The following is a 57,671-nucleotide window of genomic DNA, read 5'->3' as shown; positions in this document are numbered from 1 at the left end:
CACAATAGATTTAGAAGGCGAATCGCAACTTATCCAAACCGATGGTAGTGATTTAGACCCAACTAGTTCCGGAACACTTGAAAGGGACCAGCAAGGAAACTCAAACACCTATTTATACAACTATTGGTGTTCGCCAGTGGGTGTAAGCAATGCTACAACAAACAACAATAGCTACACTTTACAAGATGTAATTACAAATGTTGGTTTTATAAGCTCTGGCTATAATGGCACTACTGCTCCTGTTAGAAATGCAGATTATTGGATTTGGAAATTCGCCAATTTAACTGGTGATGAATACTCACTATGGCAACATATTAGAAGCACCGGAACTTTAGATACTGGCGAAGGTTTTACCATGAAAGGCCCTGGCACAGCAACGCCAGACCAAAACTATATATTGCAAGGAAAACCAAACAATGGCGACTTCACACTAACCATAGGCGCTGGTAATGAATATTTAGTAGGAAACCCATACCCATCAGCTATGGATGCGGATGAGTTTATTAGAGACAACATTAGTGCTACCGATGGCGGAAAAGCGGGCAACACAGACAACGTTATCAATGGCGCCCTATATTTCTGGGATCATTTTGCCAATAACACACATGCCTTGGCAGAATACGAAGGTGGTTATGCCATTTATACATTGATGGGTGGATCGGTTGCTATTTCAAATGACGCTAGAATTAATGCCACTGGGCAAATGGGCAGCATAACACCCCAACGATACATTCCGGTGGGACAAGGCTTTTTTGTATCGGCCATTGCCGATGCCTCATTGGTTGGCGCACCAAACGACCCCGGAATCACCCAACCTGTAGTAGGCGGCAATATTCAATTTAAAAACAGCCAACGCACCTTTATGAAAGAAGGTGCTGCCCAGTCCTTGTTTGTTAAAAATGGCAATAAAACAACATCTAGCGCGAAAAATCAAAATAAAGACACACGACAAAAAATCAGGTTGATGTTTAATTCACCAAATGGCTACCACCGTCAACTCCTTGTTGGAGTCGATCCCAATGCGTCAAATAATTTCGATTTAGGGTATGATGCCTTACTTGCTGAATCAAATAAAGAAGACATGTACTGGCAATTTGATAGTGCAAAACTCCTCATTCAAGCCGTAAATAATTTTAATGATGACCAAATACTTCCATTAGGTATAAAAACGAACAAAGACGGGTTGGCAACCATAAAAATTGATGCTCTGGAAAACATAAAAGCATCCACCAACATTTATGTACATGATAAAGAATCGGGTACTTACCACAACTTAAACCAAGGTAGTTACGAAGTTTATTTATCTAAAGGAGAATATTCAGATCGTTTTGAAATCACCTTTAATGCAGCAAAAATCTTGGGAACCGACGATTTTGAAAACGCCAATCTTGAGGTTTATTTTTCAAACGAAAAAGAAAGCTTTATTGTACACAACCCAGATTTAAAACTCATTGAGTCTGTAAGTGTTTACAATATCTTAGGGCAGTCTATTTATCAGTTTAACAGTAAATCACAAGAAAACTATATAGAGCATAAAACAAAAAGTATCACCACTGGCGTTTACATTGTAAAAATGAAAACCGACCAAGGCATACTTTCTAAAAAAATATTAATCAAATAGTTGAAGTGTAGATCCCCAAATCTATTTTTTCCTAGCTATGTTTTGTTAAAGTCCTGGATATTTATTCAGGACTTTTTTTTTAGAATAGGGTTAAACTCACAGCTCAAACAAAACCATCCAGTTTAAGAGAAACTTGGCATTCATAAGAATACTGATTTTCAACACATTAAAATTCTTCGATGGATTTGAAAAAAATAGCAGGTTTACTAAAGGTGTTATCAAACGAAAATGTAGATTTTTCAAACCTATTATAATTTTATAAAACCTATCTCAATTAATGTTTGTCTTACATAAAAATGTATTTTATCGTATAAAATAGCCGTTTAATCGATAAATAATGGTCATTTTATTTGATAGTCTGCTAACTTTTAATTAGTATTGTAGCAATAAATCGATATGTTTAACAAGTGTTTTATGGTTTTTATCGATTAAAGTTTTAATATGTTTAAATTTTTAACATATTGAAAAACAGTTAATTTCGATTTACCCCAAAATCTAACAAAATGAAAACAAAACTACTTGTGGCTCTTGGCCTATTGTTTGCTGTTACACTTTCTTTTGCTCAAAATTCAGGAGTTAAAATAAAAGTTAAATGGCCAAGCAATTCTTACGAAAACAAAATTGAGGTATACAATACCACAAATGATTTACTCCTAACTATTTGCGATGATTCGCAATGTTATTCCGCTACACAAACGGGTCCACTTCAAGCCTATGGAGGCCGGTACGATTTAGGTTGCGTGACCAATGGAAATAATTACTACATAAAACTATACGATATAGCCGATAATGGATGGTCTGGCGGAAGCTTTGTCTCGGTTGAAGTGGCAGGTATTGAGATATTAAACAACAACGGGAGCAGCGCTAGTGCCTCAGGCGATACATTATATTTTAACGTGTCTGGTGGCGATGCCGTATGTAACGCATTAACAGATACCGATGGCGATGGTATTGCTGATTATTTAGATTATGACGATGATGCCGACGGTATTACGGATGCCATTGAAAACCTGGGAAAAAACAGGTTTGAGTGTACACTACCCGCCTTGGATTTTATTAATGGTACTTATGATGCCTCAGCAAGTTCTGGGTCGGCTGGTACGGTTGGCTCTATTTATAGATTTGGAAATGCTATTCAAGGGTATGATGTCTTAATGGAAATAACGGAATTGAACAATACAACCATTGCCAATATCGATAACGATTTGGTCGATAACCCAACCTACTTACAAACCGAACTCACTTTTTCCGGCGTCGGCACTCCGGGAGCCACCTTTAAGTTTACCATTGTAGATGCAGGAACCACTTCCCCATCAACTCAAATTTTTAGAGTCAATGGTATTACATGGGATTGCGATGGTAGCGGTAGCTTAAAAGAATCGGTGGTTTACCAAAACCCGGCAGCATACGGCGTTGAAAACCCTTCAAATTTAGAAATTTTAGATCTTGGGTCAAACAACATCCAAATAAGCGCCTCAGGACTTCAAGAGGGACCAGGTTTTTCAAATTTAAAAGTACTGCGTGCATATTATCAATTTATTGGTAATTCCTTTACCATGAGAATGCAGGCCTTAAAAACAAGTACCGGTACATCAACACGTCAGTTTGGTATGTCGTTTACACAATGTGAGTTCTTGGATTTTAACGCCAATTCACTCATTATTGTCACCGGTGAAGATGATGATGGCGACGGCAGATACAATCATTTGGATATTGACAGTGATGCCGATGGTATCCCGGATAACGTTGAAGCACAACCAACCATAGGCTACTTAGTGCCTACAGGAACCATATCAACCAATGGGATAGACATAAATTACGGCACCGGATTATTGGTGGTTGATACCGATGGGGATAAAATTCCCGATTTTTTGGATACGGATTCTGATAATGACGGGTATTTAGATATTCAAGAAAACGGAATGGCAGATACTTCTACTGCAGCTGATGTTGATAATGATGGACTAAATAATGCTTTTGAAACAAATGGTGTAATGGACGTTGTTTGGGATGTGAATGAAGATATTGAAGACCCTACGGATTTATCTATTTTACCAGACACGGACTCCGATTTAACATTAGGCGGTGATTTAGATTATAGAGATTTATTTGATATTAGTCTACCTATTTACGCTTCCATAGATTTTGATGGGGTTGATGATTACCTATCGAGAACGGGCTTTATAGACGGATTAAACGATGTCACTGTAATGGCGTGGGTTAAAACAGATTCTGGAAACTCAACTGATATGGTTGTCGCCGGAGAAGACACAGGCTTTAAATTGTGGTTGCAAAATGGCAAAAAACCTATGCTTACCGTAAAAACTTCAGGTAATGCTGAATCAATTTTAGGCTGTAGCTGTGCCAATATAAATTATGATGAATGGCATCATTTAACAGGAACGTACACTAGCGCAACTGGTGTTATGGCCTTATATGTAGACGGCACTTTAGTGAGTTCGAAAAACGTAGGAAGCTCTGGAGCTGCAATAGAGGTTACAGGAAATTCAAACGGAAACTTTGAAGTCGGTAGACTTTCAAGCGAATCTTTTAATAAAGAATACTTTAAAGGAGATATTGATGAAGTTAGGGTATTTAACACAGCCCTTAATTCTGAGCAAATTCAACAAATGGTTTATCAAGAAATTGTAAACAACGCTGGATACGTAACCGGAAGCATGGTTCCAAAACATATTGGAGATATATCAGGGTGTACTACCATCCCTTGGAATAATTTATTGGCCTATTATCCAATGACCAATATTCAAATGGGCACAACGTCTGATTATTCCAGCTATAATAATTTATTATATATAAACTACATAACCACTGTTCAAGAACAAACCGCACCAATGCCCTATACAACGTCCAATGATGGGGATTGGTCTACCGAAGGGACTTGGCTTCACGGTAATGTATGGGATATAGAAAATGAGACGACTAACAAGGATTGGTCTATCGTTTCGATAAAAAACAATGTAAACACCTCAAATAATCACAACACTCTTGGCTTATTAATAGATTCCGGTGCCACACTTGCTATTAACAACGATAAACTATTAAACAATAGTTGGTACTTAAAAATAGACGGTAAACTTGATTTACAAGGTGAATCGCAGCTCATTCAAAGCGAAGATAGTTCACTGGAGGTTACAAGCTCAGGAACCTTAGAACGCGACCAACAAGGCACCAAGGACTTTTACACCTATAATTACTGGTCGTCGCCCGTTGGTGTAAGCAACACAACAAGCAATAATAACAGTTACACACTTGCCGATGTACTAAATGATGGCTCGGTTGCAACCACACCTTTACCCATTACTTTTGTATCCGGGCACAATGGAACACCAGGTTCTCCGGGAATAACGCCTGTTGGCATTGCATCAACTTGGATTTGGAAATATGCCAACAAATTAACCGATGATTACGCTTCGTGGCAACACGTAAAAAACACCGGAACCATATTGGCGGGAGAAGGCTATACCATGAAAGGCGTCGATAACAGCGCGACATCGTTCACCGAAGAACAAAACTATGTTTTTAACGGAAAACCACACAATGGCGACATTACCCTAACCTTATCAGCCGGAAACGATTATTTAATTGGCAACCCCTATGCCTCGGCCATAGATGCCGACGAGTTTATACTCGACAACATCAGTGCTGGAGCCGGTAGGGCAACAAGCAATATTATTGACGGCACCCTTTATTTTTGGGACCATTTTGCAGGCAACACCCACGTGTTGCGCGAATACCAAGGTGGCTATGCTACCTACACGTTAATGGGCGGTATCAAAGCGGTTTCAACAGATACCAGAATTAATGCCTCAGGGCAAGTTGGGACAAAGGTGCCGCAGCAATACATTCCGGTTAGCCAAGGCTTTTTTGTAACGGCCGATACCGGTGGAACTATTACCTTTAAAAACAGCCAACGTATTTTTAAAACCGAGGCCTCCGACCCTTCATTGTTCTTAAAAGGCACGAAATCAAAAGGAAAATCGAGTACCGCTGAAACGGATTTGGACGATAGACAGAAAATAAGACTGATGCTGGATTCGCCAAAAGGTTACCACCGTCAACTGTTGGTTGGTGTAGACGAAAATGCCACAAGCGGTATTGATAAAGGTTACGACGCTCCTTTAATTGAGGATAATGTTGAAGATTTATTTTGGATATTTTCTAATAAAAATTTCGTTATTCAAGCGGTGGATAATTTTGATAGGACACAAGTATTGCCTCTAGGTATCAAAATTAACCAAGAAGGTTTGGCCACGATTAAAATTGACGCATTAGAAAATATTCCTAATTCTACAAAAATATACCTGCACGATAAAGAGCTAGATGTATATCAGGATTTAAAGAAAAAGGATTACGATGTGCATTTAGCGGTTGGCGAATACTTAAACCGTTTTGAGATAAGGTTCTCAAAATCGTCGCAAACACTAAGCACAAACGAAACCAATAAAAAATCTATTGAGGTTTATTTTTCAAATGAAGAAGACCAAGTTATTGTACACAACCCGAGCGCACAACTTATAGAATCGGTTGAAATGATAAATATTCTTGGGCAATCGCTTTTCAAATTTAAAATAAGCTCAAACGACGATTATTTAAAATACAAGGCGTCACAAATAAAAGCGGGCACCTATGTTTTAAAAATAGAAACCGAATACGGAAAGCTTTCCAAAAAAGTATTGATAAAATAGTGAGTTGATCGAATTGGCTATCCCAAATCTATTTTTAACTTAACTATACTCAAGTCCTGAACTGACCTTCAGGACTTCTTTGTTTTATAAATTAACACTTCAGACAACACTCTAAATGTTCGCATAAACCCCTATTTATTAGTTCATTTACTATAACTAAACAACTCCAATTTCTTCTGGCATTTACTTTTTGTTGTAATTCACAAATTGACGAATTAGATGGTAATTATTACAAATTAATTCATTTTATCGATTTTTTTTGCATTTCATGGATTTAATTTATACTATTGGGTTTAATTATTGATTTCTCTCAAATCATTATTTGCCCTTATTATGAACAATATTAAATTGCTTAGCGCATTTATTTGCGAAATATTTAAGTTTTTAAACAAATGTCATCCAAAGCGGGCTCTTCCCCTGTTATTTGCAATTACAGTCTTTAATTCAATTGGTATGTTTTCACAAGCACCGGCGAATGACGATTTTGCGAATGCTTCTTTAGTCCCGCATACGTCCAATTGGTGTTCGGCAGATGCCGAGTACACCACCCTTAATGCCTCTCCAAATGGCGTTAAAGGATCGTCTTGGAAAAACGGACCGAATTATAATGTGTGGTTCAAGTTTCAGGCCACCACAACCGAAGTCAATGCACAGATTAGCATGGGTGGAAAACTAGGAACCATGCGCTATCCGTTTTTGGCACTCTGGGACAGCTCGGGAACCGAAATTACAAGTGCGACTTATCATAGTTCCAAAGGCTCCATTAACGTACAATCAAATAGTTTAACCATAGGAGACTGGTATTATATCTCTGTCGACAATCATGTTGGGTTCGGTTACAGAGGCAGCTTTAGTTTATGTATCGATAATGTGGTCAACAACGATTTTAAGGACAAAGCCATGGTCGTTCCGCATACATCCAATTGGTGTTCGGCAGATGCTGAGTACACCACCCTTAACGCCTCGCCAGATGGCATTAAAGGATCGTCTTGGAAAAACGGACCGAATTACAATGTGTGGTACAAATTTCAGGCCACCACTACCGAAGTCAATGCACAGATTAGCATGGGCGGAACATTGGGAACCATGCGCTATCCGTTTTTGGCGCTCTGGGACAGCTCGGGAACCGAAATTACAAGTGCGACCTATCACAGTTCCAAAGGCTCCATTAACGTTCAATCTGCCAATTTAACTATTGGAGACTGGTATTATATCTCTGTCGACAACCATGCTGGGTCCAATTACCAAGGCAGTTTTAGCCTATGTGTTGATGATAAGGTAGATTATGATTTTTATGAAGCCGCTATTGATGTTACAAGTTTGATAAATTCTTGCTCAGCAGATGCGCAATACACCACCATTAATGCCTCTCCAGACCGAAATAAAGGAACGAACTGGAACAATAATGGACCTAAAAAGAACAGATGGTTTAAATTTACAGCACCCACAACGGGACAAATAAATATTACAGTTGACATCGGCGGATCAAAGGGTACGCAAAGAGCCACTCAAATTGCCTTATGGGAGGCAGACGGCCTAACCGAGGTAACTAGCAGTCGATATGCTTCTACTAACGATGATGTTATTTTATCTGCAAATGGTTTAACTTCAGGGAATACTTATTATATTTCTGTTGATGTTTATGCTGGCCATGAAGGAACATTTACACTTTGTATAGAAAATACATTTGTTGATTTTGATGGAGTTAGTAGTTACGTGGACTTTGGAAACAATCATAATTTTAATGGATCGTTTTCATTGGAAGCTTGGGTATTTCAAAAATCAAATGCTTCAACAGCCACTGTAATATCGAAAGGAGATGCAAAAGCAGGTGCCCTTAGAGGGTATCATTTATCTATTAAAAATGGATTTCCCAATTTATCATGGTACAACAATTCCGGAGCTGAAATATTAAATATCACCTCACCCTATCAAATAACTAATAATATATGGCATCATGTAGCATCTTCTTATAATGGCACCACAGCCTCTTTGTATTTAGACGGTGTTTTAGTTGCCAGCGGTAATTCATCGCCACCTTTAAACAATAACAAAAATTTTATGTTGGGTGCAACTTATGATAGTAGTACACCGACCACACCAAAACATTATTTTAACGGATATATCGATGAAGTTCGACTATGGAATGTTGCATTAACTGAGCAGCAATTGCGCGAAATGATGAATCAGGAAATTCTTCAAAACGAAACAGCTGTTAAAGGCAAAGTAATGCCTTCGAGTATTTCTAATAATCTGTTGTGGACTAATTTAAGAGGTTATTATCCGATGACTGATAATACGGCTGTCGACCATTCAAGCCAGAAGATACACGGGATTTCAAAAAACAATACAGGTTCCATTCAACTTCAAACAGCACCTCTGCCATATACAACAGCAGCCAACGGAGATTGGGACAGCAGCAGCACATGGTTAGATAATTCGGTACAATACATTCCTAATTCAATACTTTATGGCACACAAATAGATTGGAATATAGTTGTTACAAATCATAATATAGAAATAAATAAAAATACAACCGTTTTAGGCTTAATTGTTGCTTCAAACAAAATTCAAGTAAATGGTACTACCAATGTGTCTACCGGTCTCGGCACGGGCCATGGATTATTAGTATCGAAGTACTTAAAATTAGATGGTAAACTCGATCTGCAAGGCGAATCGCAACTCATTCAAAGCGAAGATAGCTCACTGGACGTTACAAGCTCAGGTACCTTAGAACGCGACCAACAAGGCACCAAGGATTTTTACACCTATAATTACTGGTCGTCGCCCGTTGGCATAAGTAACACAACAAGCAACAATAACAGCTACACACTTGCCAATGTGCTAAACGACGGAACCATTCCAACAGCTCCGCTGCCCATCACGTTTGTTTCTGGGCACAATGGAACACCGGGCTCTCCGGGTATAACGCCAGTTGGAATTGCATCTACTTGGATTTGGAAATATGCCAATAAATTAACCGATAATTATGCCTCCTGGCAACATGTTAAAAACACCGGGACCATATTGGCCGGAGAGGGCTATACCATGAAAGGCGTCGATAACAGCGCATTATCATTTACCGAAAAACAAAATTATGTCTTTAACGGGAAGCCACATAATGGCGATATTACCTTAACCCTATCCGCCGGAAACGATTATTTGGTGGGCAACCCCTACGCCTCGGCCATAGATGCCGACGAGTTTATATTAGACAATATTAGCGATGGAGCCGGTAGGGCAACAAGCAATATTATAGACGGCACCCTTTATTTCTGGGACCATTTTGCCGGCAATACCCACGTGTTGCGCGAATACCAAGGTGGCTATGCAACCTATACACTTATGGGTGGTATTAAAGCCGTTGCAACGGATACCAGAATCAATGCCTCAGGAAAAATAGGGACAAAAGTGCCCAAGCAGTACATTCCGGTTAGCCAAGGATTTTTTGTAACGGCCGATGCTGGCGGAACCGTTACTTTTAAGAATAGCCAACGTATTTTTAAAACCGAAGCCTCCAATCCTTCATTGTTTTTAAAAGGCACGAAATCAAAAGGAAAATCGAGTACCGCTGAAACCGATTTGGACGATAGACAAAAAATCAGACTGATGCTCGACTCACCAAAAGGTTACCACCGTCAACTATTGGTTGGCGCTGATGAAAATGCCACAAGTGGTATTGACAAAGGTTACGACGCCCCTTTAATTGAGGATAATGTTGAAGATTTATTTTGGATTTTTTCGAATAAAAACTTCGTTATTCAAGCGGTGAACAATTTTGATAATAATCAAATATTACCATTGGGCCTTAAAATCAACCAAGAAGGTTTGGCCACGATTAAAATTGATGAGCTTGAAAACATGGATAATAATAAAGCCATTTATTTGCACGATAAAGAATTAGATGTGTATCACGATTTAAACCAAAAGCCTTACGACGTGCATTTACCGGTTGGCGAATATTTAAACCGTTTTGAGATAACGTTCTCAAAAGGGTCGCAATCACTAAGCACAAACGACGCCAATAAAAAATCTATTGAAGTTTATTTTTCAAATGAAGAAGACCAAGTTATTGTGCACAACCCGAACGCACAACTTATTGAATCGGTTGAAATGATAAATATTCTTGGGCAATCGCTTTTCAAATTTAAAATAAGCTCAAACGACGATTATTTAAAGTACAAAGCGTCGCAAATAAAGGCAGGCACCTATATTTTAAAAATAGAAACCGAACATGGAAAACTTTCCAAAAAAGTATTGATAAAATAGTGAGTTGAATGCATTGGTTATCCCAAATCTACCTTTTAACTCAACTATACTTCAAGTCCTGAACTGACCTTCAGGACTTTTTTGTTTTAAAAATTAACGATTCAACGATTTTTTATTAAAAGTCTGTCTGAAAAGTCATTTTGTTTTTTTGTCAGGTTGAGCTTGTCGAAACCTCTTATTGATTATTAATAAGTTCATATATTTCGACAAGCTCAATATGACAACTAGATATACTTTTCAGACAAACTCTTTTATTTAATATGGTCAATTAATTGTTGAAGTGATAGCTTAAATTGCTCACCAGAAACCATGTCTTTTAAGGTATACGTATTCGAACTTATTTCCTCCTCGCCTACCAAAACCACAAACGGAATAACACGTTTATTAGCATGATTCATTTGCTTTTTCATTTTAGCAGCATCAGGATACAATTCGGCATTAATACCTTTTAAGCGCAGTTGTTTAATGGCTTTTAAGCTGAATAGCGCTTCTTTTTTACCAAAGTTGATAAACAATACGGTAACATTTTTAGTAACCGTTTCGGGAAACAAACCGAGTTCTTCGAGCACCAAATAAATTCTATCCAAACCAAAACTAATACCAACGCCACTTGTATCTGGTCTCCCAAAAATACTAGTTAAATCGTCGTAACGCCCGCCACCGCCAATGGAACCCATTTTAACGTTTTCGGGAGCTGAAACTTCAAAAATAGCACCTGTGTAATAATTCAATCCGCGTGCTAAAGTAACGTCGAGTTGCAAGCTTGCTGTCGATAAACCTAATTCTGAAATCGCATTGTTGATAAACGCCAATTCTTCAATCCCTTTTTGGCCTACCTCGGAAGAACTTAAAATACCTTTTAAACCGTTTATTTGCGATTCAAAAGTTCCCGACAAATTAAACAAAGGCTGTAATTTTGAAATCCCATCTTCTGAAATCCCTTTGGAAAGCATTTCTTCTTTTACCTTCGCTTCGCCTATTTTATCCAGTTTATCGAGTGCCACCGTAAAGTCGATTAGCTTATCGCTTGCGCCGATAACTTCGGCAATGCCCGACAGTATTTTACGGTTGTTTATTTTAATGGTAACGCCTTCCAGTTTTAAAGCTGAAAACACCGTATCGTAAAGTTGAATAAACTCCACTTCTTGCCACAGGCTTTTACTGCCAACCACATCGGCATCGCATTGGTAAAACTCTCTAAAGCGTCCTTTTTGGGGTCTGTCTGCGCGCCAAACCGGTTGGATTTGATAGCGTTTAAATGGGAATTCAATCTCGTTTTGGTGTTGTACCACGTAACGTGCGAATGGGACGGTGAGGTCGTAGCGTAGGGCTTTTTCGGAGATTGAGGGTGTTATTTTACTAGAGTCTTTCAGCAAATACGCTTGCTCGCTGGCTTTTGCCAAAAAATCCCCAGAATTCAAAATCTTAAAAATCAAGCGGTCCCCTTCTTCACCATATTTCCCCATTAAGGTTTCAGAGTTTTCAAAACTTGGGGTTTCAATGGGTTGAAATCCGTAGGTTTCAAAAGCACCGCGTATGGTATTAAAAATATAGTTTCGTTTGGCAACTTGCTCCGGATTAAAATCCCTTGTGCCTTTTGGAATGCTTGGTTTTTGAGCCATAATATGCCCGTGAAAACGGGTATCTCTTTAAAATTACTAAACACTTTTTATGTTGATTCCGCATCAAGTGCGGAATGACAAAACAACGATTAAAGCATTGTCTAAACAAAAATAATTAATGCAATCGTTATTATGAGCTTTTTTATAAAAAAAGCGTGGTAATCCCATAAATTGAAGCTGAATTTGAAAAAGTGGACAAAACAACATACAGATTGTTACCTCTTACCTCATCAAAATGACAGATTACCACGTCCTTCGTCCTCGTAATGACGGTTAATTTATAAGCTTATCAAAATACCTGTACAAATCACCTTTGGTAATAACGGCACCTTGTTCGATCATTTTAAACTTATCTAAATTTTTATCATCGGTATATTCTTTATCGGCTTGCAAAAACTCAACGTTTTCGTCCATTAAATTTTCGCGCAACCAATTGTAGCCTTCCTTGGTTGTTATATCGACATCGTTTTTTAAGTTAATCACAATGGCATGCATTTTATCTTCAGCTAAATGAAACAAATACATGTGCTGTGCCGAAATATGCTCTAAATATTGGGCTTTGTTTAAAGCGCCTTCCCAAATTAAATCGCTAAAAACATCCAGTTCCATTTCAGCGAGTTCCGGTTTGTTTTCCTTTAAATTAGCCCACTCATCTGCCGTAACCGATTGTGTTGCCAAAAAATTAATGAATTCTTGGTGCAATTCTTCAAATTGTTCTTTTGTAAGTCTGCTGTATTTCATAATCTCCTCTTAATTTTATATGTCCCAAACCTGACAGGTCTAAATAAAAAAGCCCCAACTAGGTTGAGGCTTTATATGTTTTAATTTTAAAGTTTATGCTTGTGCAATAACCTCAAACTCTAAATCAACAGATACTTCTCTGTGCAAACGTACTACAGCAGTATATTTACCCAATCTCTTAACAGTTGTAACCGTAATGAATTTTTTGTCGATTGATTGTCCTTCTTTTTCTAAAGCGGCAGCAACATCAATGTTATTCACAGATCCGAATAACTTATCGCCAGAACCTACTTTAGCAGGTATTTTAATTTCCAATACTTTTATTGCTTCTGCAATTTTGTTAGCATCATCAACTATTTTCTTTTCTTTAAATGCACGTTGCTTTAAGTTTTCCGCCAATACTTTTTTAGCAGAAACCGTTGCTAAAACAGCTTGCTTTTGTGGAATTAAAAAATTTCTACCATAACCGTTCTTAACTGTTACAATATCGTCTTTAAATCCTAAATTCTCAACGTCTTGTTTTAATATAAGTTCCATTGTTATGTGTATTTTATTTTAATAAATCTCCTACGTAAGGCATTAAAGCCAAGTGGCGCGCTCTTTTTACAGCTACGGCAACTTTTCTTTGATACTTTAACGATGTTCCTGTTAAACGACGTGGTAAAATTTTACCTTGTTCGTTTATAAATCGCATTAAAAAATCCGGGTCTTTGTAATCAACATACTTGATTCCGGTCTTTTGAAACATGCAATATTTCTTTGCCTTGTTTGTATCGATATTAAGCGGCGTTAAATATCTGATTTCGCCGTCTTTTTTTCCTTTAGATTGTTGTTCTATTGATGACATAATTAAGCTTTTTGTTTAAGTTTATCTCGTCTTCTCTCTGCCCAAGAAATGGCATGTTTATCTAACGCTACGGTTAAATAACGCATAAAACGCTCGTCACGTCTAAACTCTACTTCCAATGGGTTAATTACCTCACCATCTACGGTGTACTCAAATAAGTGATAAAAGCCACTTTTCTTGTTTTGAATGGGGTAAGCTAATTTTTTTAGCCCCCAATCTTCTTTAGCTATCATCTTAGCGCCGTTAGAAACAAGAAAATCTTCGTATTTCTGTACTGTTTCCTTTATCTGATCTTCAGATAAAACGGGATTTAAGATGAAAACAGTTTCATAATGATTCATAAAAATCGTTTTTATTGTTAAAAATTGGGTGCAAAAATAAATAAATTACTTATATTACACAACTATAATCCTTCCTAATTTTTATTAAAAAAATCAATACTTTTAAAGTGTTAAAATTATGTTAAAGCAAGCGTTTTAACGATGATTTTTGGTTTTTAACCGAAATTTTTGTACTATTGTCGATATCTTAACCGAAATAATATAAAATGTTATGACTTTAAACTGTGTAGTAGTAGACGATTCAGCAATACAACGTCTCTCTATTGTTAAGTTAGTCGAAAATCACCCTTCGCTAAACTTAATTGCAGAGTACAGTAGTGCTTTAGAAACTAAAAATGGTTTAAATACGCATCAAGTAGATCTAATTTTCCTCGACATTGAAATGCCAGTGTTGAATGGATTTGAACTTTTAGACGTATTAAACAACAAACCTCAAATTATTTTTGTAACCGGTAAAACCGAATATGCTTTTAAAGCATTTAATTACGATGCCACCGATTACTTACATAAACCCATTACCAGAGAACGCTTTAACACCTCTGTTGACAAAGCCCTAGAGCAACATAAATTGACTTTAGACTTTAACGAAGAAGAAGGTGAGCATATATTTGTAAAAAGCAACCTTAAAAAACGTAAAGTTTACATTAAGGATATTAAATGGATTGAAGCCCTTGGTGATTATGTGAAATTAGTTACAGAAGAAACGAGCCTAGTAGTATTATCTACTATGAAATCTTTTGAAAAAGAATTACCAGAGAATAAATTTCTAAGAATTCACAAATCCTATATTGTTAATCTTGATAAAATTGATAGATTTAACAGTAAGAACGTGGAGGTTGGCGCTTACGAAATTCCATTAAGTAGAAATAAAAAGACGCAACTTGTTGACGCTTTAAATAATATTTAATGCATTAGGTCAAACTGAAATGTCACACTGAGCGCAGTCGAAGTGTCGCTTTAAGTTTCACATAATTGTTAATGATTAATATGATGAGATTCTGAAACAAGTTCAGAATGACGTAAAATTATATTTCACTAAAAGTTATCTACATTTAAAATAACTTTAACCGACCGAAAATCTTTTATACTAAAGAAGCTGTTATTAATTTTAATAATAGCTTCTTTTGTTTTTGCCAAACTTTGCTGCTTAGGGATTTTTACCAAAATATTTTTATGAAACTGGTTTCTAATTCTGGCAATTGGTGGCGATTCCGGCCCAAGAACATGCTCGGTAAATACCTGTCTTAACGATTTTGCAAACCAAATGGAAGCGGCATCTACCCTATTGTAATCTTTGTGTTTTAAGGTGATTTTTATCTGCTTGAAAACCGGCGGATATTTATAATTGTACCGGTCGTTCATTTGCTCCTTAAACATCTCAACATAATTATTTGTAGAGACTTGCTGTAAAATATTGTGATGCGGATTGTAAGTCTGAATCAGTACTTTACCCCGCTCCTCCGTCCTGCCGGCTCTACCCGCCACTTGCAGCATCAATTGAAAACTGCGTTCGTGGGCCCTAAAATCCGGGAAGTTCAGCATGTTATCGGCATTCATTATCCCAACCAATTTTACATTTCTAAAATCCAACCCTTTCGTTAGCATTTGCGTACCTACCAAAATATCGATTTCCTGTTGCTCTAAAGCCGTAATGATTTTTTCGTAACCGTATTTGCCGCGCGTGGTATCTAAATCCATACGGGCTACTTTATTATCGGGAAACAACAGTTTTACCTCTTCTTCGATTTGCTCGGTACCAAAACCTTTATTGTCTAAATCTTGACTGCCGCAGGCCATACAATCCTGCAGCATTGCCGCATGGTATCCACAATAATGGCAACGCAACTGATTGCGGTATTGATGGTACGTTAAACTCACATCGCAATTCGGACATTGTGGTGAGTGCCCACAGGTTTTACATTCTATAATGGGCGAAAATCCGCGTCGGTTTTGAAACAAAATAATTTGGTGTCCCGCTTTCAAGGTTTCGGTCATTTCCTCAAGCAACCGGTCGCTAAAATGCCCTTTCATCCTTTTCTTTTTCAGCTTATCTTTAATATCCACCAATTCAATATCGGGCATCAACACATCGTTGTAACGTTGCATCAATTCCACAAAACCATACTTATCCTGTTGGGCATTAAAATAACTTTCCAAACTGGGCGTGGCAGAACCCAATAGTACTTGGGCACCGTGCATGTGCCCCAAAACAACGGCCGTATCGCGCGCATGGTAACGCGGTGCCGGATCAAATTGCTTAAACGACTGTTCGTGCTCTTCGTCAACCACAATCAACCCTAAATTATCAAAGGGTAAAAATACCGATGAGCGTGCGCCCAATACAATTTTCGCTTTCGCGGAATTTTGCAGAACATGGTTCCAAACCTCAACGCGCTCCTGCGAAGAATACTTGGAATGAAAAACAGCCACCTGCTCGCCAAAATAATTTTGCAATCGCGTTACCAATTGTGTGGTTAAAGCAATTTCGGGCAACAAATACAACGCTTGTTTTCCGTTATTCAACGCTTCTTCAATAAGTTTTACGTACACCTCTGTTTTTCCGGACGACGTAACACCGTGCAATAACGTGACTGCATGATTTTCAAAAGACTTTTTTATCTCGCTTAAAGCGGATTTTTGATAGGTATTAAGATTTTTTGTGGCTTCGTTATCATCGCCGGAATATTGAACTCTGTCGGTTTGAATATGATATTCTTCAAGAATACCTTTATCAATCAACGTTTTTATTATAGCGGTTGAGGCTTCGCTTTCTTGTGATAAATCTGAAACTTTTACGGGTTTTTTCGTTTTTGCCGAAACCGAAAACAGTGTCATTACAACATCGCGCTGTTTTGGCGCACGACTTAAATCGTCCAATAATTTTTGCAGCGCGGTTTCAGAAGAAAAGTTCGCATGCAATTTCACATAGCGCACCAATTTAGGTTTGTACTTCTCGTAAACCTCCTCTTCTACCGTAATCGCTTCCTTTTCAATTAAGCGTTTAATTATGGGAAGTACATTCTTTTTATCTAAAATATTGGAAATATCATGGATTTTTAACAACGATTGATGGTGCAGTGCTTCGTAAACCAAAAACTCATCATCTTTTAAATCAGATTCATCAATAGCTTTTTTGTTTTTGGTGATTACGGTTTCGCTTTCCAAAATAAAAGCACTTGGTAAAGCGGCGCGCATCACATCGCCCAAGGTGCACATATAATAATTTGAAATCCATTGCCACAGTTGCAATTGCTTTTGGTTTACAATGGGTGTTTCGTCTAAAATTTGATGGATGTCTTTTGCCTCATAGGCCGTTGGTGCTTCGTTATGGATTTTAAAAACAATGCCCGTGTATATTTTCGATTTTCCGAAAGGTACCGCAACACGCATGCCTTCACTTAAAAATTGAGATTCGGAAGGTGTGATGCTATAAGTGAATAGCTTTTTTAACGGAATGGGAATAATAACATCAATAAAATACTGCATAAACTAACATTGTTTTCGTAGTTTATTCAAAGATGCATTTAATTCGTAACCCAGCAATAAAATATTTGAATTTAACCACAAATAAAGCAGTAAAATTAAAAGCGCTCCAATAGAGCCATATAATTTGTTGTACTGACTAAAATTTTCGATATAAATACCAAACAAATAAGACGTTAGTATAATGAGGAACGTCGTGAAAAGGGCACCAATGGAGAAAAATTTTGACTCTTTCCCTTCTTTTGTCCCAAAATAATACAAGGTGGCCGTTGCCAAATACACCATGATTATAAAAAATACATACTTAACAATACTGGTCCACAAGAATGCTTGCGAATCAACTTGATAACCTCTGCCTTTTAAGGTATCAAACAATTCTTGAACCACATAAATTTGAAAATACCCTAAAACCACAATGGTAATAATTAATAAAAAAGCCAATATTAATGCAATGCCCAAAGCATATATATATTGTCTGAACACATTTCGTGTGAGCTGTTCGTGGTACGAGTTTTCGAACCCCGAAAACACAGCGTTTACACCATTCGCCATTAAAGCAATGGACAGCACAAAAACGGATGACAGCAACCCTCCGCGTTGTGTTTTATCAATATTTTCAAAAATATTATGAAAGAAAAAATCGGAGGTGTTTGGTGGTAAAAACGATTCTAAAAACGCTAAAAACTCTAATCTAAAACCTTCAATAGGAATATAAGGAATGACAATTAAAACGAACAACAAAAACGGAAAAATAGCTGTAAAAAAACTAAATGCAATCGCACTTGCGCGCGTAGTTAATGCGCCTCTTACAATGCCTGTAATATACAGTTCCAATAAATTGTAAAACGACAAGCCTTCAAGCCCGGGCAACTTAATTTGCTTAAAAAAACGAACCAGTACATTAATTACAGGGATTTTATCTAGCTTGTCTTCAATAGATTCATTCATCAAAGTATTTGTGTTTTGTTGTTTATTACAAACTGAACACTAATTTACAGCTTTCAAACTTAAATCCATATTATGCACCGAATGCGTTAACGCGCCGCAGGAAATATAATTTACACCACATTCGGCATAATGCCTTACGGTAGCTTCGTTAATGTTTCCAGAAGATTCTGTTAAGCATTTATTACCAATCATTTTTACGGCTTTTCGCGTATCTTCATAATCAAAATTATCAAGCAGAATTCTGTAAATACCATCGTTTTTCAGAATTTCTTCAACCTCAAACAAGTTTCGCGCTTCCACCATAATGTCCAAGTTTTTACCTGTTTCGTTTAAGTATTCCTTGGTCATTTCAATGGCTTTAGTAATGCCGCCGGCAAAATCGATATGGTTGTCTTTTAGCATAATCATGTCGTATAACGCGAATCTGTGGTTTTCGCCTCCGCCCAATTTAACGGCCCATTTTTCGAGCACGCGAATCCCGGGTGTGGTTTTGCGGGTATCGAGAATTTTAGTGTTGGTGCCTTTTAACAAATCTACAAATACTTTTGTTTTGGTGGCAATGGCACTCATGCGCTGCATGGCGTTTAAAACGGTGCGTTCCGCTTTTAAAATGGATTGCGAAGACCCTTCAACAAACATAACTATATCGCCAAAAGTCACTTCGGAGCCGTCTTCAATACGCACATCTATTTTTAGGTTTTTATCGACGTATGCAAATACTTTTTTTGCAAAATTAACCCCACCAATAACACCTTTATCTTTCACCAAGAGTTTTGCTTTTCCCTTGGCATTTTCCGGAATGCACGCCAAAGAACTATGGTCTCCGTCTCCAACATCTTCTCTTATAGCATTAGAAATTATATGTTTTAATTCGTAGTCAAATTGTTCTTGTGTAATCATGTTTTTGAATTGTTTGTGCTAAAATAAGAAAATGAACAACAAAAATTTCAAAAATTAAATTTCAAATTCTAAAAAACGAAACTTCAATCTTAGGTTTTATCATTTCAAACTAAAAAATGTAATTTTGCCGCATGACTATAAAACTACTTGCCATTGGCAAAACCGACCATAAAGAACTACACGCCTTAATTGACGAATACACGAAGCGTTTGGGCTTTTATGTAAAGTTTAAACTAGAGATTATCCCCGACATTAAAAACTCGAAAAACCTTAGTGAAACCCAACAAAAACTAAAGGAAGGCGAACTTATTTTAGGCAAATTAAAGGCTACCGATGTCTTGATTTTATTGGATGAGAACGGCAAACAATTTGATTCGGTTGGTTTTTCAAATTATTTGCAAAAGCATATGAATTCCGGTATTAAACAATTGGTTTTTGTTATTGGCGGACCTTACGGGTTTTCTGAAGATGTGTATAAAAAAGCGAATGGGAAAGTGTCGTTTTCGAAAATGACATTTTCCCATCAAATGATTCGCTTATTTGTTATTGAGCAACTTTATAGAGGCTTTACTATTTTACGGAATGAGCCTTACCATCATAGGTAATTCTGAATTCAAAATTAAGAATTCTGAAATGTTCAATGTGTTTTATAAACCTCCTTGCGTTTTTTAAGTTGGCGTTCTAAATCCTTTATGGTTTCCCTAACCGATACCTCAAAATTATGTGTGTTGGAAGTAGCAAAAATTCGCGGCCCCGGTAAACTTAATTCTATGTTGCAAATTTTACCTAAATCGTGTTCTTTTTCATCTAGCTTAAAGTATACTTTTGCACTTATTAAAAAATCGTATCTGCTAAATATTTTTTGTAATTTTTCTTCTGTGAAAGCTGAAAGTGTTTCGCTTATATCGACATCTACATACTGAAAGTTTACTATCATAATACTTGGTTTTATTGTTCTCTCAAATTTAATAAAGATTTCTGTTTTTAAAGGTGATATTTGTCATAATTAAATACTAAAACAACTATACTTTGAATTTTAAAAGATGATTGCATATGTCTTCTTTAACACTGTTATATTTTGTTTGCATAAGCCAATGCCCTGCATCTAATTTTACAAACCTATAATAGCCTTTCATATATTGGTGACCTTGCTCAACACCTACGGCGCCTATGGCCACATCGTGCTCGCCCCAAATAAATAATGTGGGTACATCGATGTAGCCAATCACGCCGTCTGTAAACATCTTTGCATTGGCTCTGTAATAGTTCAAGCTGGCCGTAAGCACACCTTTACGTCTGAAGACCGATAAATAGTCTTCAACCTCTTCTTTACTGCTGTGCTTCCATAATTTTCTAAGTAATTCGAAATCGTTTTTCCTAATTTTCATTTCCGGCAAAAACGGCGTTTGAAAATGCCTTATGTACCGACTTTTCTTTTTTTGAATCGGGTCGTTTTTAATGGCATATCCAAACGCTTGTATGTGAGGCACGGATAAGGCAGTCCAGCTTAAAATAGACTCAGAGTGGTCGTGTACCACCTTCCATCCAATTACAGCTCCCCAATCATGCCCAACGAGGTGAAATTTCTGCTTTCCTACGGCCTTGGCAATATCCAAAACATCTTGACTCAATTTATCGATGGTATAGTTCTTTTTTCCTTTTAATATAGCGCCACTGCTATAACCTCTCAAGTTTGGAGCAACACAGTAAAACCCCAGTTTAGCCAAGTCGTGCATAATATTTACCCACATAAAAGCGGTCTCTGGCCAGCCATGAAGCAGAATTACCAATTGATTCTCTTTATTGCCCGATATTCTACAATCGAATGTTAAGTGGCCTACCCTTATATGTTCTTTATGAGTCATCACGATTCAAAAATTACTTTATCACGCATTTCAAACCAAGATTTATAAAATGGCTGATGTATTTTTTCAATACTATTTCGCTTTACCTTAAATGAGGGCGTAATTAGATTATTATCAACGGTCCAATCTTCTTTCATAATAATCACTTTTGCAACTTTTTCATGTTTTCCCAAACTGGGGTTTACGGCGTTTAGGGTTTCAATCAATCCGTTGGTTAAAATGGATTTTTGTTTTGCCATACCAAGTTCAGATAAGGTTATTAGCGCAATAGGCTGCGGAATACCCGTGCCAACCACACAAATTTGCTCAATATCGGTGTTTTTAGACAACAGCAACTCTATATGCGATGGCGAAATATACTTGCCTTTATCGGTTTTAAATTCATCTTTTGCACGACCTGTAATGGTTAAATATCCGTCGTGGTCGTACTCGCCTTTGTCACCGGTTTTAAAATACCCGGCATCGTCAAAAACACGAGCCGTAAGGTCTGGCGCTTTGAAATACCCGGTCATTAAGCAGTTGTTTTTTATTAAAATTTCACCTTCGGGCGAAAACTTAATTTGCACGGGCTCTAAAGCCTTACCAACCGTTCCTATTTTATTGAAACCCGGTCTTGTAGCATGCGAAATGATACAATCTTCGGTCATCCCGTAAACCTGATAAATGGTCACGTCGATCTTTTTAAACCAACGCATTAAACTGGCCGATAAAGGTGCCGCTCCCGAAACAATAAACGAAGCGTCCTTCAAACCTAATTTTTGCTTCAATTTATTTTTAACCAAACGATTTACAAAAGGTATATTTATTAATATATTTAACTTTTTCTGTGGAATATTTTCCAAGATTTTTTCCTGAAACTTGGCCCAAATCCGGGGCACCGCCAAAAACAAATGCGGTTGGCATTTCTCCAAATCCGAAGCAAAGGTTTCCAACGATTCCGGAAACGAAAATTCAGCGCCAATTACAATACCGTGCGTACCAATACCAACACGTTCGGCAACGTGCGCTAAAGGCAAATACGAAAACAATCGCGGTGTGGGAGACAATTTAATTATCGATTTAATTACCCGCATGCTTTCCATAATGTTGCCCACCGTATGCATAACGCCCTTTGGTATTCCCGTAGTTCCGGAGGTATAAATAATGGTGTGCACTTGGCTGGCATCAATAGTTGGCAATGTTTCCAAAGGCTTTTGATTTTGAATTATATCTTCCCATAAATCGCCTTCATTTTCCCCAAAAGCGCCAACGCTAATTTTGTGAATATCTGGGATTCCAGATTTTTGAGATTCAAAATCTTCTAACTTTCCAATAATAATGGCTTTGGATTCGCTGTGTTCTAAAATCTGTTGAATCGCAGAGGCGTTTAAGGTTGGGTAAATAGGAATGGACACGTAGTCCGCCATCATAATTGCCAAATCCGAAAGCAACCAATGGGCACAATTTTTTGAGAGCAAAGCTACATGACTGCCCTCTGGTAAATTGTACGATTTTAATTTTGAAGCGATTTTACAAACCTCATCTTTTGCTTCCTTAAAGGTATAGGTAACAAGGTTTCCGGCAATGGGCTGCTTTAAAAAAATACGATTGGGCGTTTCGTTTTCCCAATGCATAAAGGCTTCGAGAGGTGAGTTGAATGAAGTCATACTGGTTTTGGTTAGGTTTTAAAGATAAGCAATATGCTGATAAAACGCTTTTTGATGATTATTTACACGCCCCAATCTTCAATTAAACGCGTGTTCATTTGGGTTGTTTCCAATTCATGGGTTTCAATTAAATCATACTTTTTATTTGGCACTTCCGTAATATTCAACGCTTCCATGATTTCAAAGGTAGATACCGTTTCCCTGCCCTTTTTAATCGTGTTTTTAACCAAACATGCGGCAATTACTTTATCCTTCCGCATTAATTTTTGTTCCACATAAATCCATTTTTCATCCACATAAGATATTCTAGTAAACAACTGCGCTTTTTGAAACATTTTAAGCGGTCTGTAATACTGAACACTAATGGCTTGCGTTGGGAAATACCATTTGTTTTTATTAGCTACTTTAAAAAAATTGGTGCGTACCATAAAATCCAATCTTCCTATTTCAAAAAGGGTCATAATGGCAGCATGATTCATTATCGATACATCAATATCGGTTATCCAAACATTAACGGACAGCCGTACCGTATCCGTCGCCTGCACTTTTTCTTTAAATTTTGCTCTAATTAAAGCGGCCAATAATCGAATCCATCTCATTGTTATGCGGTCTTAAATGTTTAAAAAAACCTAAGTTACTTTATTCTTTCTAATTATTTAATATTCTTATACCTTTGGGTAATAAACAATCTATTTATGCAACTCGTTTTCGCCACCAACAACCTTAATAAACTTAAAGAAGTACAAGCTTTAATACCGGCGCACATTAAGCTTTTAAGCCTAAAGGATATTGGCTGTTTTGAAGATGTTCCCGAAACCCAAAACACGATTGAAGCCAACGCCATCCAAAAAGCAGCATACGTAAAACAACATTATGGCTACGATTGTTTTGCCGACGATACAGGTTTAGAGGTTGATGCTTTACATGGCGCCCCGGGAGTTTATTCGGCACGTTATGCCGGCGAGCAACGAAATGCGGATGATAATACCAACAAGCTACTTGCCGAATTACGTGATAAAGAAAACAGAAGCGCCCATTTTAAGACCGTAGTCGCTTTACAATTAAACGGAAAACAACACACGTTCACAGGGATTTGCAAAGGCGAAATAACAACTGCCAAACAGGGCGAAAAAGGTTTTGGCTACGACCCTGTTTTTAAACCCCATGGTTACAACCAAACTTTTGCCGAAATGGATTTGAACCTAAAAAACAGCATCGGCCATCGCGGAAAAGCCATAAAATTACTTGTAGCCTTTTTAAATTCGTAAGCCTCAAAATTTTAAACACAAAAAACTAAAATCTTGTTGGCTGTTAATTTTCTTTATGTTACTTTTAATTTATGACAGAGGAAGCACTTGAAAAAGAAAATATTGCCATTGCCAAAGCCTATAAAGAACTACTAAAGGTTAGTTACAGAACACTTTCAGCTGATGATAAAAAACTAATTCGCAGTGCTTTTGACGTGGCTATTGATGCCCACAAAGATCAGCGCAGAAAATCTGGTGAAGCTTACATTTTCCACCCCTTGGCGGTTGCCAAAATCGTGGCACAGGAAATTGGATTGGATGCCACCTCTATTGCCGCGGCTTTATTGCACGATGTTGTTGAAGACAGCGAAGATTATTCCATATCGGATATTGAAGGCATGTTTGGGGAAACCGTTGCCAAAATTGTTAACGGGCTCACCAAAATTTCATCGCTTAAAAAAGATATGGATGTGTCAATGCAAGCAGAGAATTTTCGAAAAATGCTGCTTACCTTAAATGACGACGTGCGCGTTATCATCATAAAAATTGCCGACAGACTCCACAATATGCAAACCATGGATTCGATGCGCGACGATAAGCAAGTCAAAATAGCATCGGAAACCCTGTACATTTACGCGCCTTTGGCGCACCGAATTGGTTTGTATAATATTAAAACCGAACTTGAAGATTTGGGTTTAAAGTATACCGAACCCGAAGTTTACAACGATATTTTAAATAAAATAAAGGAAAGCAAGGAAGAGCAAGACAAATATATTGCAGCTTTTAGCGAGGTTATAAAAAATTCTTTAGACAAGGAATTAATGGATTACACCATAAAAGGGCGACCAAAATCCATTTTTTCCATCCGTAGAAAGATGCAGGTTCAAGGTGTTTCGTTTGATGAAGTTTACGATAAGTTTGCCGTTAGGATTATTTACAAAAGCGACGAAGCCAACGAGAAATTTCTAGCTTGGAAAATCTACTCCATCGTTACCGACCATTTTAGACCGAACCCGATTCGCCTCCGCGATTGGATTTCTTCACCAAAATCTACAGGCTACGAAGCCTTGCACATAACCGTAATGGGGCCAAAAGGACGTTGGGTTGAAGTACAAATACGCAGTGAGCGGATGAACGAAATTGCCGAAAAAGGCTATGCCGCACATTATAAATACAAACAGAATAGCGAAAAAGAAGACAGTTTAGAAACTTGGATAAACAGGCTTCAAGAGGCCTTGGAAAATCCAGACACCAATGCGGTGGATTTTGTTGAGCAATTCAAACTTAACCTGTATTCAAAAGAAATATTTGTATTTACTCCCACGGGAGAATTAAAATCATTGCCCAAAGGAGCAACCTCTTTAGATTTTGCATTTAGCATACATACCGAGGTGGGCATGAAAACACGTGGTGCCAAAGTAAACGGGAAACTAGTGCCCTTAAGTCACGAATTACAGAGTGGCGATCAGGTTGATATTTTAACATCGGAATCGGCAAAACCCAATGCCAACTGGTTGGATTATGCAACTACAGCCCGAGCCAGAAGCAAGATTAAATCGGCTTTAAAAGAAGATAAAAAACGTATTGGAGAGGAAGGAAAAGAAATTCTCAGAAGGAAATTAAAGCAGTTGAAAGTTACGCTTAATGAAGCTTCGGTAAACGAATTGGTGAACTATTTTAAACTTAAAACCAGTCTCGATTTGTTTTACAGGGTGGGTCTTGGCACCATCGATAATACCATGCTCAAAGAGTATGCGTCGTCAAGAAGCAATGCTTTAATGAGCTTTATCAAAAATAAAATAACGAGAAAGCAAACGGTAAAAAAGGAAGATTTAGAGAAAGACGAGGTTACCGCGAAATACGATTCGCTTGTTTTTGGTAAAGAAGAAGAAAAATTGGATTATAAATTATCAAACTGCTGCAACCCTATTCCCGGTGATGATGTGTTTGGATTCTTAACCGTTAATGAAGGCATTAAAGTGCATAAAAAAAACTGTCCGAATGCCGTAAGTTTACAGTCTAATTACGCTTACCGAATCATGCAAGCCAAATGGATAGATTCTTCACAGCAAGAATTTTTAGTTAAAATTACGCTTACCGGAATTGACCATATTGGTTTGGTAAACGATATTACCAGCATTGTTTCGGAAAACATGCACGTAGACATGAAAAGCATTAGTTTTGAGAGTAACGACGGGCTGTTTTCAGGTAAAATCAATGTGGTTGTAAAAAACAATACCATCATAAAAAAGTTGTTGGAAAAACTTAAAAAAATTAATGGCATAGATAAGGTTACTAGAGTATAAAAAAAGTGTAAATTTGCGATGAAATTATGAATGCAAAAGCAGATACCAAAAATCAGGAAATAGTTAAAAGCGTCTTTACAAGCTTTTTAGAGAATAACGGACACAGAAAAACGCCCGAAAGATACGCTATTCTGCAAGAAATTTACAACAGCAACGAGCACTTCGATATTGAGTCGTTGTACCTCAGCATGAAAAACAAAAAATACCGGGTGTCTCGTGCCACACTTTACAACACCATAGAATTGCTTTTAGACTGTGGTTTGGTTAGAAAACATCAGTTTGGGCACAATCAAGCACACTACGAAAAATCGTATTTTGACAGACAGCACGATCATGTTATTTTAACCGATACGGGCGAAGTTATTGAGTTTTGTGACCCGCGTATTCAAACCATAAAAAAAACCATCGAAGAAGTTTTCGATATCGAAATAAACAACCACTCACTCTATTTTTACGGAAACAGAAAAAAACCTGATCAAAATCAGGATAAATAAACAACAAATATAACATCAAAATGGCAGTAGATTTACTACTAGGGTTACAATGGGGAGACGAAGGCAAAGGAAAAATTGTTGACGTTCTAACTTCCAACTACAACATTATTGCACGTTTTCAAGGTGGTCCAAATGCAGGACACACTTTGGTATTTAACGGAAGAAAACATGTATTACACACCATTCCGTCGGGGATTTTCCATGACGATGCCACTAATTTAGTCGGAAACGGCGTGGTTATCGATCCTGTTATCTTTAAAAAAGAACTGGATAAATTAGAAGAACAAAACGTTGATTACAGAAAATCGCTTCTAATTTCCCGTAAAGCACATATTATTTTACCAACACATCGGTTGTTGGATGCTGCCAGTGAAGCCTCAAAGGGGAAAGCTAAAATAGGCTCAACCCTTAAAGGTATTGGCCCAACCTATATGGACAAAACCGGCAGAAACGGTATTCGTGTTGGCGATTTGGAGTTGAGCGATTGGAAAACACGTTATAGGGCTTTAGCCAATAAGCACGAATCGATGATTGCTTTTTACAATGTTGATGTTCAATACGATTTAGCGGAATTGGAAAAAGAATTTTTTGAAGCCATCGAAGTTTTAAAATCATTAAAATTTATCGATTCCGAAGAATATATTTACCAAGCACAAAAATCCGGACAAACCATTTTAGCCGAAGGTGCCCAGGGTTCGTTGCTCGATATTGATTTTGGTACGTATCCGTTTGTAACCTCAAGCAACACTACGGCTGCAGGAGCATGTACCGGTTTGGGCGTATCGCCAAATCAAATCGGGGAGGTTTTCGGAATTTTTAAAGCCTATACAACCCGTGTGGGTTCGGGCCCGTTCCCTACCGAATTGTTCGATAAAGACGGTGAAACCATGGCTAAGGTAGGCAACGAATTTGGCGCAACAACCGGACGTGCAAGACGTTGCGGCTGGCTCGATTTAATAGCCTTAAAATACGCCTGTCAAGTTAACGGGGTCACCCAATTAATGATGATGAAAGGCGATGTACTTTCCGGTTTTAAAACCTTAAAAGTGTGTACGGCATATAAATACAAAGGCGATATTATTCATCACTTCCCTTATAATATCGAACCTGAAAATGTAGAACCTATATATACAGAATTAAACGGATGGAGTGAAGATCTAACTGAAATGTCTGAAGCTTCACAGTTACCAAAAGCTTTAAACGAATACATAGAATTTTTAGAAAAGGAACTTGAAATCCCTATTACCATTGTCTCCGTTGGCCCTGATAGAAAACAGACTATTTTCAGGAAGCAATTTGTTTCATAAAAAACAAAACACAAATTTAAAACGCTTCTCCCGATAACTATTGGGATTGAAGCGTTTTTTGTTTCATACCAAAATCATAAAAAAAACATAACAGATAATTTAACTTTATTATTATCGTTATTTTTGCTACAAACAAATGTTACTTTGAAACTATCACATCTTTTATGTATCCTACTTTTTGTTGGCTTTGGGCAATCCCAGTTTTGTCATGCTCAAAAAAAAATAAAAATAGAATATACTGGATTTTTAACTTTTGACGAGGAAAAATATCCTGGTGCTAAAATTTTAACACGAGACGATTCGCAGCAAGTACATATTATACACGGCGGTATAAACATGTGGTGCGATCAAGCCATTCATTATGGCAACGAAGACTTTGTTGAAGCTTACGGAAACGTTGTTATAAAACAAGGCGACACGATTAATATGACCTCTAAATACGTAGAATACAGCGGCATATCGCAGTTGGCTTTTGCCAGTGGCGATGTGATTTTAGAAAACCCAGATTCGAAAATCTCGTCGGACACCTTATATTTTGACCGATTAAAACAACAGGCTTTTTACAGAAATGGCGGTCATGTACAAATCGATTCCTCAGGCACCATTACCAGTAAAATTGGGCGTTACTACATGGATGCTAAAAAATATCAGTTTGTTGAAGATGTGGTTTTAAAAAGCGATAGCACCGTGGTTAATTCCAACTATTTCGATTTTTATGACGAAACCAAACACGCCTATTTATTTGGGCCTTCAACCATAACCACGCCCGAAAGTGTCACCTATTGCGAAAAAGGTTTTTACGACACCGAAACTAAAATAGGCTATGCCCTTAAAAAAGCAAAAATAGATTACGAAAACAGAACCGTAGAAGGCGACAGTTTATACTTTGACAACAACACCAGTTTTGCATCGGCAACCAACAATATTACGGTAACCGACACCTTAAACAAAAGCATTGTAAGAGGGCATTATGCCGAGGTTTTCAAGGAAAAGGACTCCATGTTTATTACAAAACGGGCCTTGGCGATTACGGTGCAACAAAAAGACTCGATTTACATACACGCCGATACGCTTATGGTTACGGGCAAACCCGAAAAAAGAATCACTAGGGCCTTTAGAAATGCGCGTCTTTTTAAAAGTGATATGAGTGCCAAGGCAGATTCTATTCACTCCAACCAAGAAACTGGTTTAACGCAGCTTATAAACATCTCGAAATTTGATAGCAATGATGCCTTTTCGGTAAAACGAAAACCCATTCTTTGGAATATTGAAAACCAAATGACCGGGGATACCATTCACTTAAAATCGAATCCGAAAACCGAAAAACTGGACTCGCTAATTGTGTTCGACAATGCGTTCATTATAAGCAAAGACACTTTAGATGCAGGCTATAATCAAATAAACGGTAAAAAACTGATTGGATTGTTTGATGAGGACAATGAGCTGTACCAAGTCGATGTTTTGAGAAACGCTCAATCTATTTACTATTTTAGAAATGATGAAAATGAGCTGGTGGGGATTGATAAATCGAAATCCGGTAGCATTATTATTTTTATAACTGATAGAGAAATTGAAGAAGTGCGGAAAATCAATCAAATAGATGGTGATATTTATCCAGAATCCAAATACCCGAAAAACGAAAAACTTTTAAAAGGCTTCGATTGGCGCGACGATGAGCGTCCGCGTAGCGTTGAAGATTTATTTAAAGATGATCCGCCATTGGTTTTGCCCGTTATAAAAGGATTGGAAGATTATGTGCCACAAGAGGATTTTGTAGATGAAGATTTATTGGAACGTATCAAAAAAGCGGACAACGCCGCCAATTCAAAAGAAAACTCCAAAGCGTCGAGGAATTTACCAAAAAACATAAAGAAAAAAGGTAAAAAGGAGAAAGTTTACCCAAAAAGCGTATTAGATAACCAGGAATAAACAATGAGGTTAGATTTCTTTAAATACCAAGCGCAAACTTCGCCGCACCCCTTAGCTATGGAAATTTCCCATGCTAACGGCTCGTATATTTACGACACCAACAACAAAGCCTATCTCGATTTTGTTGCTGGCGTTTCGGCGAGCACTTTAGGGCACAATCATCCCAAAGTGGTTAACGCCATAAAATCGCAATTGGATAAGTACATGCATGTTATGGTTTATGGCGAGTACATACAAAAACCAGCGATTGAACTCACGAAGCTTTTAGCAAAACACCTTCCTGTTTCTTTAGAAAAAACCTATTTAACCAATTCTGGTACCGAAGCTATTGAAGGTGCATTAAAATTGGCAAAACGCGCCACAGGACGAAGCGAAATAATTGCCGCTAACAAAGCGTACCATGGCAACACGATGGGCTCTCTGAGTGTGATGGGCTTTGAAGAACGCAAGCAGGCTTTTCGCCCGTTATTACCAAATGTTAAATTTATTGAGTTTAACAAGGCAGCAGATTTAAAACACATCACGGTTAAAACAGCATGCGTGATTTTAGAAACCATTCAAGGTGGCGCAGGTTTTATCGAGCCCAAAAACAACTATTTGGAAAAAGTAAGACACCGTTGTAACGAGGTTGGCGCTATACTCATTTTAGACGAAATCCAACCCGGAATAGGCAGAACCGGTAAGCTTTTCGGGTTTCAGCATTACAATTGCATTCCAGATATTTTAGTTACCGGCAAAGGCTTGGGAGGCGGTATGCCCATTGGTGCGTTTACGGCCTCAAGCAAGCTTATGGATTTGCTGTCCGATAACCCCAAATTAGGTCATATTACAACCTTTGGTGGCCATCCGGTTATTGCAGCTTCGGCGTTGGCTACATTGCAGGTAGTTACCCAAAGCACATTAATGGAACAGGCTTTGGAAAAAGAACAGCTTTTCAGAAAACTTTTGGTACATCCATTAATTAAAGACATCCGTGGAAAAGGGTTGATGCTTGCCCTAATTACACCTTCAGATGCCGTGGCAAATGACCTGATTCTTAAATCGCAAGACGTTGGTTTAATACTTTTTTGGTTGCTTTTTGAGCCCAAAGCAGTAAGAATTACGCCGCCATTAACCATTTCAAACGAGGAAATCATCAAAGGATGCGCTATTATTATTGATATTTTAAACACTTTACAACCCTCTAAATAATTTTCAACCCATTGAAAACCACAACAAAACAAGATAAAATCTGCATTTGCGGCACAACTGTTGATTACTTTGTTAAAAACATTTAAGACATAAGTCTTATAAATTAGAATAGAACCTTAATTTTATTAACGAAGAAACTTACAACGTGCTTATGGAGTTTAGTCATAACGACAACAACAATTTGCCTCTTACAAAGTTTGAATCGATGTTAAAAACAAATCATGTTTTGTTCTTCGATTCAGAAGAATTTGAAAACATCATTCACCACTATCTCAACCAAGGCAAAATAGCTTTAGCAAAAAAGGCGATTAAATTGGGTTTGGACCAGCACCCTACGTCCATTAGTTTAAAACTTTTTAAAGTTGAAATTTATGTGTTTGAAGACAAGCTGCCAGAGGCCGATGCCTTATTAAACGATCTGTATAGTTTAGACCCACTGAATGAAGAAATATTCATTCAAAAAGCAAATATCTTATCGAAAAAAGACGAGCACTTAAAAGCCATTGATGTTTTAAAAGAAGCCTTAAAACTTACTGATGACGTTATAGATTTGTATGCTTTAATTGGTATGGAGTATCTTTTTTTAGATCAGTTTGAAAACGCCAAAACATACTTTATGAAATGTTTAGAGCAAGATGTAGATGATTACTCAGCGTTGTACAATGTTATTTATTGCTTTGAATTCCTCAACCAAAATGAAGATGCCATTTTGTACTTAAACGTGTTTTTAGATAAAAATCCGTACTGCGAAGTTGCATGGCATCAATTGGGCAAACAATATGTTATTCTAAAAAAATATAAAAAAGCTTTGGCTGCTTACGATTTCGCCATTATTTCTGACGATACTTTTGTGGGCGCGTATTTAGAACGCGGAAAGGTACTGGAAAAGCTAAAACGCTACGAAGACGCCATTGAAAACTACAACATGTCGCTTCAATTAGACGACCCCACATCGTTTGCCTTATTGCGCATTGGAAATTGCCACGAAAAACTGAAAAATGATGATTTAGCCGTTCAATATTATTACAAAACGGTACACGAAGACCCGTTATTGGACAAAGGTTGGATAGCCATCACCAAATTTCATATAAAAAAGAAAGATTACCACAAAGCCTTGTACTATATAAACAAAGCGATTAACATTGATTCGGAAAATGTACATTACTGGAAGGCGTATTCATTAATTAACCAGCGGTTAAATTTATATGAAGAAGCCGAGCGCGGTTTCAAAAAAACCTTGGAGTTAGGCAATTACGAATTAAACACGTGGTTATCGCGTGGCGACTTGCTCATTAAATTGGGCGAACCAGAAGCTGCCATATTTAATTTTGAACAAGCGGTGGAGTTTTATCCTGACAATGCCGAATTGGAATACCGATTAGCTGGACTTCATTTTTCTTTAAACGAAATTGAAAAAGGCACTTTTTATTTAAAAAACGGTTTAAAACACAACGAAGCATTCAACTTTATAATTGAAGAACTCTTCCCGGAAGTATCTAATAAAATCCTTGTAAAAAACTTACTAAAAACCAATCTGTAATTAACGGTTACATTAAAATGTATATCTTTGGTTTCTGCTTAAAAATCAACATATGCAAAGACGTTTTATAGATTATTTAGTCATTTCGCTTAAAGGTATTGCCATGGGTGCAGCAGATGCTGTTCCTGGTGTTTCAGGTGGTACTATTGCTTTTATTTCCGGTATTTACGAAGAATTGATTTCTACCATTAGCAACGTTAATCTGTCTCTATTTAAAACCCTTTTTTCCAAAGGTTTAAAAGCGTTTTGGCAACAAGCCAATGGTAACTTTTTAACTGCGCTCTTGCTAGGTATTATTGTAAGTTTTGTGTCGTTTATGCGGCTAGCAAAATATTTGTTAGAGCATCATCCTGTACTTATTTGGTCGTTTTTTTTCGGTTTGATTGTGGCCAGTATTTATTTTGTTGGCAAGCAAATCACCAAATGGAATTTGGCCGTAATCGTTTGCCTTATTTTTGGAGCCGCCATTGCTTTTTATATTACCACACTACCGGCATTGGCTACCAACGATAATCCCTGGTTTTTGTTTTTGGCAGGCGCCATTGCCATTTGCGCTATGATTCTTCCGGGTATTTCGGGTTCCTTCATTTTAATAATTCTAGGGGCCTACAAAACATTAAGCGACGCTTTGCATGACTTTGATGTAAAAAAAATAGTCATTTTTGCCGTTGGCGCCCTAATAGGCTTGCTAAGCTTTAGTCGGGTATTAAAATGGTTGTTTAAACATTATCACAACATTACGCTGGCCATACTTACTGGTTTTATATTTGGATCGCTAAACAAAGTTTGGCCTTGGAAAAGGACGCTTACATGGCATACCAATTCAAAAGGAATTAAAATGCCATTGTTGGAAGAAAGCGTTTCACCGTTTGCCTTTGAGGGCGAAAACCAACTCACAATAGCCATTGGCTTAATGATTCTTGGTTTTTTAACTATTTTTATTCTTGAAAAACTAGGCACGAAAAAACTATAATGCAAAGCACCAGAACTTTTACAGACAAGCTATTCCTTATTCTTAAGGGCTTAGGCATGGGTGCTGCCAACAAGGTTCCTGGTGTTTCCGGTGGCGTGGTTGCTTTTGTGGCCGGTTTTTACGAGGAGTTTATTTACTCGCTTCAAAAAGTAAACAGTAAAGCTTTTAAGCTACTTATTAACGGGCGGTTTAAGAGTTTTTTCCAATATATAAACGGGCGTTTTTTAGGCCTGCTTTTCTTTGGGATGGTAGTTAGTTATTTTAGTGTTTCAAAAATTTTGGATTATTTGATAAAACATTACGAGCTGTTTGTTTGGAGTGTTTTTTTTGGAATGATAATCGGTTCTATTTATTACATCTACAAAGATTTTAAGGATTGGAATTTTACCACCTACTTCTCGCTATTTATTGGCATTATAATAGGTTTAAGTATTAGTTTTTTAAATCCGGCAAAAGAAAATGACAATCTTTGGTTTGTGTTTTTCTGTGGTATAATTAGCGTTTCGGGAATGACACTACCCGGGTTTTCCGGCTCCTTCATTCTTATTCTTTTGGGCAATTATGTATTGCTTTTGGTAGATTCGGTAAACGCTTTGTACGATACGGTTTCAGATGTTTTTAGTGGCGATTTTAGTTTTTTCCAAAACCCGGTACGCCTACGAATGCTTAAGGTGCTTGGTGTTTTTACATTGGGCTCTGTAACGGGTTTGGTTACCTTTTCGCATCTGTTAAGCTATATATTAAAACACTATAAAAGCATCACCCTTTCCGCCATTATTGGGTTTATTGTGGGGTCGTTGGGTGTGGTTTGGCCTTGGAAAAAAACCATTTACAAAATAAACGATAACGGTAGTTTTATACTAGATTCTACAGGAGAAAAAATAATTGCCAATTACAAACGCTTTATGCCCGATGTAACTACAGAAACCCTTTATGCCATTGCATTTATTGTTTTGGGCATCGGTATTGTTTTAGCACTTGAATTTTACGGCCAAAAAACCAGAAAAACCAAATGAACAAATTAGGACTTTTAGGCAAAAACATATCGTATTCATTTTCAAGAAACTATTTTAAAAATAAGTTTGAAAATGAAAACATCAACAATACAACTTATGAGAATTTCGATATTGAATCAATCGATTTATTTCCGTCAATAATAAAAAACACAAAAGACCTAAAAGGTTTAAATGTTACCATTCCGTACAAAGAACAAGTGATTCCTTTTCTTGATAAAATAAACAAAAAAGCCAAATCCATTGGCGCGGTAAACACCATAAAAATCACGAAAAAAGGAAAACTTGTTGGCTATAATACAGATTGCTACGGTTTTAAAAAAACCATAAAACCCGCTTTAAAATCGCAGCATAAAAAAGCATTGATTTTAGGTACAGGCGGCGCCAGTAAAGCCATTGCCTACAGTTTAAAAGAGCTAAATATTGCATACAGTTATGTGTCCAGAAAAGCTTCAGAAGGTATCGATTTCACATACGATTCACTTACCGAAGCTATCATTAATCAGCATCAAATTATAATAAACTGTACACCGTTGGGCACGTTTCCCAATGTAAATGATTGCCCAAACATACCATATCACGGCATTACCAAAAACCACGTTTTGTTCGATTTAATATACAATCCCGAGGAAACCAAGTTCCTCAGTCAAGGTAAACTACATGGTGCCAAAACGATTAACGGATTAAATATGCTGAAATTTCAAGCAGAAAAATCGTGGTCTATTTGGGATTTGTAATAAAATAACTACTCAAGCTATTAAAAGCACCACTTACACTTTGTAAATACTAGAGTTGTTACTATCTTTAAACCTTAAAGTATATTACGAACCTAAACATTTTTTAAAATGTCTGAGATAGATAACCTGCAAAAAGCAGACGGAAAAGAAGAAAACAAATTACCCGTTAAAAATGATGATAACACTGAAAACACATCATTAGATAATAATGCCCAATCCGTAGAAGAAACTCCTGAAATAGCTGAAAACGAAGCTTCTTCTCAAACCGTTGAAGCTGAAAAAGAAGAGCCTTCCAACGAAAAAGAAGAAGTGGCTGAAACACCTAAAGATGAAGCGGTCGACACATCTAAAGATGAAGATGTTATCAATGAGATTGAAGAGTCCAATGCTGAGGACGCGGAAGATGAGGGCAACAAAGAGCGCCATACCATTGCCGTAAAAGAATACGATAAAATGTCGTTGGAATCTTTAGCCATCGAGTTGGAAAAGCTATTGAAAAACGAGAAAATTCAAGCCATAAAATCGCATGTCAACGATATAAACAACGAGTTTAAAACTAAATTCCAAGCTTTATTAGACGAGAAAAAAACAGAGTTTTTAAACGACGGAGGCAACGAAATAGATTTTTATTACTCCTCGCCCATACAAAAACGATTTAAAACGGCTTATAAAGCATACAGAACCAAACTAAACGAACATTATAAAGGTTTGGAAAAAAACCTGAAACAAAATTTAGCCGACAAGCTGGAAATTATTGAAGAATTAAAAGGCCTGCTTAACGTTGAAGAAAACATAAATACCACTTACAAACATTTTAAGGAATTACAGGAGCGCTGGAGAAACACCGGGCCAATTCCCAGAGACAAATACAACAATGCCTGGAACTCTTACCACCACCACGTTGAGCGTTTTTATGATTTTTTACATTTAAACAGAGATTTACGCGATTTAGATTTTAAACACAATTTAGACAAGAAATTAAAAATTATTGAGCGTGCCGAAGAGTTGGCCAAAGACGATAATGTGATGCGATCGTTTAGAGAGCTGCAAGAACTTCATAAAATGTGGAAAGAAGAACTTGGACCTGTGGCCAGGGAACACCGAGAAGAAATCTGGGATCGCTTTAAAGCGGCCACAAAAATAATAAACGACAAACGACAAGATTACTACAAAGAAATTGATAAGGTTTATGAAAAAAACCTTGAAAACAAGCTTGAAATTATTGCTAAAATAGAAGCTATAGGCGAGCAAGAAAGCAAATCACATAGCTCCTGGCAGAAAAAGATAAAAGAAGTTGAAGCACTGCGCAACGACTTTTTTAATGCCGGAAAAGTTCCCATAAAAGTTAACGAAGCTACTTGGGCGAAATTTAAGGATTCGGTTAGGGCGTTTAACAAAAAGAAAAATGCCTTTTATAAAGGCTTAAAAATGGAGCAGTATGACAATCTCCATAAAAAATTAGAGCTCATTAAAATTGCCGAAGACAACAAAGACAGTGAAGATACTGACGTTACCACGGCATTGATGAAAAAAATCCAGAGCGATTGGAAAAAAATCGGCCATGTGCCACGCAAAGACAGCGATAAAATTTGGAAACAATTTAAAAATGCATGTAACTACTATTTTGATAGGCTGCATGCTAAAAGAAATGCTGCCAGCCAAGAGCAAGTTGATGCTTTCAACCAAAAACAAGATTTGTTAAACACATTAAAGGAGTTAAGTTTAACCGGAGATAAAGACAAAGATTTAACCACCATAAAAGACCAAATCAACACTTGGAAAAATATAGGCAGGGTACCAAACGACAAGCGTTATATTGAAGGTAAGTTTAATAAGGTTTTAGATAATTTGTTTTCTAGTTTGAAAATGGAAAAGAATGAAATTGAAATGATTAAATATGAAAACAAATTAGATAATTTAAACAGTGGCGACAACAATACCAGAAACCTTGATAACGAACGTTCTTTTATCAAAAAGAAAATAGACGAGGTTAAAAGCCAAATCAATCAATTGGAGAATAATTTACAGTTTTTCACTAATGTTGACGACGATAATCCGTTGGTAAAGGAAGTTCACAACAATATTAAAGCGCACAAGCAAACTTTAAAGCTCTTAAAAACCAAGCTTAGTAAAGTTAAATCGCTGTATTAAAAGTTAACGTATCTTGTTAAAAGCAAAAAATCCCGTAATACATGTATTACGGGATTTTTTGCTTTTAACAGTTATCTAATAAGTGTTTTTACAAAACCTTATTTTTAAACCCTAACGTGTCCATCGCCATAAACATAATACTTGTTGGTAACAAGTTCTTTAAGCCCTAATGGGCCGCGGTGGTGCAGTTTATCGGTGCTAATGGCGAGTTCTGCGCCCACACCTATTTGTCCGCCATCCGTAAATCTAGTTGATGCATTTTGATACACCACAGCACAATCTACTTGTTCCATAAAGGTTTTTGCTATGTCGTTACTGGTAGTCATAATGCTCGTTGAATGGCCGCCGGAATATTCATTTATTTTTTCGATAGCTTCAAAAACAGAATCAACTGTTCCGATGCAACATTTCATTTCTAAAAACTCTTCAAACCATATGGAATGGTCGTCGATTAATTTTTCATCTTTTAGAACTTCTTTGGTTTTATCATCTACCAAAACCGTAACCTCACTTTCCTTCAAAATAGCATTTAGTTCTTTGATTTTATTTTGATAACCTGGAATGTTTTTATTCACCAATATTTTATCGAGTGCGTTACAAGCTGATATTTTATGGGTTTTTGCGTTTAAAATAACTGCAATGGTTTGTTTCCAATCGGCGTATTCATCAACATATAAAAAGTTATTTCCGCGACCGCTAACCAAAACCGCACATTTAGCATGCTCTTTTACAAATTTTATAAGCTGCTCGCCACCCCTTGGAACAATTAAATCCAATGGCTCGGTCGGGTTTTTTAAAAAGGCTTGGGTTTCTTGCCTATTCATGTTTAGCATTTTAATAAAATCTGTGCTTAAATTATTTTCTTCAAGGGCTTTATGCCATAATTTTACAATGGCCGTATTGCTGTGCAATGCTTCTTTTCCGCCTTTAAGCAATATTTTGTTATTGGCTTTAAAAGCGAGTACCGTAGCCTCAACAGTTACGTCTGGTCGCGATTCATAAATAATCATGATGGTTCCAAAAGGCGCTGTTTTGTTTACAACTTCCAACCCGCTGTTTAAAGTGTTTTTACTTATTATTTGATTTACGGGATCTTGCTGTGATTGCACTTCTTTAATGGCCGTAATCATGCCATCTACTTTCTTTTTATTTAAAATTAAGCGATCGTACATGGCTTGATCCTCTTTATTAAAAGCCTCAATATCCTTTTTGTTTGCCTGTAATAAATCGTCTTGGTTTTCCCGCAATAGGTTGACCATACTTTTTAAAACATTGTTTTTTATATTCTCTGATAATAATTCCATCTTCATTCTTTTTTTATAGTGATACTTTTGTACCAACTGATTTTCCATTAATAATATCAATAATGGTATTATCTTTTTTTCCGTTTGCAATAAAGGTTGGTACATTATTGGCCGCGGCTTGTTGGGCATAATCCAATTTTGAGCCCATACCGCCTCTGCCTTCTTCTTCGGCTTTATTACTATCTTTTATATATTTTTCCAAATCTTCTTCTGGACATACGTTCTTTATTAAATCGCTACTGGCTTCTTCAGGATGTCCCGTAAAAAGCCCATCAATATCTGTTAAAATGATAAGTTTATCGGCGTTTAATAATTGCGCAATTAAGCTTGCCAATTCGTCGTTATCCGAAAACATAGACATGGTCACCGATACGGCGTCATCTTCATTGGCAATAGGGATGACACCCTCAGCCAGTAACCCTTCGCAACAATTAATCATATTCTGCCTGTGTACGCCTGGGCTAAAATCGCGCTTTGTGGGCAATACCTGGGCGCACTTCATGCCATAATCGTGAAAAATATTATAGTAGAGGCGCATCATTCTAGGTTGCCCAATGGCAGAATACACCTGACGCCTTTGGGTTGTGTCTTCTATTTTAGATTTCCCCAGCACTTCTTTTCCTGCAATTACAGAACCCGAAGAGACCAAAATGGTCATAATACCACGCTCGTAAAGTTCTGCTATTTGTTTTACCAATCGTCTTAAAACTGGTCTTACTATTCTATTGTCTTTGTTGGTCATTACATTAGTACCAACTTTTATTACTATTCTTTCTTTACACATATTAGTGTTCTTTACCTAATTCCACTGCACGGTTAAATGCGGAAAATGCGGCTTCTTTTATTAACTCGTTTACATTGTTATCTTCCATTGAATCCAAAGCGGCACGTGTGGTGCCTCCTTTTGATGCGACCTTGTCCATCCAAGAATTTGGTGATAAGTTTGATTGATTAAACAACTCAATCGCGCCCGTAAAGGTTTGGCTCACCAAAACGGTGGAATCGTTTTTTGAAAAACCCATTTGCAGTGCTGCTTCCATCATACTTTGCATAAAGTAAAACACATAAGCAGGTCCGCTACCGGAAATTCCCGTGGATGCATCAATCAGTTTTTCGTTGGACACACGAATGGATTTTCCCGTTGTATCCAATAAGCTTTCAATGGTTAACATTTCAATTCTCGACACTTCATCTGACGTGACATACGATGTTAACCCCTTCCCTATTTGGGCTGGTAAATTAGGCATCGCCCTAACTATTTTTTCTAATCCGGTTATCTCTTTTATGGTAGCAATGGTAACGCCTGCCATAATAGAGATAATAATTTGTTGTGGTTTTACCAGTGATTTTATGGCTTTAAAAAGACCTTCAGCATGATAGGGTTTTACTGCAATAAAAATGATGTCTGCTTGTGGTACACATTCATCCAACTCTTTAAAAGCATCAAAATGCGAAATTTGATTAAGTGCTTCCAATTTCTCTTCAGACTTATCTAAAACCATAATATTCCTCTTTTTTAAGAGTTTTGATTTAGACATCCCTTCGGCATAAGTAAGCCCCATATTTCCCGCTCCAATTACTAGTACTTTCATTTAGTTGTTTTTGTTGATAATTTTTTGAAAAAAATAATTAAACGAATAACATACAGTCTTTACAGTCTTTTACCTCGCCATAATAGGTTTCGCGGTACTTATGAAGCGTTTTTATAGGTAAGCCAAACAAGTATTTCTTTATATAAGTTACCTTTGTGGTTAGCTCTCCCATTTTTACTGTATGTCGTTTTTCGTAAGTTGTTTTTCTTTTTACTTGTAAAATTTTCATTTGTTCTTGTATTATTAAATTGATTATCGCTCTAATCGCATTTCTATATTTCTTGCTTTAAAGCCTTGTTTTTCAAATATTTTTATAACCGGATTATCTTTGTTTATGTGTACTGCAATATCGCCCTTACAGTATTTTATGGTGTGTTTAATTAATGCTTTGGCAATTCCTTTTCTTCTGAAACTTTTTTTAACCGCCACATAAACCAATATGTTTTCAGATAAATACTCATTCATACCTGTTCTATTTACCACAACAGCTCCCAAAATTTCATTTTTATTTTCCATAACAAACACGTAACCACCTAATCCGGGAAGCTCTTTGGCGGCATACAAAATAGATTTTTGAATAGCACTTTTGGTGTCTTTAAAAACTCCGGAATGTTCATGTAAAAAATTGGTGATACGGTTAATATCAATCATAGATAGCCTTGAAAAAGCATCAAATGTTTTAATAGTCATTAAATAGGGTTATAGTGATTTTTATCTATAAAATAGATAGAAATAAAACTGAAACAAATTCAGTTTTGCGATATGCATTATCTACTTAAAAACTCAAGTAAATAATATAAATAAGACACTAAGGTGTAAAGTGAATATTTATGGAATTACGTAGAAGGTGGGATAAATTTATCCGATTGGTTTCTAAAAACCAGAAAGTTAAAGTTGAAGATTCTGTTATTTCGCTTTTCATGAATTCCTTTTCCCATGCAGCAAATGTACGAAAATGAAGCCCTTTTAGCAAATTAACAGTGTTAAGATAAATACAAATTTAGATTTGTACGATATGAAAAACTACAGACTTTTAGCTTCCTCCCAAAAGATATCCATTTCGACCAATGTCATATCCTTTAAAGGTTTGTTTAAACTTTTTGCCTTCGCTTCAAGGTATTGAAATCGTTTTGAGAATTTTTTATTGGTACGCTCTAAAGCGTTTTCGGGGTTAATATTTAAAAAACGTGCGTAGTTTACCATAGAGAACAATACATCGCCAAACTCGCTTTCCATTTTATCTTGATTTCCTAAACTTACTTCGGCTTTAAATTCGCTTAGCTCCTCTTCAACCTTTTCCCAAACTTGATTTGGTGCTTCCCAGTCAAAACCAACGCCGGCCACTTTTTCCTGAATTCTGTTGGCTTTTACCAAAGCTGGTAAGCTCTTGGGTACACCTTCCAAAACACTTGTTTTTCCTTCTTTTAGCTTAAGGTTTTCCCAGTTTCGTTTTACATCATCCTCATTTTCAACCTTAACATCGCTGTAAATATGTGGATGCCTACTAATTAGTTTTTCGCAAATGCTATGGCAAACATCGGCAATATCAAAAGTATTGGTTTCGCTTCCTATTTTAGCATAAAACACAATATGCAAAAGCACATCGCCCAGTTCTTTTTTAACTTCGTTTAAATCGTTGTCTAAAATAGCATCACCCAATTCGTAAGTTTCTTCAATGGTTAGATGGCGCAAACTTTCCATAGTTTGTTTTTTATCCCAGGGGCATTGCGCTCGCAATTCATCCATTATGGTTAACAATCTATCAAAGGCTTTTAGCTGATCTGCTCTGGAGTTCATTTTTTGAAGTTTTTGTAAAAATACGATTTTGATTATTTTGAACTGAAAAAAACATATTTTAAAGATTACAATGTGAAATCATTATTTTTTATTCTTCAACATCTTCAAATACATGTTTTCAACTTTTGTCCGCGCCCAAGGCGTGCGCCGTAAAAATTTTAAACTGGATTTTACCGAAGGGTTATCGGTAAAACACTTTATTTTTATAGTATAACCCATATATTCCCATCCGTAGTGTGACACTAAATCGTTAACAATTTGCTCTAACTTTATACCGTGCAAAGGGTTGTTGGGTTGGGTTTCCATTTTATAATTTTGAAACTAATTTTTTAATTTTTTCGGCTTTTTCAAAATGATCCAATTTTTCAGTTAAAATCCACCATGTTGCAGCTTCCATAAGTAATTCCGGATCATCATTTTTATTGGCAAAAAACGCATAAAATGACAAACCGACGTTAGTTCCTTTTTGTTCTATTTTCCGGTTACATACTTCTATGATTTTTTCTTTTAACGCTTTTCTCATTGCGGTTAGTTTCTTCTGTCGGTAGATTTTCTATTATTATTTCTGCTTGGTCTTCTTTTTGAACTGCTCCTGTTTTTATTAGAGTTTGAATTTCTACTGTTGTTCCGAGAGTTATGAGAACGATTTTGACCTGGTTTTATGGGTACGGTTGAAGCATTCGGGTCGGGCTCAAAACCTTCAACAATTTCAACGGGCAACTTTATATCAATCAATTTTTCAATATCGCGTAAATATGTGGTTTCGTCCGCACTTACTAAAGAAATGGCTTCACCGCTTGCCCCTGCTCTACCCGTTCTTCCAATACGGTGCACGTAATCTTCAGAGATATTAGGCAATTCAAAATTAATAACATGTGGCAGTAACGGGATATCTAAACCACGTGCCGCAATATCGGTGGCCACTAAAACGCGAATTCGTCCGCTTTTAAAGCCCGCCAAGGCTTTGGTTCGTGCACCTTGACTTTTATTACCGTGAATGGCCGCAGCCGTTATACCTGCGCTAACCATTTTTTTACAAAGTTTATTGGCACCGTGTTTGGTACGGGTAAAAACCAATACCTGTTTCCAATTATCGTCTGAGATCAGCTTGATAATCAAACCTGTTTTTAAGCCTTTTGCAACGCGATAAACCTTTTGGTTAATAGCTTCTACGGTTGTATTTTCCGGTGTTGCTTCAACTTGCACCGGATGGTTTAAAATACCGTTTGCCAATTTTCTAATATCCTTTGAAAAGGTTGCCGAAAACATCAGGTTTTGACGTTTTGCAGGCATGAGTTTCATAATGCGTTCAATATCTCTTAAAAACCCCATATCGAGCATGCGGTCGGCTTCATCTAAAACTAAAACCTCTATGCGTTTTAACGATAACAAACCTTGGTTTTCCAAATCTATCAATCGTCCCGGAGTGGCCACTAAAACATCAATACCTTGACGGATGGTTGCCACTTGTGGTTTTTGATTTACACCACCAAAAATAACAGCGCTTCTTAAATTTAAAAACTCGCTATATTCTTTAACATTAGCGTACACCTGTGCCGCTAATTCGCGTGTTGGTGTTAATATTAAAGCACGAATAGGTCTGTGTTTTCCTTGTGGATTCGCAGAAAGTACTTGTAAAAGCGGTAATGTAAAACCTGCTGTTTTTCCGGTTCCGGTTTGCGCCGAAGCTAAAACATCTTTTCCTTCTAAAATAGGTGGGATTGCTTTTTGTTGAATGGGACTTGGCGTTGTGTATCCTTTTTTGCTAATCGCTTTTAGCAAGGCTTCGGATAAGCCTAAAGAGTTAAATGACATATAAATTTTTTGGTACCCCAATTTTTGGGTCTGTGAGATGACAAATTATATTCCATCTCCTTCTAATTAAGGCGCAAAGGTACAGTTAATTTTCTGCTTAAGCCTAAATACTTTTGGCCGTTATAAAAAACTGGTACTTTCTTAGTCCAAAAAAATGTTTGAACATACCGTAAATTGAAGGATTTTAAAGCGTTAATTAATTGAGTAAAAAAGACTGACAAAAATTATATTTTAAAGTTTTATCATTTTGCTAGTGTAATAGTAATTACTAATGATATGTTGAGTAGTGTCTGATAGATGTTGTTTAATATTTAAGCTTAACAAAAAAGCTATCTTTATTTTATAAGACAGCTTCTTTTTTATTAATAGCTCGTTTGAAATACGATATAATTAAATTTCTCAAGGATTTGAAAAAACGTTTTATACAGCCGTATTTTATATAACCTTTATACCGTTTACGTACATTACGCTAGTTGAATTTTTGCTTTCCGGACTCTTTGTGTTTTTATCTATACTTACATCATATTTTTTTATACTATAACTAAGGTTTTCCTTTGTTTTAGGAATATCATCTTTGTACAAAATTAGATTTCCATGACTATCTCTAGCCAATATTGTTAGGTAAGCATATTTATTTGCTATTTTGTTGGAAAGCTTGTAATCTCCATTTTCTTTAGCCCTACCAAGTTCCTTGAAATATTTTGTTTGCTCATTATAATAAATCTCAATTTTTTCATCATCCGTTGGAGCATTAACCAGCTTTTTATAAAATATTTCTTTGTCTATTAATTTATTTTGGTTTATAATGTTTATAAGCAAATTCACCCTGTTTAGCCTGTACAAATTATCCGTTTCAAAGTTTTCTTTAAAAATGTGGACAACCTTATCTATATTCGCCATAACTTCACTATGGGTTTTGCCTTCAAAATTAATGTTATCGTAATCAACTGTAAAATAGCTAGTGTTCTTTACACCATTTGAAGCCAATTCTTTTTCTAAATGATTAATATAAAATTCTCTTTGATTTTTTTCATCATTATTTTTTTCAACTGTATCAGAACAAGCAACGATGACTAATGAAACCAATCCCAAACACGTAATCAATAATTTATAATTTTTCATTTTTGTAAATTTTATTTTTTCACATTAATACTCTAAACCTTTATAGAATCTTTTTGCCCCCGACACACCTACGTTTTCAATATGGTAATATTTTGTTTGAGGCACTCCTTAAATGGTTAAGGTTACTTTTACCGTAAGCCAATAACGTGCAGAATAGTCTGCCCTACTTGCCCAATCTGGTTTTAATCCTCCATGACTAGGAATATCACACGGCATCATATAGTTTGGGCAATCTGTTCTTACATCATCATAATATATAACTAAAGGTGTATCCGTGCTTGATTTTATTTCACGTTTCAATTCATAAGAATAAGCCATTCCTGGAACTGCCTGACCACTTTCATATAAATAACAATGAATCGATGAAAGAGGTCCTGAAACGTAATAATTAACCCCTATTGAATAATCATCTGTAAAAGGGTGATAGTCTACAGTTGTAAATAGGGTTTCACTACCACTAAAATAATAAGGGGTTGGGTTGTAAGTTTGTGAAAAACCTTTAAATATGAAAAGGCAGAAAATTATTGGCATCCAAACTAAAATATGAACAAATAAAGTTCTGTTCTGTTCTGTTCTGTTCTGTTCTGTTCTGTTTTAGCATAATATGTAATACTTTACATCAAATATAAATAGAATTTTCCAATAAACCAAATTATAAAAAAAACTCCCGATACTGCATCACCCTAAAATCGAAGGTATTAAATTTGGGGTTTTTGGCTTTTAATTGTTTGTACAAAGGCAATTTGCCTATAGAAATATTGGCTGCGCCAGAACCTGAGGTGAGCGACACGGTTTTGATGATTCGTTTTGATTGAACAGATTCCCGAGTTTTGTTGGGAATGACGAATTGATGAATTCGAGGCACTTCATTATTCACCAATTCTAATGTAATACTGTAATCTTTTATATGTTTTCTAAAGAAATATTCGGGACCGTTTTTACTGTTTCCACCTGTAAACAACAAAGTATCGATATTTGGATATTGCTTTAAATAACCAATTAAATCGCGGAGTTTTATGTTTTTCATGCCCAAATCGGAGGCGTCAATCTTATTGCGTTCGGCACTTTCAACAATATCGCAAACACCTATTTTATGTTGTATTAAAAACTGTTTGCGCTCTTCAATAGCTTCGTTGGAATTATCGTAACGCAGTTTTAAATTATGGATTTCATCTATAAACAACCACAGCGAATTGTAATAACTTCCGTAGCAAAAATCGACGTCCTTTTCTAAAAGTTCTCCGGTAGAAAACCGTGGAGGTGGCAAGGTGCCCACTATTAATTTAGTCGTGTCTTTTTGGATGAAAGGTTTGTATGGGTGTTTGTGTTTAAACAAGTTTTACTTGGTTTGCGTGTTTAAAATCCTTATATTATTTTTAGTTAAAGATAAAAAGATTCCCGTTTTCACGGGAATGAAAAATACTATAAATTAATGGGAAAAGGCGATAAAAAAACGAAACGCGGTAAAATAAACCGAGGTACTTTTGGGGTTAGACGCCCTAGAATTAAAAAGAAACCATCTATTGAAACCAAAATCAATATAGGTAACAAAGCACAACCAAAGCTGTAATCAATTGGTTTGTAAATGGGTTAACAAACTATCAACATCCAGTATGGTAGCTCGAAATATTTTTTTGTTTGGTTTTGTTAAGTGCTGCGATTCGGTTTGTATGTCTTGTAAAACAGCCTTGGCCTCGGCTTCTTTTTTTCTGCTTATTAAAAATTTAGCCAACACCAAGCGTTCGTTATAAAAAGAATAACGGATATCGATGGCCCTTAAATTTGCTTCGGCTGCTTCAAAATTACCCAATTTTTCCAGGGCTAAACCGTATAAAAACTGAGACTTCGATTTTTTAAATTCTGGATGTTCCTTTATTTTTTCAGCATATAAAACAACCTGCTCAAAATCCTCAACATTATAATAAGCTTTAATTAATTGCTTTATTACATAATAATCATTTTGCATATGTTCGTCCAAAGCTTCTAAATAATGAGGAATGGCGTTGTTGTAATCATTATTTTCCAACAGCGCATCGGCTAAATTCACTCGGTTTTGGTAGGTTTCGGAAAACTGAAGTTGTTTTTCCAAATCCTTTATCTTTTTAGTTGGATTTACAATATGTGTAATTTCTTCTGTTATTTCTTCGGCATCCCGTTTGTTGTAAACTTGTGTTATTAAATAAATAACACAGCCTACAATGGGTAAAAAGATGATTAAAAAAATCCAATAATACGGGCTTCTGTTTTTTAATAAATGGTAAATACAAAAACCTTGGAGCGCAATTGTTACGTAGTAAAGCATATTAAAAAGTAGTCGTTGAATTATTCAAATAGAGATTATTTTTCCGTCATGAAGAATCTTATTTTCAATGTGATGTGGCCATCTGTTTATTTTAATGCGATAACCACCTCGCCTTTCTCCTCGTTTTGACGCACCTAATTATCTTATAAAAACAAGATCGGTTTCTGTACTCATGGGTTCGCTAAAATTATAACCTTCGTAATTGAAAGCTTTTAAATCGTCAATCGTTTTGGCGTTGGCATCAATAATATAGCGCGTCATGTAACCCCGTGCAAGTTTGGCAAAAGTCATAATCGTTTTGTACTCGCCATTTTTTAAATCTTTAAAATTAGCCGTAATTACCGGTACTTTTAAAGCTTTGGTATCAATGGCCTTAAAATACTCGTTACTTGCCAAGTTTAAAAATAGTTCGTCGTCTTCCAATTCGTCGTTTAAAGCTTTGGTAACGGATTTTCGCCAAAACTCATAAAGGTTTTTATTTTTGCCCACTGGGAATTTTGTGCCCATTTCCAAACGGTATGGCTGAATTAAATCGGTTGGCTTCAAAAGGCCGTACAACCCCGAAATAATGCGTACGGTGTTTTGAAGCGTGTCTATTTTTTCCTTTGGAATAGTATAGGCGTCCAAACCTCTGTACACATCGCCGCTAAAGGCATACACTGCTTGTCGCGCATTGTCTTTAGTAAATGGCAGTTCCCAATTTTGGTTACGCTCGTAGTTTAATTGCCCTAAATTATCTGAAATCTTCAAGAGTTTCGACAAGCTTTTAGCCGATTTCTTTTTTAGCAATTTATTTAAACGTTCGGCTTGTTTTAAAAAACAAGCTTCGGTGGCGTGCTGAATTGGTATTTTGGTTTCAAAATCCAAGGATTTTGCTGGGGATAAAACGAGTTTCATAGAGAGTTAACTTTTTCCATTTCCGCGAAGGCGGAAATCTTGCTTTTTAATAAAACCAAATTTACGATTAGTAATCTACATTTAAAATCTTAATTGGTAAATATTAGCAATAGCACAATAAATACGGTTGATGACTTTGACTTTGTGAGAAAAAACCATAACTTTGTTTAATGGCTGATATAAATCATTAAAACGATTTGATATCAGTAAAGCATTTGACCAAACAATACGCTGAATTGAAAAAACTCAAATCTGACTTCAGAATAAACGAAATTGGAAAGTTCCAATTTTATAGCGGAATTGCAATTGGAATCGGATTTAGCTTAATCTTCAATGCATTATTTCGAGTATTTTTAAAGATGTGTAATGTTGGAGAAATTATCACGGACTTGAGCTGGTCAAATTTCTATAGTTATGAATTTTCCATTTATTATCTGACTTTAATTGGTTTTGCTTCAGTTGGATTTTCATTTTGTTTTACAACTTATTTGTGGATGAGTAAACCTTTTGCGACTAACAGAAAGAAAAACATTAGATTGAGAATGGCTCCAACTAATACGATTTGGATTTTATTTGGAACATTATTTTTTCTTGTGCGTCTGTTTTGGTTTTTTGCTGGAGTGGATTTGACAATTGAAAAGGACTTTGCTTATTTGGGTTTTATGTTTCCGTTATTTATTTATTTGTATTGTTGGAATTTAATTTCAGATATTTATAAAAGTAAAAAACCGTTTCTTGTGACTTCGTTGATTATAATAATTATCGGAATTATATTGAGCGGAATTTAAAATATTTTACTACAATATATAAAAATAATTGCTCAATTTTGGGCTTAACCAAAGGTAGTTGCAAGTTTACTACGTCTGATTTTCCTTCGGAAAATCCTCGCACGTAAACCCGCACCTATTCATATATGTAACCGTTAAACGAACCTATCAAAAAACAAATAAACTTCATTCAAAAAAACACCAACTAACAAACAAGCGCGTTAAGGATTGAGGCCCTTCGACAAGCTCAGGATAAACTCATCCTTTTTTTGAAAGAAATAAAACAAACTTTATTTAGAATAAAAATTTAACAGATAGCCATACTTCGACTATGCGCAGCACAGGCTAGCTCGCTCCTCGCTATGGCGTAAAAAAAAGATATAGCGGAAAGCCTGACCACTTGCCCTGAGCGCAGTGGAAGGGTTGTGGTAACGCCCAAATAATAAAACCCATAGTTATGATTTTATGAGATACTGAAACAACACTTCGACTGTGCTCCCTGTGACAGTTCAGCATTACAGGGCTATTCCAATTCTTGGTGTTTGGAGTAGGTTTTCCATTTTTCAATACACTGTTGCATATCGTTTGGAATTGGCGTGTCGAAACGCATAAACTTACCTGTTTTTGGGTGTTTAAACCCTAATGTTTTGGCGTGTAAGGCTTGCCTTGGCAGTACCTTAAAACAGTTATCTACAAACTGTTTGTACTTGGTAAACGTGGTGCCTTTTAATATTTTGTCGCCACCGTAACGGGCATCGTTAAACAAGGTATGCCCTATGTGTTTCATGTGCACACGTATTTGGTGCGTCCTGCCCGTTTCTAACTTACAAGACACCAAAGTTACGTAGCCCAAACGCTCTAAAACCTTGTAGTGTGTTACAGCTGGTTTGCCTTTGTCGGCTTCATCATCAAAAAAAACGGTGTTTTGCAATCGGTTTTTGGGGTGTCTGCCAATGTTGCCCTCAATAGTGCCTTCGTCTGCTTCCATATTGCCCCAAACTATGGCAACGTATTCGCGTTCGCTGGTTTTTTCGGCAAATTGCAAGGATAAATGCGCCATGGCTTTTTCGGTTTTGGCAACCACCAAAAGTCCGCTGGTATCTTTATCGATTCTGTGTACCAGACCGGGACGCTCGCTGGAATTGTTCGGTAAATTATCAAATCTGTAAATCAAGCCATTTATTAAGGTACCCGAGTAATTGCCATGACCGGGATGTACCACCATGCCTGCGGGTTTGTTTACAACCAAAAGGGTGTCGTCTTCATAAACCACATCCAAAGGAATATCTTCGCCAACCAACAAATTCTCAAATGGTGGATGCGCAAACAACACGCGAATGGCATCAAAAGGCTTTACTTTGTAATTGGATTTTACGGGCTCGTTATTTACAAAAACACTGCCGTTTTTTGCGGCTGCCTGAATTTTATTTCGCGTGGCATTTTCAACAAAATTCATTAAGTATTTATCTATACGCAAAGGAGTTTGCCCTTTATCTACCGTAAAAGCATAATGCTCGTATAAATTATCCTCGTCGGGTAATTGTGGTGTATAGTCTTCCATTTTATTGAATTAATGCGTATTGAAGTCTGTAATTAATTTTAGTTTGATGGCCGATTGCCATTACCCAGCACTAAATCAATTTTTTCGGTTTTTGGCAACATATCTCCAGCCTGAATGGTTTGGCCTTTATGTTGCATTTTTAGTACAATATCTTTACCAATATTATCCACATAAGTGAGTTTGCCCACTTTAAACTCCAAAGCTTCCAAGGTTGGTTTTGCTTGCCGTAACGTGCTTTCCAATAAATTGGGCACTCGTACTTTTCTGTAACCAGAAGGGTTTAATGTGATGTAAATTTTCCTGTTCTCCTTAACTTTTGCTCCAACGGGCGGATCTTGTTCTATAACCGAAAATTTTGGGTAATCCGGATTGAAATTAGCAGAATCCTGTATTTGCATCACCAAATTATTTTCTTTTAATTCAATTTCGGCAACACTTATAGATTTTCCTTTTAAATCCGGTACGGTTTCAAAATCGCCATGGTTGGTCGATGATTTTAACCACGATAGCATTAAAAAAGATAAAACCACCAAAGCCACTACAGCCAGTACAATTTGTTTTAAAAACGCTCTACTTACAAGAAATTTAATAATGCTCATGTATTATAATTTTCGATACGGCAAATATATAAAAACGTAACTGTTTTTTCTTTTGCAATATATATGATATTTTAGCTTAACTATTAATACTTACGTTTTATTGTAGGTTTTTAGATTGCAAACAAACAATAATTTGGTTTATGGCTTAAATATTTTGGGCGTTACCCCAACCCTTCCACTGCGTTCAGGCATGGGGTCGGGCTATCCGTTGCAAGTCCTCGCACCTTCGGGCTGTGGGCTTTCCACTACTATCCCTAACGCACTGTAGAAATCCATTTAAACTTTAAACCCAGTTTTCAATGTATGACGTAAAATTTAAAAAAATAAAAAGAGGTTACCGCCGAATTTTTTCTTGAGCGAAGACAAAAGGAGGAATGAAAAATGGATGAGATTCCCTTCTTCAAGGGAATGATAAAAAAATTTTATATGAAAAATATTGCCATTATTATGGGAGGCTATTCCAGCGAATACAAAATCTCATTAAAAAGCGGAAACGTGGTTTTTGAAACTTTAGATAAGTCTAAATACAACGCCTATCGCATTCATATTTTTAAAGACAAATGGGTTTATGTAAATGATGACGATGAGGAATTTCCTATCGATAAAAATGATTTTTCGGTTACCGTTAAAGCTGAAAAAATCACTTTCCATTGTGTGTTTAATGCCATTCACGGGGCGCCTGGAGAAGATGGTTTTATGCAAGGCTATTTCAAATTAATAAATATGCCGCACACAAGCTGTGGCATGTACCAAGCGGCTTTAACCTTTAATAAACGCGATTGCCTAAGCACTTTAAAACCTTACGGCATAAAAACCGCTGAGTCGTTTTATATAAATTTTGGAGATGACATAAATAACGATGAAATAATTGCCAAAGTCGGCTTGCCTTGTTTTGTAAAAGCCAACAAAGCAGGCAGTAGTTTTGGCATTACTAAAGTGCATAAAAAGGAAGATTTAAAAAACGCCATCAACGTAGCTTTTAAAGAAGATGATGAAATTATTATTGAATCGTTTTTAGATGGTATCGAGGTTTCTGTTGGCGTTATTTCGTTTAAAAATAAAACCAAAGTACTGCCCATTACAGAAATCGTAACCGAAAATGATTTTTTTGATTACGAAGCCAAGTATTTAGGTAAATCTCAGGAAATTACACCGGCCAGATTAAGTGCGGAGCAAGAAGAAAAAGTAACTAAAATGGCCAAAAAGGTTTACGAGATTTTAAAAATGAAAGGCTTTAGCCGAAGCGAATATATTTTTAAAGATGGTGAGCCGCATTTGTTGGAAGTAAACACCATTCCCGGTTTAACCAGAGAAAGCATATTGCCACAACAAGCCGCCGCTGCCGGAATACCGTTAGCAGATTTATTCGATAATGCCATTGAAGAAGCTTTGAAAAGCCTCCCTTAATCCCTCCAAAGGAGGGAAACAATTGTGAATAATAAATTTAAGAAGCTTATATTTACAATATATTAATTTCTCCCCTTTGGGGAGATTAAGAGGGGCTTATGAAACGCGCTATATTTCCAGGGTCTTTTGACCCGATTACGTTAGGACATTACGATATTATTAAGAGAGGCGTCACGCTTTTTGATGAGATAATTGTGGCTATTGGGATAAATGCCGACAAAAAATACATGTTCTCGTTAGAAGAACGCAAAAATTTTATTGAAGATACTTTTGCTGGCGAACCCAAAATTAAGGTGATGACTTACGAAGGTTTAACCGTAGATTTTTGCAAAAAAATTGAAGCGGAATTTATTTTACGTGGCCTCCGAAACCCAGCCGATTTTGAGTTTGAAAAAGCCATTGCACATACCAATAGGGATTTAGCACCTATTGAAACGGTATTCTTACTAACTTCAGCGAGAACATCGTATATCGCATCTTCCATTGTACGTGATGTAATTAGAAACAATGGCGATTATACAAAGTTGGTTCCAATTAGTGTACGGGTGCAATAGTATTCAGTTTTCTATCGCAGTATTCAGTCTCAGTTTACAGTCGCAGTTTTCAGTGAATCATGGTTTCGGTCAAAACTTCGTGCATCTCTGTGAAACTCTGCGTACAGCAGTCTTCAGCCAACAGTCAAAGCTTATCTTCTAACTCTTTAATTTAAAAACCACCCCTAGCCCCTCCAAGGCGGGGAACTCTTACTCTTATAAATCAAAAAGTGATTTATTAATTTGTACACATTTCCGCATCGTTGATTCGGTGAGATTTTGTACGCAAACAAATTTCCGTCTTACCCTGAGTGAACATCCGTCTTCGGTCTTCCATCTTCCAACTTCTAACTTCTAACTTCCAACCATATCAAAACTTATACTCCGAAAGTCCTTTGGTGAAAGCCTCTGGGTTTTCGGCTAAATGATAACGTGGGTCGTCGATAGCCTCAACGATAACTTCCCTAAACTTAGGGCTTGATTTGTAAAGCAGTATTTTACAATCTTCGCTTAAGTGTTTTAGTTTAATCGATTTACCCGCAGCTTCGTATTTATTAACCAAATTAAAGATGGCTTCGATAGCCGAATGGTCGCTAATACGGGATTCTACAAAATCAACTTCCACATTTTCAGGGTCGTTTTTCACGTCAAATTTTTCGTTAAACGCTATAATGGATCCGAAAAATAATGGGCCCCATATTTCGTAAATCTTAGTGCCGTCTTCCTTCATGCGTTTACGGGCGCGAATGCGTTTTGCGTTTTCCCACGAAAACACCAAAGCACTAATAATCACACCGGCAATTACGGCAATGGCCAAATCGAAAATAACGGTTAAGGCCGATACCGCGACCAAAACAATAACGTCGCTTAGCGGGATTTTGTTTAAAATCCTGAAACTACTCCACGCAAATGTGCCAATAACCACCATAAACATAACACCTACTAAGGCTGCGATGGGCACTTGCTCGATAAGTCCGGATGCAAAAAGGATAAATACCAATAACATTAATGCGGCAACAATACCCGACAATCTACCACGACCGCCACCTTTTATGTTAATTAACGATTGCCCAATCATGGCACAACCGCCCATACCACCAAAAAATCCAGTAACAATATTGGCGCCACCTTGGGCTAAACATTCTTTGTTGGTGTTCCCTCTGGTTTCGGTTAATTCGTCAATTAAATTTAGTGTCATTAATGATTCTATCAAGCCAATGGCAGCAAGAATTAAAGCGTAAGGAAAAATAAATTTTATGGTTTCTAAATTGAACGGTACTTTGCTAAAAATATCGGTTTGAAACTGTGGCAATCCCCCTTTTAGGCCTTCGCCGCCGCCATCGCGAATAAAACTACCAACGGTTGCCACATCTAAGTTTCCAAAAATCACTATCGCTGAAACCACTAAAATAGCAATTAAAGCTTCGGGCAGTTTTTTGGTGAGTTTTGGCAAACCATACATAATTCCCATTGTAATAAGAATTAAACCAAACATTATCTGAAACTCTACATTGGTTACTAGACCATTAAAAAATTCACTAAACCATCTCCCAGTACTTTCCCAGAAATAAACATCTTCAGGAACTAAACTAGGAAACATACCTAGTTGAGATATAAAAATCACAATGGCCAATCCATTTACAAAGCCCATCATTACAGGGTGCGGTATCAATCTTACAAACTTTCCCAATTTAAGAATGCCGGCCAACATTTGTATGGCTCCCATTAAAATAACAGTTGCAAATAAATAGTATAGGCCTAAGTCTTCGCCTTCTGCTCCCATGGCGTTTCCTTCGGCAACCAAACTTACCATAACCACCGCCAATGCCCCGGTTGCACCACTTATCATGCCCGGGCGACCTCCAAAAACAGAAGTTATCAAACCAATCATAAAAGCGGCATACAAGCCAACTAGCGGGTCTACGCCAGCAACAAATGCAAAGGCTACGGCTTCGGGCACTAATGCCAATGCCACGGTAATACCGCTTAAAATATCATTCTTGGCATTTGCGGTACGCTTTCTAATAAACTCTGTCATGGGTGTTTTTTTGAGGTTGCAAATTTACATTTAATATGCTGGCATGCAAGTTAGAAGTACTATATTTTGCTTTTGAAGACCCTAAAACGTTTGAGAAAACTATAGCGATAATTCTTTATTTAACCAAATTAATGCCGTCTCTCTGTCCATAAAAAATTTAATATTATGCTGTGTACTTCCACTAATGGCAATTAACGTTTTAGAGGCCATTAGCGCAGCACTCGTTTGGGTTACAACAGCTCTGGCTTTTATTTTATCTAGTAAAACAATTTTTTTTTGAGCACCAAAAGTATAGGTATACGCATTCTTTTTATTAATTAATACGCCAAATGGAGCGTCTAAACTATTCAATAAAAAATCGTGGTACTCGTCAACCATAATTTCATCAAAAAGAATACCTTCATCAACGATAACTTCGGCAATATTTTTATTTAAAATGACTATTTCACCAAAAGATAGCTTACAAATCTTCATATACATTTTTAAACGAGAGCCTATAAATTTTAAATTAGCTTATTGCTGTTAAACTTTTAAACAAAATACAAGTACTGTAAGTTAACTTATTTTTTTCAAGTACAATTTATGTGGAAAAATTAAATATTATAATTAAAACATTTTTATATAAAATGATTTTTTTTTGTCATATTTAAAACAAAAAACCAAAAACAATGAGAATCATTATAACTGCATTATTTTTAACCGTGTGTTTTTTTAATACACATGCACAAAAAAAGTATGATTTCAAAACCCATTTTGAAACATCAAAAGGTTTTGAAACAGCCACATACGAGCAGACTATCGCTTTTTACATTGAGTTATCTGAAGTGTATCCTGAAATTTCAATTCAGGAGATTGGCGACACCGATTCCGGCAAACCCTTACACATCGTTACTTTAAATGTTGATTCGCAATTTGACTTTTCCAAAATTCGAAAAAACAAGCGTATTCTTTTAATAAATAATGGCATCCATCCCGGGGAATCCGATGGGATCGATGCTACCATGATGCTGTTTCGGGATTTGGTGAATGGCAAGATTAAAGCACTTAAAAACACGGTAATCGTTACCATCCCGATTTACAATGTTGGCGGGAGTTTACACCGAAACGCAACCACACGTACCAACCAAAACGGACCAAAGGATTACGGTTTTAGAGGCAATGCCAGAAACTACGATTTAAACCGCGATTTTATTAAATGCGATACTAAAAACGCTGAAGCCTTTGCTAAGATTTTTCATTTGGTAAAACCCGATGTTTTTATAGATAACCACGTAAGCAACGGAGCCGATTACCAATACACGCTTACCCATTTGTTTACGCAGCACAACAAACTTGGTGGCGATTTAGGCCATTATGTTCATACCGAAATGAGACCTAAATTAGAAGAAAAGCTAAAAGCAAAAGATTGGGATATTACCCCATACGTTAATGTTTTTAATAGTGTTCCCGAAAAAGGATTTTCTCAATTCATGGATTACCCGCGTTATTCAACGGGTTATACGGCACTATTTAACACCTTAGGCATGATGGTTGAAACGCACATGTTAAAACCCTACAAACAAAGGGTTGAGGGCACTTACGAACTGATGAAAAGCATGATTGAAATCACCGAAGAACAAGGCGATAAAATTGCAACATTGCGCAAAAAAGCAAACCATACTCAGTCTAAAAAAACATATACGCTCAACTGGGAAATTGATACCACAAAAAGTACAACTTTAAATTTTAAAGGGTTTGAAGCTGAAACCATAAAAAGTGATATTACAGGGTTTGACCGTTTAAAATACGACAGAACCAAACCGTTTACCAAAAACGTTATTTATCAAAATTATTTTAAACCGAATTTAGAGATTGACATACCAGCAGCTTATATTATTCCACAAGGTTGGCATCGGGTTATTGAGTTATTAAAATTAAATGCTGTTGAAATGCATACTTTAAAAAATGATACGACACTTACCGTTGAAAGCTATAAAATTGAAGATTACAAAACACGGCAACAGGCTTACGAAGGGCATTATCCGCACTACAATGTTTCAGTAGCTTTAAAAACAGAAAAC

The 57,671-nt window shown here is 36.6% G+C and carries 51 protein-coding genes (2 of these 51 only partly in view); 21 read left to right on the top strand and 30 right to left on the bottom strand.

Features of this window, described 5'->3' with window-relative positions:
• The 3 genes from ACN5J7_RS05725 to ACN5J7_RS05715 all read left to right on the top strand — a co-directional run.
• On the top strand, positions 1-1,621 hold the 3' end of the coding sequence (locus tag ACN5J7_RS05725; protein ID WP_418603152.1) for a choice-of-anchor D domain-containing protein. It extends 3,827 nt beyond the left edge of the window; only the last 1,621 of its 5,448 coding nucleotides appear in the window; the start codon falls outside the window, past its left edge; the stop codon is at positions 1,619-1,621.
• A 503-nt stretch (positions 1,622-2,124) separates the two neighbouring features.
• Positions 2,125-6,327, top strand: coding sequence for a LamG-like jellyroll fold domain-containing protein (locus ACN5J7_RS05720; RefSeq protein ID WP_418603151.1), 4,203 nt, complete (start codon positions 2,125-2,127; stop codon positions 6,325-6,327).
• Positions 6,328-6,780: 453 nt separating this feature from the next.
• Positions 6,781-10,596: a LamG-like jellyroll fold domain-containing protein gene (locus ACN5J7_RS05715; RefSeq protein ID WP_418603150.1), complete on the top strand. Its 3,816-nt coding sequence runs from the start codon at positions 6,781-6,783 to the stop codon at positions 10,594-10,596.
• Between the two features lie 251 nt (positions 10,597-10,847).
• Here the strand turns inward: ACN5J7_RS05715 and hisS are convergent, their stop codons facing one another.
• The 5 genes from hisS to rpsF form a co-directional block, all read right to left on the bottom strand.
• The gene (gene hisS / locus ACN5J7_RS05710; protein WP_418603149.1) at positions 10,848-12,218 is read right to left on the bottom strand and encodes a histidine--tRNA ligase; all 1,371 of its coding nucleotides are present in this window, start codon (positions 12,216-12,218) and stop codon (positions 10,848-10,850) included.
• Positions 12,219-12,491: 273 nt separating this feature from the next.
• Entirely contained in the window at positions 12,492-12,959 is a 468-nt protein-coding gene (locus tag ACN5J7_RS05705) for a DUF6495 family protein (protein WP_311941883.1), read from the bottom strand.
• 93 nt (positions 12,960-13,052) lie between these two features.
• Positions 13,053-13,496 carry a 50S ribosomal protein L9 gene (gene rplI / locus ACN5J7_RS05700; protein WP_311941880.1) on the bottom strand — a complete coding sequence of 148 codons (444 nt, stop codon included), beginning with the start codon at positions 13,494-13,496 and terminating at the stop codon, positions 13,053-13,055.
• Between the two features lie 13 nt (positions 13,497-13,509).
• The gene (gene rpsR / locus ACN5J7_RS05695; RefSeq protein ID WP_181364065.1) at positions 13,510-13,809 is read right to left on the bottom strand and encodes a 30S ribosomal protein S18; all 300 of its coding nucleotides are present in this window, start codon (positions 13,807-13,809) and stop codon (positions 13,510-13,512) included.
• The gene (rpsF, locus tag ACN5J7_RS05690; protein WP_311941876.1) at positions 13,809-14,147 is read right to left on the bottom strand and encodes a 30S ribosomal protein S6; all 339 of its coding nucleotides are present in this window, start codon (positions 14,145-14,147) and stop codon (positions 13,809-13,811) included. Before rpsF ends, rpsR begins: the two co-directional genes overlap by 1 nt.
• 211 nt (positions 14,148-14,358) lie before the next feature.
• Between rpsF and ACN5J7_RS05685 the strand changes: the two genes are divergently transcribed.
• Positions 14,359-15,054 carry a LytR/AlgR family response regulator transcription factor gene (locus ACN5J7_RS05685; RefSeq protein ID WP_034040566.1) on the top strand — a complete coding sequence of 232 codons (696 nt, stop codon included), beginning with the start codon at positions 14,359-14,361 and terminating at the stop codon, positions 15,052-15,054.
• A 128-nt stretch (positions 15,055-15,182) separates the two neighbouring features.
• Here the strand turns inward: ACN5J7_RS05685 and priA are convergent, their stop codons facing one another.
• The 3 genes from priA to nadC are packed head-to-tail and all read right to left on the bottom strand — an operon-like array spanning position 15,183 to position 19,478.
• Positions 15,183-17,633 carry a replication restart helicase PriA gene (gene priA, locus ACN5J7_RS05680; RefSeq protein ID WP_418603148.1) on the bottom strand — a complete coding sequence of 817 codons (2,451 nt, stop codon included), beginning with the start codon at positions 17,631-17,633 and terminating at the stop codon, positions 15,183-15,185.
• A 3-nt stretch (positions 17,634-17,636) separates the two neighbouring features.
• Positions 17,637-18,578 (bottom strand): YihY/virulence factor BrkB family protein, encoded by a 942-nt coding sequence (locus ACN5J7_RS05675; RefSeq protein ID WP_311941864.1) that lies wholly within the window; start codon positions 18,576-18,578, stop codon positions 17,637-17,639.
• Positions 18,579-18,617: 39 nt separating this feature from the next.
• Positions 18,618-19,478 carry a carboxylating nicotinate-nucleotide diphosphorylase gene (gene nadC, locus ACN5J7_RS05670; protein WP_418603147.1) on the bottom strand — a complete coding sequence of 287 codons (861 nt, stop codon included), beginning with the start codon at positions 19,476-19,478 and terminating at the stop codon, positions 18,618-18,620.
• 131 nt (positions 19,479-19,609) lie between these two features.
• On the opposite strand from nadC, the gene rlmH reads away from it, so the two are divergent.
• Positions 19,610-20,083: a 23S rRNA (pseudouridine(1915)-N(3))-methyltransferase RlmH gene (rlmH, locus tag ACN5J7_RS05665; RefSeq protein WP_418603146.1), complete on the top strand. Its 474-nt coding sequence runs from the start codon at positions 19,610-19,612 to the stop codon at positions 20,081-20,083.
• Between the two features lie 32 nt (positions 20,084-20,115).
• Here rlmH and hpf read toward each other — a convergent pair whose 3' ends face one another.
• The 4 genes from hpf to ACN5J7_RS05645 all read right to left on the bottom strand — a co-directional run bounded on the left by hpf (position 20,116) and on the right by ACN5J7_RS05645 (position 23,588).
• Complete coding sequence (gene hpf / locus ACN5J7_RS05660; protein ID WP_311941843.1) at positions 20,116-20,415, bottom strand: ribosome hibernation-promoting factor, HPF/YfiA family; 300 nt, start codon at positions 20,413-20,415, stop codon at positions 20,116-20,118.
• Between the two features lie 85 nt (positions 20,416-20,500).
• The gene (locus ACN5J7_RS05655; protein ID WP_418603145.1) at positions 20,501-21,343 is read right to left on the bottom strand and encodes an alpha/beta fold hydrolase; all 843 of its coding nucleotides are present in this window, start codon (positions 21,341-21,343) and stop codon (positions 20,501-20,503) included.
• The gene (locus tag ACN5J7_RS05650) at positions 21,343-22,989 is read right to left on the bottom strand and encodes an AMP-binding protein (RefSeq protein ID WP_418603144.1); all 1,647 of its coding nucleotides are present in this window, start codon (positions 22,987-22,989) and stop codon (positions 21,343-21,345) included. The genes ACN5J7_RS05655 and ACN5J7_RS05650 overlap by 1 nt, the downstream gene beginning before the upstream one ends.
• A 62-nt stretch (positions 22,990-23,051) precedes the next feature.
• Entirely contained in the window at positions 23,052-23,588 is a 537-nt protein-coding gene (locus ACN5J7_RS05645) for an acyl-CoA thioesterase (protein WP_311941832.1), read from the bottom strand.
• Positions 23,589-23,684: 96 nt separating this feature from the next.
• Between ACN5J7_RS05645 and ACN5J7_RS05640 the strand changes: the two genes are divergently transcribed.
• The 11 genes from ACN5J7_RS05640 (at position 23,685) to ACN5J7_RS05590 (ending at position 37,877) form a co-directional block, all read left to right on the top strand.
• Positions 23,685-24,257 carry a non-canonical purine NTP diphosphatase gene (locus ACN5J7_RS05640; protein WP_311941828.1) on the top strand — a complete coding sequence of 191 codons (573 nt, stop codon included), beginning with the start codon at positions 23,685-23,687 and terminating at the stop codon, positions 24,255-24,257.
• A gap of 71 nt (positions 24,258-24,328) precedes the next feature.
• The gene (locus ACN5J7_RS05635; RefSeq protein ID WP_418603143.1) at positions 24,329-26,542 is read left to right on the top strand and encodes a RelA/SpoT family protein; all 2,214 of its coding nucleotides are present in this window, start codon (positions 24,329-24,331) and stop codon (positions 26,540-26,542) included.
• 26 nt (positions 26,543-26,568) lie between these two features.
• Positions 26,569-27,036, top strand: a complete 468-nt coding sequence (locus tag ACN5J7_RS05630) for a transcriptional repressor (protein WP_311941822.1) — start codon at positions 26,569-26,571, stop codon at positions 27,034-27,036.
• Positions 27,037-27,056: 20 nt separating this feature from the next.
• The gene (locus ACN5J7_RS05625) at positions 27,057-28,343 is read left to right on the top strand and encodes an adenylosuccinate synthase (protein ID WP_311941819.1); all 1,287 of its coding nucleotides are present in this window, start codon (positions 27,057-27,059) and stop codon (positions 28,341-28,343) included.
• A 144-nt stretch (positions 28,344-28,487) separates the two neighbouring features.
• Positions 28,488-30,272, top strand: a complete 1,785-nt coding sequence (locus ACN5J7_RS05620; protein WP_418603142.1) for an OstA-like protein — start codon at positions 28,488-28,490, stop codon at positions 30,270-30,272.
• Positions 30,273-30,275: 3 nt separating this feature from the next.
• Positions 30,276-31,463, top strand: a complete 1,188-nt coding sequence (locus ACN5J7_RS05615) for an aspartate aminotransferase family protein (protein WP_418603141.1) — start codon at positions 30,276-30,278, stop codon at positions 31,461-31,463.
• A 151-nt stretch (positions 31,464-31,614) separates the two neighbouring features.
• Positions 31,615-33,003, top strand: a complete 1,389-nt coding sequence (locus ACN5J7_RS05610) for a tetratricopeptide repeat protein (protein ID WP_418603140.1) — start codon at positions 31,615-31,617, stop codon at positions 33,001-33,003.
• Between the two features lie 52 nt (positions 33,004-33,055).
• Positions 33,056-33,976 carry a DUF368 domain-containing protein gene (locus ACN5J7_RS05605; RefSeq protein WP_418603139.1) on the top strand — a complete coding sequence of 307 codons (921 nt, stop codon included), beginning with the start codon at positions 33,056-33,058 and terminating at the stop codon, positions 33,974-33,976.
• Positions 33,976-34,992 (top strand): DUF368 domain-containing protein, encoded by a 1,017-nt coding sequence (locus ACN5J7_RS05600; protein WP_311941804.1) that lies wholly within the window; start codon positions 33,976-33,978, stop codon positions 34,990-34,992. The genes ACN5J7_RS05605 and ACN5J7_RS05600 overlap by 1 nt, the downstream gene beginning before the upstream one ends.
• On the top strand, positions 34,989-35,726 hold the full coding sequence (locus ACN5J7_RS05595) for a shikimate dehydrogenase family protein (protein WP_418603138.1): 738 nt from the start codon (positions 34,989-34,991) through the stop codon (positions 35,724-35,726). The genes ACN5J7_RS05600 and ACN5J7_RS05595 overlap by 4 nt, the downstream gene beginning before the upstream one ends.
• A gap of 108 nt (positions 35,727-35,834) precedes the next feature.
• The gene (locus tag ACN5J7_RS05590; RefSeq protein WP_418603137.1) at positions 35,835-37,877 is read left to right on the top strand and encodes a DUF349 domain-containing protein; all 2,043 of its coding nucleotides are present in this window, start codon (positions 35,835-35,837) and stop codon (positions 37,875-37,877) included.
• A 104-nt stretch (positions 37,878-37,981) separates the two neighbouring features.
• Here ACN5J7_RS05590 and ACN5J7_RS05585 read toward each other — a convergent pair whose 3' ends face one another.
• The 12 genes from ACN5J7_RS05585 to ACN5J7_RS05530 form a co-directional block, all read right to left on the bottom strand.
• Positions 37,982-39,181, bottom strand: a complete 1,200-nt coding sequence (locus ACN5J7_RS05585; RefSeq protein ID WP_418603136.1) for a glutamate-5-semialdehyde dehydrogenase — start codon at positions 39,179-39,181, stop codon at positions 37,982-37,984.
• 13 nt (positions 39,182-39,194) lie between these two features.
• Complete coding sequence (proB, locus tag ACN5J7_RS05580; RefSeq protein ID WP_311941792.1) at positions 39,195-39,965, bottom strand: glutamate 5-kinase; 771 nt, start codon at positions 39,963-39,965, stop codon at positions 39,195-39,197.
• A 1-nt stretch (position 39,966) separates the two neighbouring features.
• Positions 39,967-40,773, bottom strand: coding sequence for a pyrroline-5-carboxylate reductase (gene proC / locus ACN5J7_RS05575; RefSeq protein ID WP_418603135.1), 807 nt, complete (start codon positions 40,771-40,773; stop codon positions 39,967-39,969).
• Positions 40,774-40,810: 37 nt separating this feature from the next.
• The gene (locus ACN5J7_RS05570; protein WP_311941784.1) at positions 40,811-41,002 is read right to left on the bottom strand and encodes a hypothetical protein; all 192 of its coding nucleotides are present in this window, start codon (positions 41,000-41,002) and stop codon (positions 40,811-40,813) included.
• A 23-nt stretch (positions 41,003-41,025) separates the two neighbouring features.
• Complete coding sequence (locus ACN5J7_RS05565) at positions 41,026-41,463, bottom strand: GNAT family N-acetyltransferase (protein ID WP_418603134.1); 438 nt, start codon at positions 41,461-41,463, stop codon at positions 41,026-41,028.
• A gap of 333 nt (positions 41,464-41,796) precedes the next feature.
• Complete coding sequence (gene mazG / locus ACN5J7_RS05560) at positions 41,797-42,570, bottom strand: nucleoside triphosphate pyrophosphohydrolase (protein WP_418603133.1); 774 nt, start codon at positions 42,568-42,570, stop codon at positions 41,797-41,799.
• Positions 42,571-42,651: 81 nt separating this feature from the next.
• On the bottom strand, positions 42,652-42,876 hold the full coding sequence (locus ACN5J7_RS05555; RefSeq protein ID WP_311941775.1) for a VF530 family protein: 225 nt from the start codon (positions 42,874-42,876) through the stop codon (positions 42,652-42,654).
• A gap of 1 nt (position 42,877) precedes the next feature.
• The gene (locus tag ACN5J7_RS05550; protein ID WP_418603132.1) at positions 42,878-43,093 is read right to left on the bottom strand and encodes a DUF6500 family protein; all 216 of its coding nucleotides are present in this window, start codon (positions 43,091-43,093) and stop codon (positions 42,878-42,880) included.
• Positions 43,094-43,098: 5 nt separating this feature from the next.
• Complete coding sequence (locus tag ACN5J7_RS05545; protein WP_418603131.1) at positions 43,099-44,385, bottom strand: DEAD/DEAH box helicase; 1,287 nt, start codon at positions 44,383-44,385, stop codon at positions 43,099-43,101.
• A 435-nt stretch (positions 44,386-44,820) separates the two neighbouring features.
• Complete coding sequence (locus tag ACN5J7_RS05540) at positions 44,821-45,507, bottom strand: hypothetical protein (RefSeq protein ID WP_418603130.1); 687 nt, start codon at positions 45,505-45,507, stop codon at positions 44,821-44,823.
• Positions 45,508-45,615: 108 nt separating this feature from the next.
• Positions 45,616-46,038, bottom strand: a complete 423-nt coding sequence (locus ACN5J7_RS05535; RefSeq protein ID WP_418603129.1) for a hypothetical protein — start codon at positions 46,036-46,038, stop codon at positions 45,616-45,618.
• 121 nt (positions 46,039-46,159) lie between these two features.
• Positions 46,160-46,843 carry a uracil-DNA glycosylase family protein gene (locus ACN5J7_RS05530; RefSeq protein WP_418603128.1) on the bottom strand — a complete coding sequence of 228 codons (684 nt, stop codon included), beginning with the start codon at positions 46,841-46,843 and terminating at the stop codon, positions 46,160-46,162.
• A 96-nt stretch (positions 46,844-46,939) separates the two neighbouring features.
• Here ACN5J7_RS05530 and ACN5J7_RS05525 point away from each other — a divergent pair, with 96 nt between their 5' ends.
• Positions 46,940-47,077: a 30S ribosomal protein THX gene (locus ACN5J7_RS05525; RefSeq protein WP_311941756.1), complete on the top strand. Its 138-nt coding sequence runs from the start codon at positions 46,940-46,942 to the stop codon at positions 47,075-47,077.
• On the opposite strand, the gene ACN5J7_RS05520 is transcribed toward ACN5J7_RS05525, so the two are convergent.
• A complete protein-coding gene (locus ACN5J7_RS05520) occupies positions 47,078-47,809 on the bottom strand; it encodes a hypothetical protein (protein ID WP_418603127.1) in 732 nt (243 codons plus the stop codon).
• A 138-nt stretch (positions 47,810-47,947) separates the two neighbouring features.
• Complete coding sequence (yaaA, locus tag ACN5J7_RS05515) at positions 47,948-48,706, bottom strand: peroxide stress protein YaaA (protein WP_418603126.1); 759 nt, start codon at positions 48,704-48,706, stop codon at positions 47,948-47,950.
• 197 nt (positions 48,707-48,903) lie between these two features.
• Here yaaA and ACN5J7_RS05510 point away from each other — a divergent pair, with 197 nt between their 5' ends.
• Positions 48,904-49,494 carry a hypothetical protein gene (locus ACN5J7_RS05510; protein WP_418603125.1) on the top strand — a complete coding sequence of 197 codons (591 nt, stop codon included), beginning with the start codon at positions 48,904-48,906 and terminating at the stop codon, positions 49,492-49,494.
• Positions 49,495-49,996: 502 nt separating this feature from the next.
• Here ACN5J7_RS05510 and ACN5J7_RS05505 read toward each other — a convergent pair.
• Together ACN5J7_RS05505 and ACN5J7_RS05500 are read right to left on the bottom strand one after the other, a co-directional pair.
• A complete protein-coding gene (locus tag ACN5J7_RS05505; protein WP_418603124.1) occupies positions 49,997-51,034 on the bottom strand; it encodes an RluA family pseudouridine synthase in 1,038 nt (345 codons plus the stop codon).
• 38 nt (positions 51,035-51,072) lie between these two features.
• Positions 51,073-51,633 (bottom strand): PASTA domain-containing protein, encoded by a 561-nt coding sequence (locus tag ACN5J7_RS05500; RefSeq protein WP_418603123.1) that lies wholly within the window; start codon positions 51,631-51,633, stop codon positions 51,073-51,075.
• A gap of 426 nt (positions 51,634-52,059) precedes the next feature.
• Between ACN5J7_RS05500 and ACN5J7_RS05495 the strand changes: the two genes are divergently transcribed.
• Entirely contained in the window at positions 52,060-53,040 is a 981-nt protein-coding gene (locus tag ACN5J7_RS05495; RefSeq protein ID WP_418603122.1) for a D-alanine--D-alanine ligase, read from the top strand.
• A gap of 98 nt (positions 53,041-53,138) precedes the next feature.
• Positions 53,139-53,594, top strand: coding sequence for a pantetheine-phosphate adenylyltransferase (gene coaD, locus ACN5J7_RS05490; protein WP_418603121.1), 456 nt, complete (start codon positions 53,139-53,141; stop codon positions 53,592-53,594).
• Between the two features lie 349 nt (positions 53,595-53,943).
• Here the strand turns inward: coaD and ACN5J7_RS05485 are convergent, their stop codons facing one another.
• Both ACN5J7_RS05485 and ACN5J7_RS05480 read right to left on the bottom strand, forming a co-directional pair.
• The gene (locus ACN5J7_RS05485) at positions 53,944-55,611 is read right to left on the bottom strand and encodes a SulP family inorganic anion transporter (RefSeq protein WP_418603120.1); all 1,668 of its coding nucleotides are present in this window, start codon (positions 55,609-55,611) and stop codon (positions 53,944-53,946) included.
• Positions 55,612-55,710: 99 nt separating this feature from the next.
• Positions 55,711-56,085 carry a hypothetical protein gene (locus ACN5J7_RS05480; protein ID WP_418603119.1) on the bottom strand — a complete coding sequence of 125 codons (375 nt, stop codon included), beginning with the start codon at positions 56,083-56,085 and terminating at the stop codon, positions 55,711-55,713.
• Between the two features lie 194 nt (positions 56,086-56,279).
• On the opposite strand from ACN5J7_RS05480, the gene ACN5J7_RS05475 reads away from it, so the two are divergent.
• Positions 56,280-57,671, top strand: the 5' portion of a protein-coding gene (locus tag ACN5J7_RS05475) for a M14 family metallopeptidase (protein ID WP_418603118.1). It continues 339 nt past the right edge of the window; only the first 1,392 of its 1,731 coding nucleotides appear in the window; its start codon is at positions 56,280-56,282; its stop codon lies beyond the right edge, outside the window.

Source organism: Hwangdonia sp. (assembly GCF_048381975.1).
Classification (GTDB): Bacteria; Bacteroidota; Bacteroidia; order Flavobacteriales; family Flavobacteriaceae; genus Hwangdonia; species Hwangdonia seohaensis.
Note: the sequence above shows the minus strand (reverse complement) of the source record. Positions and strands in the feature narration are given on the sequence as shown.

Coding starts and splice junctions, on each gene's coding strand:
- ACN5J7_RS05720 (WP_418603151.1), top strand. CDS start 2,125: ATGAAAACAAAACTACTTGTGGCTCTTGGCCTATTGTTTGCTGTTACA.
- ACN5J7_RS05715 (WP_418603150.1), top strand. CDS start 6,781: ATGTTTTCACAAGCACCGGCGAATGACGATTTTGCGAATGCTTCTTTA.
- hisS (WP_418603149.1), bottom strand. CDS start 12,218: ATGGCTCAAAAACCAAGCATTCCAAAAGGCACAAGGGATTTTAATCCG.
- ACN5J7_RS05705 (WP_311941883.1), bottom strand. CDS start 12,959: ATGAAATACAGCAGACTTACAAAAGAACAATTTGAAGAATTGCACCAA.
- rplI (WP_311941880.1), bottom strand. CDS start 13,496: ATGGAACTTATATTAAAACAAGACGTTGAGAATTTAGGATTTAAAGAC.
- rpsF (WP_311941876.1), bottom strand. CDS start 14,147: ATGAATCATTATGAAACTGTTTTCATCTTAAATCCCGTTTTATCTGAA.
- ACN5J7_RS05685 (WP_034040566.1), top strand. CDS start 14,359: ATGACTTTAAACTGTGTAGTAGTAGACGATTCAGCAATACAACGTCTC.
- priA (WP_418603148.1), bottom strand. CDS start 17,633: ATGCAGTATTTTATTGATGTTATTATTCCCATTCCGTTAAAAAAGCTA.
- ACN5J7_RS05675 (WP_311941864.1), bottom strand. CDS start 18,578: ATGAATGAATCTATTGAAGACAAGCTAGATAAAATCCCTGTAATTAAT.
- nadC (WP_418603147.1), bottom strand. CDS start 19,478: ATGATTACACAAGAACAATTTGACTACGAATTAAAACATATAATTTCT.
- rlmH (WP_418603146.1), top strand. CDS start 19,610: ATGACTATAAAACTACTTGCCATTGGCAAAACCGACCATAAAGAACTA.
- hpf (WP_311941843.1), bottom strand. CDS start 20,415: ATGATAGTAAACTTTCAGTATGTAGATGTCGATATAAGCGAAACACTT.
- ACN5J7_RS05655 (WP_418603145.1), bottom strand. CDS start 21,343: ATGACTCATAAAGAACATATAAGGGTAGGCCACTTAACATTCGATTGT.
- ACN5J7_RS05650 (WP_418603144.1), bottom strand. CDS start 22,989: ATGACTTCATTCAACTCACCTCTCGAAGCCTTTATGCATTGGGAAAAC.
- ACN5J7_RS05645 (WP_311941832.1), bottom strand. CDS start 23,588: ATGAGATGGATTCGATTATTGGCCGCTTTAATTAGAGCAAAATTTAAA.
- ACN5J7_RS05640 (WP_311941828.1), top strand. CDS start 23,685: ATGCAACTCGTTTTCGCCACCAACAACCTTAATAAACTTAAAGAAGTA.
- ACN5J7_RS05635 (WP_418603143.1), top strand. CDS start 24,329: ATGACAGAGGAAGCACTTGAAAAAGAAAATATTGCCATTGCCAAAGCC.
- ACN5J7_RS05630 (WP_311941822.1), top strand. CDS start 26,569: ATGAATGCAAAAGCAGATACCAAAAATCAGGAAATAGTTAAAAGCGTC.
- ACN5J7_RS05625 (WP_311941819.1), top strand. CDS start 27,057: ATGGCAGTAGATTTACTACTAGGGTTACAATGGGGAGACGAAGGCAAA.
- ACN5J7_RS05615 (WP_418603141.1), top strand. CDS start 30,276: ATGAGGTTAGATTTCTTTAAATACCAAGCGCAAACTTCGCCGCACCCC.
- ACN5J7_RS05610 (WP_418603140.1), top strand. CDS start 31,615: ATGGAGTTTAGTCATAACGACAACAACAATTTGCCTCTTACAAAGTTT.
- ACN5J7_RS05605 (WP_418603139.1), top strand. CDS start 33,056: ATGCAAAGACGTTTTATAGATTATTTAGTCATTTCGCTTAAAGGTATT.
- ACN5J7_RS05600 (WP_311941804.1), top strand. CDS start 33,976: ATGCAAAGCACCAGAACTTTTACAGACAAGCTATTCCTTATTCTTAAG.
- ACN5J7_RS05595 (WP_418603138.1), top strand. CDS start 34,989: ATGAACAAATTAGGACTTTTAGGCAAAAACATATCGTATTCATTTTCA.
- ACN5J7_RS05590 (WP_418603137.1), top strand. CDS start 35,835: ATGTCTGAGATAGATAACCTGCAAAAAGCAGACGGAAAAGAAGAAAAC.
- ACN5J7_RS05585 (WP_418603136.1), bottom strand. CDS start 39,181: ATGGAATTATTATCAGAGAATATAAAAAACAATGTTTTAAAAAGTATG.
- proB (WP_311941792.1), bottom strand. CDS start 39,965: ATGTGTAAAGAAAGAATAGTAATAAAAGTTGGTACTAATGTAATGACC.
- proC (WP_418603135.1), bottom strand. CDS start 40,773: ATGAAAGTACTAGTAATTGGAGCGGGAAATATGGGGCTTACTTATGCC.
- ACN5J7_RS05570 (WP_311941784.1), bottom strand. CDS start 41,002: ATGAAAATTTTACAAGTAAAAAGAAAAACAACTTACGAAAAACGACAT.
- ACN5J7_RS05565 (WP_418603134.1), bottom strand. CDS start 41,463: ATGACTATTAAAACATTTGATGCTTTTTCAAGGCTATCTATGATTGAT.
- mazG (WP_418603133.1), bottom strand. CDS start 42,570: ATGAACTCCAGAGCAGATCAGCTAAAAGCCTTTGATAGATTGTTAACC.
- ACN5J7_RS05555 (WP_311941775.1), bottom strand. CDS start 42,876: ATGGAAACCCAACCCAACAACCCTTTGCACGGTATAAAGTTAGAGCAA.
- ACN5J7_RS05550 (WP_418603132.1), bottom strand. CDS start 43,093: ATGAGAAAAGCGTTAAAAGAAAAAATCATAGAAGTATGTAACCGGAAA.
- ACN5J7_RS05545 (WP_418603131.1), bottom strand. CDS start 44,385: ATGTCATTTAACTCTTTAGGCTTATCCGAAGCCTTGCTAAAAGCGATT.
- ACN5J7_RS05540 (WP_418603130.1), bottom strand. CDS start 45,507: ATGAAAAATTATAAATTATTGATTACGTGTTTGGGATTGGTTTCATTA.
- ACN5J7_RS05535 (WP_418603129.1), bottom strand. CDS start 46,038: ATGCCAATAATTTTCTGCCTTTTCATATTTAAAGGTTTTTCACAAACT.
- ACN5J7_RS05525 (WP_311941756.1), top strand. CDS start 46,940: ATGGGAAAAGGCGATAAAAAAACGAAACGCGGTAAAATAAACCGAGGT.
- ACN5J7_RS05520 (WP_418603127.1), bottom strand. CDS start 47,809: ATGCTTTACTACGTAACAATTGCGCTCCAAGGTTTTTGTATTTACCAT.
- yaaA (WP_418603126.1), bottom strand. CDS start 48,706: ATGAAACTCGTTTTATCCCCAGCAAAATCCTTGGATTTTGAAACCAAA.
- ACN5J7_RS05505 (WP_418603124.1), bottom strand. CDS start 51,034: ATGGAAGACTATACACCACAATTACCCGACGAGGATAATTTATACGAG.
- ACN5J7_RS05500 (WP_418603123.1), bottom strand. CDS start 51,633: ATGAGCATTATTAAATTTCTTGTAAGTAGAGCGTTTTTAAAACAAATT.
- ACN5J7_RS05495 (WP_418603122.1), top strand. CDS start 52,060: ATGAAAAATATTGCCATTATTATGGGAGGCTATTCCAGCGAATACAAA.
- coaD (WP_418603121.1), top strand. CDS start 53,139: ATGAAACGCGCTATATTTCCAGGGTCTTTTGACCCGATTACGTTAGGA.
- ACN5J7_RS05485 (WP_418603120.1), bottom strand. CDS start 55,611: ATGACAGAGTTTATTAGAAAGCGTACCGCAAATGCCAAGAATGATATT.
- ACN5J7_RS05480 (WP_418603119.1), bottom strand. CDS start 56,085: ATGAAGATTTGTAAGCTATCTTTTGGTGAAATAGTCATTTTAAATAAA.